This is a genomic window from Pseudoalteromonas sp. C2R02 (genome assembly GCF_018860845.1).
Taxonomy (GTDB): Bacteria; Pseudomonadota; Gammaproteobacteria; order Enterobacterales; family Alteromonadaceae; genus Pseudoalteromonas.
Genome location: NZ_JAHKQC010000009.1, coordinates 57,672 through 115,342, shown reverse-complemented (window position 1 = coordinate 115,342; position 57,671 = coordinate 57,672). Strand labels below are relative to the sequence as shown.

The window sequence follows — 57,671 nt, the reverse complement described above, 5'->3', positions numbered from 1 at the left end:
ATTACATAGTGTAATAGTCTTTTGTTTGTTAAAAGCGAATCCTAAAATAGAAGTCAAAATACAAAAAGAGAATGTATTAAAAACCTATATTGTTTCTGATAAGAAGCAGGAAGCCCTATTACAAAAAGAACAAAGCTTAAAAGAAAAAAAGCAACTTAAAACTAAAAAAGAGGTAGTGCAAAAGAAGGACTTAAAACCTAAAAAAACTATTAAGAATCAATCATCACAGGTAACAAATAAAGAAAAAACCAATCAAAAAATGGAAGACAAGGCAGAAGAAAGTAAAAGTATTAAAGTCAAAACCTTTAAGAAGCTGAATCCATACTCGGAATTAAATAGCATCATGGCTCAAGAGCATACTAGGTTTGTTGATTCTAAAAGTAGTATGACTGGTAAACCTAAAATTGGCAGGATAGCAGTGCCAAAAGCGCATCAAAAGAATATAAAATCAGAAGCATTAGTACGAAGTTCTAGAGAGGCTATTTTTAAACAAGATGGCAAGTGTTTTGTTGAAGTTTTTGGTTCTCAAATGTCGACACTAGGCATGCCGTCGTCAGGACCTGTTCCTTGCCCAGGAGAAAAGTCAGCAAATGAAGCTGCCTTTGCGGCAGCTATGGGTAAGTGGCTAAATAAACACTGATTAACCAAATGATATAGGTTTACGACCAGTTGTTTCAGATTTACCTTGATTTGGATTTAGCTTAGAGCGATGACCTGTAGGCGCTGAGCTATTTTTGGCTTTATTTTTCTTTTTACGTAATTTAGATTTTGCATTTTTTGATAGCTTAGGTTCTTCCGTTGTATCTGCACTTGGGTATTCAGTTGAAGCTTCATTATCATAATCGACTTCTGGTAATGAATCTAAACTTACACCATCCTCAGCAAGTGAAATTTGGTATAAATTGCCACCAAAATTAAGTACATCACCACCAAATACTTTTCGACGTTTTTGTGTACATACTTCATCATTTAAGCCGACATAACCTTCACTGATCATCGTTTTTGCTTGGCCGCCGCTATCAACTAGGTCAAGTATTTGCAAAAGATTACAAAGTTCAATTGGTTCTTCCTGAAGTTCAACTTCAGCTACGATTTCAAGAGGGTTATCTGACATTTTGGTTTATCTCATTCTAGAATTTATCAACATACAGATTAATTATAACGTGAACTTGTTTATTTAGCTTATAAAATAACTTGTTTTAATTTGATTACGCGTGTAATTTATGGTTTTAAATTATATAGGCACAATCATGAAAGGACTCTTAATCATTCTCTTAGTTTTATTATTTGGGTGTCAATCTCCTAAAATATATATTATTAATCAGGGTTATACGAAAAAACAGGTGTCAGATTTTAAAAATGCATTTAAGTTACAGGGGTTAGCTGTGTATGAATCTCAAGTTAATATCCCACAAGAATTTTCAGATGTGTCTCTTGCAACAAATATCGGTTTTTCAGATCAAAAGTTAATTAATCAAGTTCAATCTGTATTAAATGAATTTGGCTTATCAAATGCAGAACATTATCGCTTTAAGCAAGGTAACCATTATTATTCTGATAATAATATCGGGGTGTATTTAAAGAACCCCAATCGATTAAATAAAGCAGAATTACCGCCTTATTTGACAACACAAAACTGTATAGCCGCTGATGCAACTTTGCAATTGAGCAATTCAGGAAAGTTTGTTTTGGAGTATGAAAACCGTCCCTATACAGATGATAAACTAAATAAGAAATCAGGGTTTTGGCGTTATGTAGATAGTAAACTGACTTTAACGGGAGAATCTATTGAATCTCAATCTTATCAACAGTCACACGAAACCATGAAAACGCATTTAGGGCTAAGACCAGGGGAAGTATTTAAACCTCAAATGAACAATCATAGTTTACCTGCTTTAAATTGTGAGTTTTCGATTGTTTATATGGATAAAAAGTAGAGAAGTGAATAGCGCAAATTAATGCGCTATTTGTAAATATAGAGGATTAATTTTTTAAAGATGAAACAATAAAGAAAGGGTTTAAATAAGATTCTTTTGTATTATAAAGTAGCGGACTGCCATCTAGTTGAGTAATTGTAGCGCCAGCTATTTCAGCGATAGCATGGCCAGCACCAGTGTCCCACTCACTTGTCAGGCCCAATCTAGGATAGATATCAGCTGTTCCTTCTGCCACTAAACACAGCTTTAACGAGCTGCCTTTTGACACCATTTCTACGGCATCAAATTGTTTAACATATTCTGCAAGCTCTGGTGATGGATGAGAGCGGCTACCAACTACGCGAATTGTTCCTGTCGCTTGCTTTCGTTCTACCTTGAGCTGTGTTCTTGATTTACCATCATCTTTAAATGAGCCAATATTTTCTTCAGCTAAATAAGAAAAACCCAATGCAGGTGCTTCGACTACGGCTAATACGGGTTTACCAGCACGGATCAGAGCGATATTGACAGTGAACTCACCATTTTTTTTAATAAACTCTTTAGTGCCATCTATTGGATCTACTAGCCAGTACTCATTCCACTTCTGACGTTCTTCCCAGCTTATCTCTGCGCTTTCTTCACTCAATATTGGTGTGTTAGGGCTTAAAGATTTTAAACCCGCTACAATGACCTTATGCGCTGCTAAGTCTGCATCGGTTACTGGGCTTTTGTCATCTTTGTATTCAATATTGAAGTCTTTATCATAAATAACCATAGCTGCTTTGCCTGCATCTCTGGCTATTGTTAATAACGCTTCTAAAGTATTTGATTGCGTCATTATGAAATTACTCCATTGGCTTTTAAGTAAGTAATTAGCTGCTCAACAGATTCTGAAATTGAGTTCTCACCTGTATTTAAAGTTATTTCAGCTGATGTTGGTTTTTCATAATCAGAATCGATACCCGTAAAGTTTTTAATTTCGCCTGCTCGGGCTTTTAGATATAAACCTTTAGGATCTCTCGTTTCACATATATCTATTGGTGTATCTAAAAATACTTCAACAAATTCGCCTTCACCGACAAGTTCACGTACAAGCTTTCTTTCGGCAGAAAAAGGAGAGATAAATGCACTTAATACCACTAATCCTGCATCAACCATTAATTTAGCGACTTCACCTACTCGGCGTATATTTTCTTGGCGATCTTCATCGGTAAAGCTTAAGTCTTTACATAAACCATGACGCACATTGTCACCATCTAATAAGTACGTATGTACGTTTAATTCATTTAACGCATGTTCTAAAGCGCCTGCTACCGTGCTTTTTCCTGAGCCTGATAATCCGGTAAACCAAAGTACGCAAGGTTTATGTTTTTTTTGTTCAGCTCTGTCTTGTTTTGAAATGGCGTGTTGGTGCCAAATTACATTTTCATCTTTCATACATGTTACCTAGGATACAGTGTCTAAAAATGGTTTAAAAAGGGAAAACCAGAGGAATAAGGATCAACGCTGTCGCAGAGTAAACAACAGAAAGCGGTAAGCCCATGGCGATATAATCTTTTAATTTGTAATTTCCAGCGCTATATACCATCAGGTTTGTTTGATAACCATAGGGTGATATAAAACTAGCGGAAGCACCAAAAGCAACGGCCATCACATAAGGTAACGGGCTTACACCAAAATCTAATGCTAATGAATAAGCAATCGGAAAAGCAAGTGCTGCTGCGGCGTTATTAGTAATTAATTCTGTACATATTAAAGTGAGAATGAAAATTGCGATAAAAGCGCCGTATGGTCCCCAATCGCCAAGTAAAATAGATAATACGCTTGATATTTCATGTGCTAAACCTGTACTTATCATCAGTTTGGCAAGGCCTATTGCGCTGCCTACAATAACTAATAACTCTACAGGGAAGCGTCGCTTTATTTCGCTTGGTTTAATTATTCCAGTCAGTAAATATGCAATCAATAAAACCATTAAGCCTTTAACTAAAGGTACTACACCTGAAATACCTAAAGCGAGTACAGTTAAAAAGCTGGTAAATACAGCATGAGATTTTTTGTCGTTTATATAAGTTTTTAAATCAAGACCTGAAATATAAACAAATTCTCGTTTAAGGTTATGACTTTCATAAAATGCAGGACTTGGCGCAAGGATAAGTGCATCACCCGCTTGTAGTTCTACTTTACCTAAGCCACCTTGTAATCTATCGTGACCACGACGAACAGCGATAACAGCAGCACTAAATTGCTCTCTAAATTTAGCTTCTTTTAATGTTTTACCTATAAAAGAGGCACCATGACTTACAACCACTTCAACTAAGTGCTCTATGTTCATTTCATTTTTATCGTGAACAACTTTTAGACCATCAAACTGAGAGAGTAGTGGTACTGATTTTATATCGCCCACAAAAAGTAAAATGTCATTTTCTTTTATAATTTGTTGTGGCGTAATGGCGCATAGGCGTTTGTTATCCCTTAATATCTCAGCTAAAAACAGGTCTTTTAATTCTCTTAATCCGTTTTCTTCAATGCTTTTACCTATTAATTTAGAGTTTGGCATTACTTTGCCTTCTAAATAAAATGGCACAACTTCTTCTTGCTCTTTGCCGTTATCAGGCAGCAGTTTTAATAACAGTAAAATGGCAATCAAACCAGAAGCTAAAACACCGATACCTACTAAGGTGAAGTCAAAAAAACCTAAAGGTTTCATCCCTGCATCAACTGCAAAACCATTAATAATTAAATTTGTAGAAGTGCCGATTAAAGTTAAAGTCCCCCCTAAAATAGCGGTATAAGATAAAGGCAATAATAACTTTGAAGGCGCATGTGTTGGGTTTTCTTTAACTGCGGTGATAAGTGTTGCAACAACTGCGGTATTGTTGGTAAAAGAAGATAAAAAAGCGGTAGATAAACCAAGTTTTGTCACCGATTGCGATAAGCTACCTTTGGCTAATGAATTTGATAACTTACGTACTAATGATGTTTTTTCGATACCGATGCTAATGAGCACAAGTAATACTAATGTAATAAGAGACGGGTTGGCAAAGTTAATGAGCATATTTTCTAAGCCGATAATGCCTGCCAAATAGCTAGTGCCGATAGCAGAAGCAAATAACCAGGCAGGTTTAATTTTAGTACCAAATAAGCAAAGTACTAATATAACCATGATGCCGGTTAATGTTAACTGCGAGTAGTCCATCTTTTACCTTATAGAACAGCCATGCAGTTCTATTTTTGCCACATTTGGCGTTTAATGAATAAGCCTTATCTGAACTTTCAGATAAGGCTAGATTTTTAGATTGGTCTTTGCTCTAGCGCGGCTGAAACTCAGCCTACAGTCGAGCTTAAGAAGGTCAGGTTAAAACCGCACCTTCAAGGCGTAACGATTACAGTTTAGTTATATCAAGTGCTTGCCAATGTGGGAAGTGCTTGCGAACTAAAGAGTTAAATTCAAGTTCAAATTCACTGAAATTAGTTTCATTTTTTTCAGTTGTTAAGACTTGTTCAATCATACCTGCTGCAATTGTTAGATTTGATAATCTATCAATTAAAATAAATGAACCTGTTTCTTTATTGTTGCTATAGATATCAGCTAAGACTTCTTCCGATAAATCTAAAGTCACAATGGCAATTTCATTTAATTGTAAGCTGTCTGCTTGACCTTGCTCTAGTGTATTAACATCGATTGTATGATCGATTTTAGTCACTTTAACAGTCGTCTTTTTGCTCGCAAGTTTAATATTATATTCTTTACCTAATACTAAAGGTTCATCGTGCATCCAAACGATTTTAGCTTGCAGCTTATTACTTACAGTCGCTGTCGAACTTGCTGATACAATTACATCACCACGGCTGATATCAATCTCATCATTTAGCGTAAGCGTTACTGCTTGACCCGCTTCTGCTTGGTCTAAATTACCAGTAAAAGTAACAATTTCTTTAATGCTTGATACTTTTCCTGATGGTAATGCTTTTACTGCATCGCCTACTTTTATTTCACCTGAAGTTAAAGTGCCTTGAAAACCTCTAAAGTTTAAATTAGGGCGAATAACATATTGCACCGGGAAGCGCGCTTCAAAATCAATATTTGCACCTGCCGCAGGAGAATCTTCTAAAAGCTCTAATAGCGGTTTATCAGTGTAATAAGGTGTTTGAGTTGATACATTTACAACGTTATCACCTTTAAGTGCTGAAATCGGGATAAACTTAATATGTGATTCATCAATATTTAACTGCTCTGCAAATTTAATGTAATCAGCTTTGATTTTGTTATATACAGTTTCATCAAAATCAACAATATCCATTTTATTGATTGCAACAATAAATTGTTTAATGCCTAAAGAATCACAAATAAAGCTATGACGTTTAGTTTGTACTTGCACACCGTAACGGGCATCAACCAAAATAATGGCAACATCACTCGTTGAAGCACCAGTTACCATGTTACGTGTATATTGTTCATGGCCTGGAGTATCAGCAATGATAAATTTACGTTTTTTAGTCGAAAAATAACGATAAGCAACATCAATTGTGATGCCTTGTTCTCGTTCAGCTTGTAAGCCATCAACTAATAACGCTAAATCAAGCTCTTCGCCGGCATTACCTACTTTTTCATTATCAGAATGAAGTGCAGCTAGTTGGTCTTCATAAATTTGGTGGCTATCATGTAATAAGCGACCGATTAAAGTTGATTTACCATCATCTACGCTACCACATGTAAGCATACGTAATAGGCTTTTATTTTGATGAGTCTCAAGGTAGGTATCAATACCTAATTCTTTTACTTCATTCACTGTTGCTGACATTAAATCAGTCATTTAAAAATACCCCTCACGTTTTTTCTTTTCCATTGAACCAGCTGAATCTTTATCAATTGCACGCCCTTCACGCTCTGATGAAGTACATAGCAACATTTCTTCTATAATGCCTGGTAAAGTGTCTGCATCAGATTCAACAGCACCCGTTAATGGGTAACAGCCTAACGTTCTGAAACGAATAGACTTCATTTGTGGTACTTCACCTTCTTCAAGTGGCATACGCTCATCATCAACCATGACCAGCATGCCATCTCTTTCAACAACTGGGCGTTCTTGTGATAAGTATAAAGAAACAATATCGATATTTTCTTGATGAATATATTGCCAAATATCAAGTTCAGTCCAGTTTGATAAAGGGAATACACGGATGCTTTCGCCTTGATTTATTTGACCGTTGTAGTTATCCCATAACTCAGGGCGTTGATTTTTAGGGTCCCAACGATGGTTTTTATCACGGAATGAATAAACACGTTCTTTAGCGCGAGATTTTTCTTCATCACGACGTGCGCCGCCAAAAGCAGCATCAAAACCATATTTATTTAGCGCTTGTTTTAAGCCTTGGGTTTTCATGATATCAGTATGTTTACTTGAACCATGTGTAAAAGGGCTTATTTCCATATCTAAACCATCAGGGTTTTTATGCACTAATAAGTCAAAGTCGTATTCTTCGGCGATTCTGTCACGAAATTCAATCATTTCTTTAAACTTCCAGTTGGTATCAACATGAAGTAAAGGGAATGGAATTTTACCTGGATAAAATGCTTTACGTGCTAAATGCAATAAAACAGATGAATCTTTACCGATAGAGTAAAGCATTACTGGGTTTTCAAACTCAGCAGCGACCTCTCGGAATATTTGAATACTTTCAGCTTCTAGTTGCTGAAGATGTGTTAAAGCCATGATTTTGAGCCTTTTACAAAAAATTATAAAATTTTAAACTTCAGTCTAAGCGACTAAAAGTGAGTTATTCAGTTGTTCTAAATTAGGTTTGTTAAACCAGTCTAATTGCTCATGCAATTGTGCGACTTCACCAATAATTAATAATGCAGGTGATTGAACAGCTTCTTTTTCTATTAGAGCCGCAAGTTCAGATAAAGTGCCCGTGATCACCCGTTGATTGTGTCTTGTGCCATTTTCAACAATGGCAATAGGTGTTGTTTCTTCACGACCATGCTCTATAAGTTTAGCTTGAATATAAGGCGATTTTATCACACCCATATAAACAGCTAAAGTTTGATTCTTTTTAGCTAAAGAAGACCAATTTAAATCTTTACCGTCTTTTTGACAGTGCCCAGTAACAAATACTATCGCTTGAGAATGATCTCTATGTGTTAAAGGTATGCCTGCATAAGCAGCACAGCCCGCAGCGGCTGTAATGCCTGGTACTATTTGAAACTTAATATTGTTTTGTGCAAGTAGCTGAGCTTCTTCACCACCACGACCATAAATAAATGGGTCGCCGCCTTTTAATCGACAAACAGTTTTACCAGAAAGCGCCAAATCAACTAAAATTTGGTTTGTTTGTTCTTGAGGAACACTGTGATTGCCTAAGCGTTTACCAACACAAATCAGCTCAACTGTATTTGGGATTAATGCCATAATGTCTTGTGAAACTAAATAGTCATAAACAACAACATCGGATTGCTGCATGGACTTTAAAGCTTTTAGAGTGAGTAGCTCAGGATCACCTGGACCTGCACCGACCATGAATACTTCACCTGATATGCTTGATGTACTATTCAACATTATTTAATCCCAAACCAACTTTACTTAATTGCTAAGTAGCATAAGTGGGCTTTAACGAATAAAAAAATAATAAAAACAGGTTTAATATATCAAAATGTTATAAAGAGAGTGTTTTTTAGCTTAAATTGAGTCTTTTCAAGGACAGACGCTAAAGTTAGCGTCTGTATAGCATTTAGTTATGAGGTATATCTTAGCAGTGATTTAGACAACAATTTATCTAAAGTGACTTAACTGATTTAAGTTGGCTTAAATGTTATGCAAATTCTAAGTCTATATCTGTACAGCCTTTAGCGCAGCGAGCCCCAGGTTTGACTTTATCTTCAGGTAAATATAATTTGATAGCTTGTTTACAGTGAGGGCAGTTTACCAATTGACCTTTCATTAATTGTTTAAGTAGGTTTTTTTGTTTATGAAAAGATTGTGATGATTGCTTATTTAAATTTGAAAAATCCATACTTAACCTTGCTAATTAGCGATTATTTTAACTTGTTGTTCTATTATTTGACAGACTTGACGTAAATCATTGCCTTGAAAATATAAATTTAAATCATTATTTACGCAAAATCGTGTATTAAATGCCCTAAGCTTTGTATTTGTTTTTGTATGCGTATCTACATAAGTACTTTGTGCTGATGTCAGCTGGAGTTTATGTTTGATACGGTCATTTGCTGTTTTTGCTGCTGAGTCTTTTGTCGTTTTCATTGAACCGCTTAAAAAATCAGTAATGAAACCAAAAAACTCTTCTCTAGGTTCTTTTATTATTTTGTGGTCAATAGAAAAGAAAGCGAGTATTAAAATGACTAATAAGAAGAAATTTTTCATAAGTTTATATAATTCTTTTAAAAATAATCAGATATTTGATTTATTTCACAACATTAAGGCCATTAGTGTAATAAAATGTACCGGTAAATAGCAAGTATACTGTAAGTAGTCGTCCAGCTGGTGTTGAGGAACTTCAATGGAAAAGAAAATCAAAGTCAAAAATATTCCGGTTGATGTAAAAATACATAAACCCGATCCCGACAAATTTGACCGATTTAATCCAAGAAATAGAATTTATGTGCGTGCGGTTAAGGGGCTTTATCAAGTTCTAAGGCAGCGACTTAATATTATTGCCATGTTGGCTTTTTTATTATTGCCTTGGCTTAATTTTAATGGTCAGCAAGCTGTACTTTTTGACTTGATAGAACAAAAATATAATATTTTTGGCGTGACCCTTTGGCCACAAGATTTAACCATTTTAGCTTGGATTTTAATGGTCTCAGCTTTTGCATTGTTCCTGGTGACGACATTTTATGGTCGGGTTTGGTGTGGTTTCATGTGTCCGCAAACTGTTTGGACTTTTATTTTTATTTGGTTTGAAGAAAAATTTGAAGGCACTGCAAATCAGCGTAAAAAATTAGATCAAAGAGAGTTGGATTTTGAAAAGTTCTGGCGAAAATCGGGCAAGCATTTAGGCTGGATTTTGGTATCACTGCTTACCGCAATGACCTTTGTGGGTTATTTCACTCCTATAAGAACGTTATTTATTGATTTCTTTATATTTGATGCGGATTACTATTCGTATTGGAGTATTTTAGTTTTTACAATATGTACATATGGTAATGCAGGTTGGATGCGTGAAATTATGTGTTTGCATATATGTCCATATTCTCGTTTTCAATCAGCGATGTTTGATCAAGATACCTTTACAGTAAGTTATGACGCTAAACGTGGTGAAGGACGAGGCCCTAGAGGGCGTAAACAGGATCACAAAGCACTCGGTTTAGGTGATTGTATTGATTGTAACTTGTGTGTACAGGTGTGCCCGACAGGGATAGATATCCGTAATGGCCTGCAATACGAATGCATTAACTGTGGTGCATGTGTTGATGCGTGTGACGGGGTGATGGAGAAAATGAACTATCCCAAAAAACTGATTTCCTATACTACAGAGCGTAATTTAAAAACTGACAATAAAACCAAAGCAATCAGACCTAAGTTGATAGGTTATTCAATAGCCTTAATTGTAATGACAGCGATTTTAGCTGTTGATATTTTCACACGTATACCGATGGATTTAGATATCATTCGCGATCGAAATCAATTGTTTAGAATGAGCAATGAAGGGTTAGTTGAAAATACTTATACCTTAAAAATATTAAATAAATCTCAAATTGATAAACATTATAAAATTGATGTCACGGGTTTATCTCATTTTAACTATATTGGTAAAAATGAGATTAACATCAAAGCTGGCGAGTCTTATAGTTTACCGCTTTCAATTGCGATAGACCCGTATGATTTGAAAAAGCCTGTGACGGAATTTAGTTTTGTTGTTACTGACAGTGCTGAGCCGGATGTAACGTTATCGCAAAAGAGTAACTTCTTTAAAGGTCGATAATATGGATTGAGTTAACATATCAAAGGTTCTGAGATATTAAAGTCATTTTATGGCATTATCTTAAAATCATATTTATTACTAAATAAAAAAAGGCATTAATTATTAATGCCTTTTGTTTATATTAAATTAAAAGTGAAATAATGAATCAATTTAGCTTTGCCGATCTAACACCCGATTTTATTTTGGATGCGATTGAAAGTATCGGAATATACCCTGAATCAGGGTTATTACCGCTTAATAGTTTTGAAAATCGTGTATACCAGTTTAAGGGGGATGATGGTTTAAGGTATGTTGTCAAATTCTACCGCCCGCAAAGGTGGAATAGTGATGAGATTCAAGAAGAACATGACTTCACCTTTGAGTTAGCTGATGCTGAAGTACCTGCTGTTGCGCCCTTAAAGCGTGATGGTAAGAGCTTATTTGAATATAAAGGATATTTATTTACACTATTTCCGAGTGTAGGTGGTCGTATATTTGAAGTTGATAACTTAGATCAACTGGAAGTTTTAGGTCGGTTTATCGGTCGACTACATCAAACGGCAAAAGCAAAACCTTTTGAGCACAGGCGTGAAATAAATACACAAGAATATCTACTAGATGCAAAACAGCATTTGTTAGATAGCGGGTTAATATCGCGCTCATTAGAAACCGCTTTTATGACAATATTAGATCAAGTTATTGAGCTCGTTACAAATAGATATCATACAACTAACGCAATTCGCTTGCATGGTGATTGCCATGCAGGCAATATTCTGATGACACAGCAAGGTTTAATGTTTGTCGATTTAGATGACAGTCGTATGGGGCCTGCAATTCAAGATTTATGGATGATGTTAAGTGGTGATAGGCAAGAGCAAGTATTGCAGTTAGATACTATGATTGGCGCTTATGAAGAATTTTGTGAATTTGATCATAATGAATTGTCCTTAATTGAACCATTAAGAGCCATGCGCATGATACATTATATGGGTTGGTTGGCTAAACGCTGGCAAGATCCTGCATTTCCACGGAACTTTTCATGGTTTGCAGAGGACAAATACTGGGAGCAGCAAATATTAGCACTAAAAGAGCAATTTTCAGCGCTACAAGAGCCACCGCTTGCTTTATTACCTAATTTTTAGAAAAAGAGAACATGATGATAAAAAAACTAAAACTTGGTTTATTAATTTTATGCATGCCTGTAATGGCTTTTGCATCACAGTTTCAAAATGGTGTTCAATATACCGAATTACAAACAGAAAAAACGGCGAAACCACAAGTAACTGAATTCTTTTCATACTTTTGTGGGCACTGTTATAAAATGGAGCCAATTGCAAAAGGCATTGAAATAAGTTTACCGGCAGGCGTACCATTTATAAAAAGCCATGTGAATTTTTTAGGTGGTAAATCACCTACTGATCAAAGTAATTTATCTTATGCATATTTAATTGCTAAACAACAAGCAAAAGAACATCAAGTATCAGATGCCATTTTCAACTATATTCATCGCCAACGCGCTACTTTTTCAAATATGAAAGATGTGAGAAACTTGCTGGCTTTAAATGGTGTCTCTAAAGAAGATTTTGATTCTCTATTATCTAGCATGCCGGTTATTCTAGGCGAAAAGAAAATGGTTGAAGCGCAAAATAAATATTCAAAAATGGGGGCATTAACCGGTGTGCCAACATTTATCGTAAATGGTAAATATAAAATCAATGTGAATAAGCTTAAAAGCCAAGCTGAATTAGATTCTTTAATCACATTCTTATTAAATAAATAGAAATAAAATTTTTAGATTTTGGAGTAATAAATGAAAACAATAATTAAAGCTGCATTGGTATCTTTATTTTTACCGATTATGGCTAATGCTGCCGGTCCTGCTCAATATAAAGAAGGTGTGCATTATGAGGTAGTATCCGATCGTGCTTCAACAAAACCAGAAGTTAAAGAGTTTTTCTCTTTTTACTGTCCAGCATGTAATAACTTTGAACCTTTATTAGCTGATTTAAAGCCTATGTTAGGTAAAGACATTAAATTTAAAAAAAGCCATGTAGATTTTATGGGTGGTCGTACTAAAGAAAATCAGCAAATGTTATCGCAAGCATTGGCAACAGCGGGAACTTTACCGCAAAAAGATAAAATTATTGGTGCTTTGTTTAGTCATTACCATACAAAGCGTAATAAGTTTAATAGCGTAGCAGACATAAAAGATATTTTTGTAGCGCAAGGTGTTGATGGTGCTAAATTTGATAAGTTATATAAAAGTTTTTCTGTTCGTACTATGACTTCAAAAATGAAAAAAGACCAAGCGTATTTTCAAAATAAAGGCGGCTTAAATAGCGTACCTACTTTTATTGTAAATGGTAAATATAAATTAATCTTAGGTAAAAAATCGGGTGTTAGCTCAGCTGAAACGATGAATGACTTAATTACTTACTTAACTAAAAAGTAAGTGAATTAAAAATATAATAATAAGCCTCGCATTAGCGGGGCTTTTTATTTGGATAATTGGTGGAATCGATAATGTTTAAAGTTTTAGTTTCTAGTTGTTTATTAGGTGAGCCGGTACGTTACGATGGTAAAAGTAAAGGGGTTTCACATCAAATACTTGATAAATGGCAATCTCAAGGTCGCATAGTTTCATTTTGTCCTGAAGTTGCTGGTGGTTTGCCTACGCCTAGACCTGCTGCTGAAATAAGCCATTCGGGAAGAGTATTAACAATTGATTCAATTGATGTCACAGACGCTTTCTTATTAGGTGCGCAAAAAGCCTTATCTTTATGTTTAAAAAACAAGATTAAATTTGCCATATTAAAGGAGGGGAGCCCTTCTTGTGGCCGTAATGAAATTTATGATGGTTCACATCAAAACAGAAAAATATCGGGTATGGGCCTAACGGCTGAACTACTGGAAAGAAATGGTATTAAAGTTTTTTCTGAGTTTCAAATAGAGGTTATGGATTTAATCGTAAATAAAAGCTCATAAACTGGAAAACAATTTAATTTATGCTATCCATATAAGAGGTGTATCTAAAAGTTATAGGTTAAAGTTATATGGAATTAACTTCGCAAATCCAAAGTGTCATATTATTAGATAGTGATGATAAAAGTCGTTCAACTGCACATAAGTGTATTCAATATTTATGGGCTGGTCATATAGATGTATGCCAATCAACTGAGGAAGTTCAAGCTAAGCTAAGTGATGAAGAGCATTCATTTAATTTATTTATATTATCGCTATCCGATTTTGAAGATATTGACTTAGCCAGTTGGTTACTGGGTTTAGGTTTTAAAGGTCAGGTTGTATTAATGCTTGAAGATGATGAAAAAGCACCTAACTTTATACCTTGTGATTTGCTTGCGACCTTAAAAAAACCAGTTAAATTACATGATTTTAATAGTATCTTTAGTCTTAATATAGATACTTTTTCTGAACGTTTATTAGATCTGAAGTTCATTATAGAATTGTTAAATCGCAGAGATGCACTTTCCATTGAGTTTCAGCCGCAATACATTGCCAAAACAGAGGTTTTATGGGGCTTTGAATGCTTAGTCAGATTTCAGCATAAAGGTATTCGTTTAGATACATTGACTGTGATTAAAGCAATTGAAAAATTTACTATGATGGAGGTATTCAGTAATGTATTTTTTAAACGATTAGCTGAATTACTTCCGGCCTTTGAAAGTTACCGATTATCTATTAACCTTTCCCTTTATAGTATTGAAAAATACGACTTGTTTTATTTATTAACCGAATTTGTCAGTAAAGGCAATTTAAAGCCCAATAATTTTACTTTAGAATTCTCAAATGAAGCATATTTCTCTTCATCGGTAGAGGCGATTGAGCTGTTATGTAAATTTAAAGCATATGGCTTTCAATTAGCAATAGATGGGTATCATGGCGATTTAAAGTCACTAAAAGGGTTACCCTTACTTATTGATGAAGTTAAGTTTAGCGTTTTAGGCCGTTCAGATGATGAGATTAATTTAAGTCCTAATAATCAAATATTAATTAAACCATTGTCTAAAAACCTAAATACCCGAATTGTATTTTCTGGTGTAGAGTCTTATCAGCAAGTAATACAGGCACAAAAAATAGCACCAAATAGTGTGATACAAGGTTATTATTTAGCGCCACCAGTCAGTATAAATGATGCTATCTCGTTACAAAAAAAATAAAAAACACAAGATACTAACTCTCTTCCATTTCTATATTTCATCAATAATTGTTCTGATTAATAACTTAACTAATGATAAAGTAAGCCTTATAAGCTGTTTATCTAGTTAGGTTAATAATGCGTCAAACATATATTTTAGTTGTTGATGATCGTCCAGAGATACGACTCAGTGCAAGTTTTGTTTTAGAAGATAATGGGTATCAAGTATTAGAAGCAGATAGCCCCTATCAAGCAAAAGAGTTAATTCAAAACAATAAAATAGATTTGATCCTACTTGATATGAATTACTCACTCGATACCACATCAGGTGAAGAGGGCTTAGAATTATTAGCTTGGATCCAAAAATCAGAATTAAATATTCCGGCTGTTGCTATGACTGCTTGGTCAAATGTGGCTTTAGCCGTTAAGGCAATGCAACTAGGTGCTGGTGACTTTATTGAAAAACCTTGGAAAAACCAACGGTTATTGCAAATCATAGAGCATCAGCTTTCTATGGCTGGTTTAAAAGTACAAAATCAAAAGTTACAGCAAAGGTTGGAGCCAATAAAGCAAGATGAGTATGTTTGGCGTTCCGCTTGTATGCAGCAATTAATGATGCAAATTCAAAGTGTCGCAACAACAGATGTCGCTATTTTACTGACTGGTGATAATGGCACAGGTAAAAGCCAATTAGCCAGAAAAGTTCATGATTTATCTTCCCGCCAATCTGGACCCTTTATTGGTGTTAATATGGGTGCGATTTCAGAATCATTATTTGAAAGTGAAATGTTTGGCCATAAAAAGGGCGCGTTTACCGACGCTAAATCTAGTCGGATAGGGCGTTTTGAATTAGCTAAGCAAGGTACGTTATTTTTAGATGAAATTGCAAATATCCCAATGTCTCAACAAGCTAAATTATTAAGAGTGGTAGAGTCTGGTGAGTATGAGGTATTAGGTTCAAGTCAAACAGAGCAAACCAATATTCGCATTATCAGTGCCTCAAACGGTAATTTCGAAAAGTTAATATCAGAAGAACGTTTTCGAGAAGATCTGTTTTATCGTTTAAATACGTTAGAATTTAGAGTGCCTTCATTAAATGAAAGGCTTGATGATATTGTGCCTTTAGCTGAGTATTTTATTGAACATTATGCAACTAAATATAATAAAGCTCAGCCCGCGCTAAGCGATTGCGCACAACAAGCATTATTAGAATATAGATGGCCAGGAAATATTCGTGAACTAAGTCATCTAATGGAGCGTGCGGTATTATTGTTTATTGCAGATCCTCAAGTTGCGGCAAGTGATTTAAAACTTACAGCAAATGAACTACCTCTATCAGCGAGTAAAGGAGAGCAAACTTTACCATTGATGACTTTAGAAAAAGCAGAAATAAAACTCATTAAACAAGCGCTCGGTATTACCAATTCAAGTGTGCCACAAGCTGCAAAATTATTAGGTTTAACAAAATCATCTTTATATCGCCGCTTGGAAAAGTATGAGCATGAATTTCCTAAAAAGTAAGTCATTAGAAAGCTATATTATTCGTAGATTAGCCGCTTTTTTGATATTGGTTGTTGGCTTGTTTAGTTATATTTTAACTGAACATCATTGGGCTACGTGGGATATCGTCATAGTGTCAGGTTTGCTGTTACTTGTTTTAGGTTTCAGTGCTTATAGATTTATGTATCGAATAATGGCGGCATTTGAAAGAGGTTTATTGCAAATAGAAGCCGTGCGAATGGAAGACTATAATCAATATGCAAAACCTGAATTTAGTAAAGGCCAAGTGGGTGGTTTTCATCAGGAGCTTAAAGTTTTAAGTGAGCAATTACTCACTCAAAAGTCACGGTATGATCAACATGCCTTTTTGGTTTATCAACTAATAGATCAGTTAAATACGCCGATTTTGGTCTTTAATCAAAAAAATCAATTAACTTATGCTAATGGTGCATTTACCTTGTTATTTGATCAACCTTGGCAAATGTACCGTCATGGTTCACCTAAGTTATTAGGTTTAGTTAAGCAAGATGATAGTTGGCAATTTGAAACCAGTGCCGCTGCTACAAATCAGCAATGGCAAATAAGTCAAAGTGAGTTTATTGATAACTCTGAAGCTAATTTATTGTTGGTATTTACGAATATTGGATCAGCATTACGTTCAAGTCAACAAAATGCATGGCAGCAGATTATAAGAGTAATGGGTCATGAAATTCGAAATTCACTGACACCCGTATCCTCTTTAGCTGAGAGCTTATCTTCTCGAACAGAATCATCTAGAGATCAAAAAGCTTTAGCTGTAATAGCTGAGCGTTGCCATCATCTGCAAGACTTTATCAGTCGTTATTCATCACTTTCGCAAAAACTCAATTTAAATTCTCAGAAGATCAGCGTAAATAAGCTTATAGAAAGATTAAAGGGCTTATTTACTAGTTTTGAATTAACTATCTCTGTGGCGGTAGAGTGTCTCTGGGCAGATCAGGCTTTTTTAGAGCAAGTGCTTATCAACTTAATTAAAAATGCCAATGAAGCTGGGGCTGATAAAATAACGCTCTCAATCAGTGAAATAAAAGGGCAACATCTTATACAGGTAATTGATAATGGACATGGTTTTGCTAATTTAGAAAATTTATTTGTGCCCTTATTTACCACTAAACAAGCAGGTCAAGGCATAGGGTTAAGTTTCTGTAGAAATATTATAGAGCAGCATGAAGGCAGTATTGAGCTTGCTAACAATACAGATGCAGGCGTTACTGTTTCAATCAACCTCCCAATAAAATAACTTCCTTAAAAACTTTTCGATACTGGACTTAGCGAGTCCGGTATCGGACTGGTTATAGTCCATAATATATAGCTTGAACTCTAAGTTATTGTAATTAAATATAAAATAACTTTGGCACAATCCTTGTTATATCTAGGTATGAAAATATTACCGAGAGCGAAAATAAATGGATGTCGTAAAAACAAAAAAGAAAAGTAACCCGCTACTAAATTCTAAGTATCAAATTGCATTAGCTATTTTTACTAGCCTTGTTTTTTTAGCGCTTTGGGCAAACCAATCAGTTGGTTCAATTTCTGTTGAACGTAATGATATTTTGGTAGAAAAAGTACATAAAGGCGATTTAGAGGTGAGCATTGAAGGTTATGGTAGCTTAAAGTCAGATAAGCAGCAGCTGATCACTACATTAACCCGCGCAACGGTAAAGGAAATTATTTTAAAGCCTGGCGCAAGCGTAAAAGCTGATAGTGTGATTGTGAGACTTGAAAATCCAGAGCTTCAGCAGTTAGTCGATAATGCGCAGCAGGAATTAGCACAAACAACTGCAAATTTACGTCAACTTAAACTAAATAATCAACGTGAAACTTTAAATGAAAGTGCTACTTTAGCGCAAATTACAGCAAGTTTTGAAACCGCTACTTTAAAACGCATTGCTGAAGAACAGTTAGTGAAAAAAGGTATCGTGACCAAGCTGACTTTTCAACAAACAGTATTAAATGAAAAGCAGCTTGAGAAACGCATTGAAATATTAAAGCAGCGTATGGCGCAACTCACTTTAGTACACGCCGAAGCCGTTAACATCCAGCAAGAACGTATTAAACAGCAGCAAGGTCAGCTAAATATAGCGCAAGCACGATTAGATAGACTAACAGTAACAGCTGGCTTTGATGGTGTGTTACAGCGTTTATCAGTGGAGTTAGGACAAAGCTTAGCGGCAGGTCAAGAAATCGCGCTAATTGGAAGCGTTACAGATTTAATTGCATTAATTCGTGTACCGCAAAGTCAAGCGCAACAGATTGAAATTGGTCAGCGTGTGATCATAGATACACGTAGAGACAAAATCGAAGGAAAAGTTGCTCGTATAGACCCGATTGTTGAAAATAATACAGTAAATATTGAAGTATCTTTACCACAAAATCTACCAGCTAGCGCAAGACCACAACTTAATGTTGATGGGGTTGTGATCGCTGAAACATTAAAGCAAGTGACTTATATAAAGCGCCCTGCAAATGCAAAATCAAGCACACAAGTTAGTTTATATCGTCTAGATGAAAATGGAAAAGACGCACAGTTACACAAAGTGAAACTAGGCCGTCAAGCAGGTCGATTTATTGAAGTGACATCGGGTGCTAAACCGAATGATGAATTCATTATTTCTGACTTATCTAATTTAAAAACCAGCTCAGATACATTAACCATAAACTATTAATAACCAAATTATTTTAGCGGGCTCTCTGTGAAATAAATACAGGCCTGTAATTAATCAATAAAAGGAATAGAAACATGAGCCAAGCAACAGCAAATATAAATACAAAAATAAAAATGACGAATATTTCTAAAATCTTTGAAACACAAGAACTAGAAACACACGCGCTAAGAAGTATCGACTTAGAAATCAATGCAGGAGATTATGTCTCTATCTCTGGCCCGTCAGGTTGTGGTAAATCAACATTATTATCAATTTTAGGTTTGTTAGATATGCCTTCAGGTGGTGAGTTTTACATCGAAGGCATTAATGTAACTGATTTATCTTTAGATGAAGCAGCAGAAATTAGAAATAGCAAGATTGGTTTTATATTCCAATCATTTAACTTAATTGATGAGCTTTCTGTATTTGATAATGTGGCATTGCCTTTACGTTATAGCAAAGACAAGTTACCTGATGAAGCAATCAAAAAACGTGTCAATGAATGTTTAGAGCTCGTTGCTATGTCACACCGTGTAAGTCATAAGCCTAATCAGTTATCAGGTGGTCAGCAGCAACGTATTGCAATTGCACGTGCATTAGTGGCAAACCCTGCAATCTTGCTAGTGGATGAGCCGACAGGTAACTTAGATTCTAAAAGTGGCGACCAAGTAATGGATGTACTTGAAAAGCTAAATGAAAATGGCACAACGATTTGTATGGTAACCCATGATCCGCGTTATGCAGATATGGCACGCACGCAACTTAAATTACTTGATGGTTCAATTTTAACCACTCCAGAGTTAAAGGCGGCTGTATGAGTCAATTTATCTATCAACAAAAACAAGCTTGGGTGAGCTTGAAAAAGAATCCCGGTTTTGTAGCTACGGTACTTGCCACTATGGGCACTACTTTAGGTGCTTTACTCTGTATTTTAACTTTAGCGTATGTGCTAATTGCTAAACCATTACCTTACCCAGATCAAGATAACTTGCATCTTGTTGTGCATCATATTGGTGATAGCAAAGGTGAGACTAATGCTTCTTCATTTACTTACCCTGGTTTAATTCATTTATATAAAAACCAGACCGTTTATGACAAAAGTGCGTTGATTTACTTCGACCAAGATGTATTAACGTCTGTTGATTCTCAGCCAACATTAAATACCTTGTATGTGACGCCTCAATGGTTTTCTTTGTTAGATGCAAGTGTACATATAGGCCGTGAATTTGAAGCAACTGAAGCGCTAGATACAAATAATCCTGTAGCGATATTAACTTATGATACCTGGCTGAATGAGTTTGGCTCAGACTCTGATATTTTAAATAAAAAAGTCACATTTAAAGGTGTCAGTTTTAATGTAGTCGGAGTGTTAAACCCATCATTTATTGAACCTGCTTTATCAACAACAGGCTTAAAATCTCAAGTAATTTTACCTTGGGATTACAATGGCATGAATGAAAGTGGAAGAGATAATTGGGGTAATATTAGCTCAAGCCAAAAATTTATTGGCAAAATTTCTTCAGGCGCATCTTTAGAGCAAATATCTCAAACATTAACTCCTTTGATACACGATACATGGCGAGAAAAAGTCGCTGGAGTAGAGTTTTTTAATGGCTGGAAAATAAATATGGAAGCCGTACCATTTAAAAAGCAAATCTTAGGTGATAGTACTAATACCGTTTATCTACTATTAGCGGGTGTTATTGGTTTAGTATTAATTGCTTGTGCTAATATCTCAAACTTGTTTATATCTCGCACAGCAGAGCAACAGCGTCAATTATCAATTCACGCAGCAGTCGGTGCAACCAAAGGTAAGCTATTTAAAACCATATTTGCAGAAACAGGTTTGTTAATGTTTTTCTCTGTGGTAATTGCGTTAGTGATTGCCACCGTGGGATTTTTTGTGATGCAGGAGTTTTTATCTCAACGCTTGCCAAGAGTTGATGAATTGATGATTAATTGGGTGACATTAACTTCTGCCATTATGATTAGCTTGTTATTTGCATTATTTTTCGCAGGCTTAAGTAGCCGAATGATTAACTATCGCGCGCTTAATTTAACATTGCAATCGAGTGGTAAAGGGACTGGTATTCAAGTATCTAAGAATATTCGTAAACTCTTAATTATCAGTCAAGTTGCTGTAGTGACAAGTTTAGTATTTGTAAATATCAGCTTGTTTAAAGACTCAGTAAATACGATTAATCAAGATATTGGTTTTCATACAGATAACTTAATGTATACCACTTTCTCAAGTGCCGGAGCGACACGACCTGAGCGTGATATGCGTAAGCAGTTGATGAATGAAGTGCGTGAAAAGTTAACAGCATTACCTCAAGTTGAGCAAGTTGTTCAAGCAAGCTCACCTTTAAATGGCTTTAACCTTTGGGCAACCACTGTTGTAGCTACTAATGAACGTTTTACACCTGAAGCAAAACATATCGATCAAAATTATTTTAATATGATAGGTCAAACTCTAATTGAGGGAGATTTATTTACTGCGGCAGATGTGAAAGATGAAAATCGCGTTGCGATAGTCAATGAAGCTTTTGCAAATAGAATTTCACCTACTGAAAGTGCAATAGGTAAACAACTGAGTTTTGGTGGCAATGATAATACTAAGGTGATAGGTATCGTAAAATCGGTACATATACCTGGCGACACTGAAGAAGAGATATTAAGAGCTTATGTACCTACATCTTTAGCTGAAAACTCGATGATAATAAAATTAAAACCTGACACTGTGATCACGAGAGAGCAAGTTGTATCGGTACTGACAAGTGTTACCAGTCAGTATAATATTTTTGAATTAGAATCATTAGATGCCCAAAAATCACAATTATTATTTACCCAATATACTACGGCGATTACCAGTGCTGTTTTAGCTGTCATTACTTTCTTTTTAGCTGCGATTGGTCTGTACGGTATTTTGAGTTACAGCACGCAAATGCGACGTTTTGAAATCGGCACGCGATTAGCTATTGGTGCAAAACGTTCTGACTTAATCGGGTTAATTATAAACGATAACCTATCGTCAGTTATTTTAGGCATGATATTGAGTATATTCGTTTTAGCAGGTCTATATTTAGGCTTCTCAGAAGCGTTAGCTGATTATATAAACCTAATGTTACTGACCGTATTTATCATCACAATAAGTCTAATAAGTTTAATTTCTTTATTTGCTTGTTATTGGCCATTACGTCCTTTTATCAATCGTCCTGCAATTCATTCACTTCGCGGAAGTGACTAACCACCATATGATAAAAGCCTATATGCCGAATGCATATAGGTTTTTTTAAATAGAGAATTATCGTTATGAATCAATTTTTTATCAGTAAAAGCAATAATCTGTTTTTGTGAACGGTGCACACAATAATACGCAATAGATCAAAAGCTAGCACTGAATTGTAAGCTATAGTACCCAGATACACGCTACTAGCCGTATAGAACTTAAATCAATCATTCGCTTTTCATGTGTTTAAGGCTATGAGTAAGTATTTTCAATATTTGATTTTATTGATTTCAAGGAAAAGAGTTTTTTATGAATCATCTTAAGTATTTAATTAAGCAAGCTTGGCAAAGCCTAAAAAAAACACCGGGTTTTATTGTCAGCGTTACCACAACTATGGGTTTAACTTTAGGCGCACTTTTATGTGTTTTAACACTTGCATATGTGATGTTAATGAAGCCTTTGCCTTATCCTGAACAAGAAAAACTATATAGAGTAATACAAAGTCAGATAATGCAAAATGGCCAAGTAGATAATGATTATTTTACTTATCCTGGGCTTATTCATTTTTATAAAAACCAAACGCATTTTAGTGAAGCTGCGCTAATTCATTATGATGATAATATTTTAACTAGCTCTGCTAAACAGCCTAGTTTAAAAATGGGTTATGTCACGCCGCAGTGGTTCACTATGTTAGATGTACCTATGGCTCAAGGTCGCCAATTTGAGCAAACTGAGGAACTTGATACCCATAATCCAGTTGCAGTTATTAGCTATGATACTTGGCAAAATGAATTTAATCGTGATGCGGATATTCTATCGCAAAAAATAGAATTCAGTGGTGTAACTTTTTCGATTGTAGGTGTGGTTTCTGAAGATTTTGTAGAACCAGAAATTCATCAAAGAGGGCTTAAAACACAAATATGGTTACCGTGGGATTATAACTTAGACTCTGAGATGACAGAGCGATGGGGTAATATCATACCATTAGCAGCATTTGTAGGTAAGTTAGATTCAGAGCAAACCATTCCACAAATTGAACAGGAAATTACGCCCGCAGAAAATCAAATTTGGCGAGATAATGTTGGTGGTGTGACATTTTTAAATGATTGGACTTTGCAAATGAAGCTGCATAGTTTTAATAGTTTAGTGCTAGGTGATAGTCATAAAATAATCTACTTCCTGATTGCAGGTGTATTTGGTTTAGTAATAATCGCCAGTGCGAATATTGCTAACTTATTTATATCTCGTATCGCACAACAACAGCATAGTATGGCCATTCGAGCTGCAATGGGCGCTAATAAAAAGCAATTGTTCAATGCGTCATTAGTGGAGTCGGGGATTTTGATGTTGCTATCAATTGGCTTGGCGCTAGTGATTGCTGTTTTAGGGTTTTATATTCTACAACATTATTTAAGCGATGTTTTACCTCGTGTGGCAGAACTAACATTAAATGGTTTTTCTTTTATATCTGCAATTGTGATTGTGATGATCTTGGCTTATTTTTTTGCCAAAGTAAGTGCTAAAACAATTCGTTATAAAGCTTTAAATCAGAGTTTGCAATCCAGTGGCAAAGGCAATAGTGCACAGGTCTCTAAAAAAACACGACAAGTATTAGTGATCACACAAGTGGCTATTGCAGCAGCTTTAATATTTGTTAATACTAATATATTTAAACATTCACTTGATTCTTTAAATGAAGATGTAGGGTTTAAAACGAATAATTTGTCTTATTTAAATTTAATTTATTCGGGCATGGAATGGCCAGAATATGAAGCTTTTGGGCCAATAATGACCGATATACAAGCGCAAATAGCTGCGCGTCCAGAAGTTGAATCATTAAGCCATTCAAGTTCACCTTTAAGCCGATTTTGGCAATGGCCAATTAATGATTTAGTACGTAAAGAACGTTACACCATATTTATCAAAAGCATTGCAGATGATTATTTTAGTTTATTAGATCAACCATTAATTGATGGTGAAAACTTCTCAAAAGCAGACATGAAAGATGGTAATAACGTATGGATTATTAATGAGGCATTAGCAAATTACTTAGCACCAAATGGTAGTGCGGTTGGCATAAATGTCAATCCGGGCAACGATCAGGTTTATACCATAAAAGGCGTGGTTAAAAATATCAAACAGCCTAATCAAGTTGATCAACCATTTCGAGTTTATGGCCCAAGTAGTGCACCACAACGCAGTATGTTAATTAAATTTAAGCCAAAGCAAAGTCTATCGCGAGAACAGTTAGTTGAAGTCATTCAGCAAAGCCATAAGTCTATGGTAATTGAAAAATATGAATCATTAGAACAAACCCAAAGCACGGGGCTATTCACTCAAAAGGCTACTGCAATTACTACCGCTATTTTAGCTAGTTTAACTTTCTTTTTAGCAAGCTTAGGGCTTTATGGTGTAATGAGTTACAGCACGCAAATTCGTCGTTTTGAAATAGGTACTCGTATGGCTATTGGGGCTAAACGAAAAGATTTAATTGTCATGATTTTAAAAGATAACAGCTTTTCAGTGATTATGGGTTTAATTGTGGGTATTTTACTTTTACTTGGAATGACTATTAGTTTCAGTTCTGCTTTAGCAAGTTACATTAACTGGCAGTTATTACCTCAAGCGCTAGTGACATTAAGTTTAATTTCTTTGATCACCTTTTTAGCCTGTTACATGCCTTTAAGATCTTTAATTAATCGACCAGCGGTTCATGCTTTAAAAAGCAGTGAATAAGAGGTTTAAGAAATAAAAATGCTTATTGGGGGATATATCAATAAGCATTTTGTGTTACTGGGGATGTGTGTATTAACACCTTTTAGCTAATCGAGAACCGGTTCTTTCACCTGCAATGCAAGTTTTCTTCTTTTTAGGCTTGGCTTCTTGCTCTGCTGTTAAATTATTTGATTCTGTTGTTGATGAGCAAGCTGTCAGTGCAAAACAAGTTAAGAGTGTGATCAGTGAAAGTGCTTTTTTTGATGTTTTCATTTATCCATTTCCTTTGGTGATTATATTTTTAAGTACGTTTTTTATCGTACATAAGTACGGATGATATCGTAGTTAACAAGTTAAATGAAATAAATATGTAAATGAGTGTAAATATATTGTTTTTAAATTTGGGTTTACTGATTAATACTGAGCTTTAAATCGTTGATAAGTTGCAAGGATTAAGAGTTTTATAGCACAACGCACATTTTAATTAAGTTAATGTTGCTCTAACCACTTGGGTAACTCCAGTCGCTGGAAAGTATTTTAGTTGCCAGTTTTCTGCGCCTTTCTGCCGATTATCTGATATATAGTTAAAATAGCAGTGTGCTGTATCAGAGAGTGATATTTCAGTGTACCAATAAATAATATCTGTATTATTACCAAAACTAGATGCGCCTGAATGATTTTCTAGAACAAAATCATCGCCTGCTAATAATCCACTCCATACATCTTTGCAATATGAGCCTTTTAAGTCTTTTCCTTGTTTAGCTGATTCTGTCGTTATACCTAAAGGAAAACCTGTATAGCTAGAGTCTAAATCGCCATCACCGTAACAGTTAAGATCTTGCATGTAACCTGAGCCGCCTTTTACTTGCCAGCAACCATGGTACATACTCACTGCAGAGCTAAAGCTTGCGAATATCGCTTTTGCCCTGGCATCGTGGGCATCTTGGCCCATATTCAAAAACTTTGGTAGGGCAGTGACGGATAAAATGCCTAAAATAACAATGACAATAATCAGCTCAATTATTGTGAAACCTAGGTTATTTTTAATTTTCATGTAATTACTTCTTAAACTACTATTACACCTCTAATTGCATGCAATATACACTTTTATGTTGATGATTTCATGAGTTATTAATACCATTTCTCAATAAATTATTAGCCCCTAGGCAAAGGAAGGAAATTAATACTAATTTAATCAATCATTTGCTCTGCTAGCTTTTTATTACCCTTTAATTTCAGTTGATTTGAAATTTGTTGTTTAACAGCTGTAGATTTGTTTTGACTCAGCTTAAATTGCCCGTTTATTTCATCGATTGATACTTTAAAAATGGTAATTGCTTTCAGCATTTGTTCAATCGCTTTGCTAGGTGCTGAATCTAATAACCAAGGTTCAGTTTGTTCTTTCTCAAAGTACTGTGTGGTGATATCCATTTGTTTATATTTTTCATTGCTATCGGTTATTATTTTAGCCTTGCCTATTATTTGTACTTTGCTGTAATTCCAAGTTGGCACAGGTTGCCCTTCACTATAATTAGGTGAAATATAACCTTGTTCTCCATGAAATATCAAAATGATATCTTCAACTTGGTTTTGTTTTAATCTTTTAGCTAAAGGGTGTTGATTACTTGTATGACCAACTAATGATGTTTGGTTGTCATCAAAGTGAAAAGGGATATGACTTACATGTGGTAATTCCCTCTCTTTATTGATAATTAAAGTAGCTAATGGATTATTGGTTACTAATTCAATTAACTTCACTTGTTCTATTTTGTCTTCTGAATTTGTTTGATAATGCTTAGGCGGATACATAATTATTTCCTTTAGGAATGTCTAACATTAATATTCAAATTCTTGTTTTTGTTTTGCTGTTTTTAATAACTTCTCTTTTACTTTTGGCCATTCATCATCTGTGATGCTAAACATGGCAGTATTACGGTAATCGCCATTGGGTGATCTTCGGTGTTTTCTTAATATGCCTTCAAAATGACCGCCAATTCGACTAATTGCGTTACGAGATTGTTGATTTGTTTCGTTAGTGCAAATCTCGACTCTTACCATATTTAAAGTTTCAAATGCGTATTGCAGCATTAAAAATTTTGCGTGTGAATTGACGTAGCTTCGTTGGAATTCAGGCGTAATAAACGTATGACCAATTTCAAGGGATTTATCTTTATCGTTTAATCTAAATAGTCTAGTTGAGCCAATCACTTGATTATTTTTTTTATTAACAGTAACGAATGCTATTTGTTCACCGTGTGCCATTTCATTTATGGCTTCTTTCATCCAAGCCGTAGCAATTTCTATTGTTTCACAACGATTCATTGGCATATGCTGCCATACCTCTGGGAAATTACCTGCTGCGCGGTAAGCGTCTAAATGGCCCATATTCATAGGCACTAACTTAATTAATTGGCTTTGTAGTATTTGTGGTTTAAGCATTATCTTCTCCTAAAGATCCCCGATAAAACAATTCGGGAATGACGGTTTCTTATTGAGTTCATTTATGTGTTGCTAGACATTTGAGCCATCTAAGTAAGCATCTATTTCTATTATGAGTTTTTCTGGTATAAACTCTATAACCAGAATTAAACTATTAGGTATACCAGTTTGAAGGCGCTTTCACTTAATTTAGAGTCCAGCTCAAAAGCTAAATATGTTGTGATAGCTGATGCGATCCGACAGGCTATTAAGCAAGGACAGGTTGCACCCGCTGAGGCTTTACCTTCAGCACGTAAACTCGCAGAGCAGTTAAATACCAATAGGCACACAATCATGGCGGCTTTTGCTGAATTAGTTGCTGAAGGTTGGGTGGAGGCAAAACAAAGGTCTGGTTATACGGTGGTGGCTTCTTTGCCAATTCAATCGAGTCAAAATATCAATAAAGTTGATACTAAACAAACACAATTTAAATGGCAGTTTGTTCGTAAAGGCATAATGCAAAATCCGATTAAAGCCTCTGAGTTTAAATATAACTTTGCTGGTGGTCAGCCTGATTTAAGACTATTTCCGTTCGATGAATTTAGAGGATATTTCTCTCAATCTTGTCAAAGGCCACAATTTGATGATTTGAGCTATGGTGATAGCAGAGGTTTGCCTGAATTAATTAATCAGGTGTCTACTTATTTGCGTAGAATGCGTTCTATCACTGATAAAGAAATCATGATTTGTAATGGTTCTCAAGAAGCTTTGTATATGGTATCGCAGTTATTGTTGCAAGCCGGTGAGAAAGTGGCGGTAGAGCAATTAGGTTACCCGCCAGCTTGGGCGGCATTTAAAAGTTCAGGTGCTCAGTTAATTCCAATCAATCAAGATGAAAAAGGTATTATTCCTGAGCATCTAGAGATGCAACTAAAAACAAATTCAATTAAATTACTTTATTTAACGCCGCTACATCAGTACCCAACAACTGTGACTCTAGATGCTGAGCGACGTATGAAAATATATCAGTTAGCGGCTAAATATAGCGTGGCGATTGTTGAAGATGATTACGATCATGAGTTTCATTATAAATGCCAACCTATCGCGCCTATGGCTGCTGATGACCCTTTAGGTTTAGTGATATATATATCTACATTTTCAAAATTAATGTTTGGCAGTGCACGAATTGGTTATGTGGCGGCAAATCAGGATTTAATACAGGCCTTAGCTGAATACAAAACTTTGATGAACCACAAAAATAATGTGCTGATCCAGCAAACTGTTTCAAGGTGGATGAAAGAGGGCGGTTTTGAATGTCATTTACGTCGTATGACACGTATTTATCAAAAACGCAGAGATATCACGGTCAATATTTTAAATCATTATCAAAACTTAGGTTTACCTATTAAGTTTAAAAATCCAGATGGTGGTATGGCTATTTGGCTTGATATGGGAAAATCTATTTTTGGATTAAAAGAAAAACTCTATGCTAAGCAGGTTTATCTACAAACGCAGTTAGAGTTTGATTTAAATCATAAAAATAACAAACAGGAAAATAGTGCTTTTAATTTTATTAGAGTTGGTTTTGCATCAATGGAAGAACATGAATTAAAACAAGGGCTAAAGTTGATTTTTTCTGAGGTTTATGGAGCTGAATTGCAGGAAAGGTTATAGAATTTAAAATTATTTTTTTGATTTTATTATTTCAGGTCAAAGTTATAAAAATTCAAAGGTCTATTATTTGTTTATTGAAATAATGGAGTTAATAACATGAGTTCTATTCCTGATTATATGACAGTAAAACATAGAGAATGTGATGATGTTTTTGCAGAAGCGGAGTCTGCTGTAGCTAAATCGGATTGGCCGTTAGCTGATGTAAAATGGCAGTTATTTACAACAGAACTAGATTTGCATTTAGAAGCTGAAGAAACAATTTTATTTCCACAATTTGAGCAAGCAACAGGGATAACTGCAGGGCCAACTCAGGTGATGCGAAGTGAACATGAGCAAATGCGTGCATTAGTACAAGATATAAATAAAGCATTAAGTACTCAAGATAAAGATGCATTTTTAGGTTTATCTGAAACATTAATGGTTTTAATGCAGCAGCATAATATGAAAGAAGAAATGATGCTTTACCCTATGAGTCAGCAACATATTCCAATAGAGCTGGGTGTATTGAGTCAATTAAAATCGCATTGTGAGCCTGTGCCGAGCTAAACCTATTAAATAGCAGTTAGAAAGAGTCAAAATGAAATTAATCACAATTGATGTGAGCGAATTACAGCCTCCTGAACCTATGACAGAAATACTGACATCATTATCAAACTTAGCACCTTTGCAGTGTTTGAAAGTGATACATAGTAGGGAGCCATTCCCTTTATATCAAAAATTATCAAAGGCTGGCTGGGGGCATTTTTGCCAAATGTTACCATCGAATAAAGGAGAGTTTAAAAGTTGCCATATTTTCATATTTAAAGAGTCTGACAGCGCTCACTTCAAAGCATATTTTCAAAATTTAAAATCAGTTTAAATCAGAACGCTTATGAACATGTCAGGTTTATCGTTTGATGCATTGCCACCCATTAATATTCCTTTTCGCTATTTTTTAATCGCACCCGTATTTTTAATTTTGATCGCTATATTTATTTTATATTTAGGACCTGAAATTTGGTTTAGTCGATGGCATCCTGCCATGTTAACGATTACTCATGGCCTCACCTTAGGTTTTATGGCGAGTGTGATGATGGGGGCGTTATTTCAAGTATTTCCCGTAGTGGGTGGAATCGGTTTTCCTAAAGTAAGGTTAGTCGCTAATATCAGTTTTGTTGGTCATGTACTGGGCACTAGCTGTTTAATGTTAGGTTTTGTTTGGCCTAGTGAATTAATTAAAGTGTTATCGGTTTTACTTTTAGGTTTGAGTTTTACCACTTATTTAATTGCGATTAGTTGGGTATTAAGCAAAAAACTGAGCCAAGGCGTGGTTATAAATGGTATTAGGTTAGCTGTATTTGCTTTATTTGTTACGGTTTTATTAGGTATAGGATTATTGTTTGGCTTTTTTAAAGGCGATAAGTTTTTTACTAATTTGCATGCTTTATGGGGGGGATTAGGTTGGGGCGGATTATTAATTATTGCAGTGAGCTTTCAAATTATTCCGATGTTTCATGTTGCTCCACAATTCAACAAAATGATTTCAAAATACATTCCTATCGTTATTCTCAGTTTGATATTGCTGATGATTTTACTGAGAGAGTACACAACAACATTGATTGTTTCTTTATTAATAATTAATAGTCTTTATTCAATCAGCGTTTTATATGTGATTCATAATCGAAAGCGAAAAATACCAGATACGACAATTAAATATTGGCAGTTAGCATCAGTTAGCATGTTTGTGTTGTTGATCTTTTTTATATTGTCAGAATATGTTTTTTCAGGGACTTTAAACCATAAGCAAACACTATTAATGGCAGCGATTTTTATTTATTTTTATGTGATATCTATTATTCAAGGGATGTTGCTTAAAATTATTCCTTTTTTAAGTTACACCCATTTACAGCAAAAATGTTTAATGAACTTTGATGCTATGAGTTTATTACCTAATATGCATGGTTTTTTAAATAAAAAACCTGCAAATTTATTATTCATACTTCATATTTTTTCTGGATTATCATTAGTATTTACCATACTTTATCCTGCGTTTTATTGGTTGTTTGGTATTTTATTGTTATTAGAATTCACTGGGTTATTATTTTTAATGGTAACGGCGATATGTGTATATCAAGTCTGTAATCATAAAATTAATCACTTATTACAGTTAAGTCAGGTAAAATAGCAACTTTATATAAATGATTTAGCGAGTAACTAAAGTTGTTAAACATCACGCTTTTTGATCAAGAACTGAAACTTGAAATGGATGAATCCGGCTTGCAAAGCCTTTATTGGGCAGATCAACTGGTAAGCCAAGTTAATTTGGCTGGTAATCGTGTCACTGAGGTTGTGCATAGATTTCAGCTGCAACAAAATAAAGAAAAAGTAGAAATCAGCCTTAACCTACAAGCACAAGATCAAACCGTTGATTATCAATTATGGATAGATCAAAAACAGCAAGTTTCAGGTGATTTTCAATTACCCGATACTGGTCACTTAGCTAAATCAGAACGCAAAACAGGTTGGTTAGGCCTAGCTGCATTAGGTTTTAAATTACTTAAAAGTGCAAAAGTTATCAAAGCGGTATTAGCGGGCGCTTCAGTTGCGGGTTATGCTTGGTTATTTTCAATTGAATTTGCTTTAGTGTTAGTGGCGTGTTTAGTGGCACATGAATATGGTCATGTGAGAGCCATGAAATATTTTGGCATTAAAACTAAGGGCATATATTTAATTCCTTTTGTAGGCGGTTTAGCGGTTTCAGACGATAAAATAAATACCCGATGGCAAGACGTAGTAATTTCAATCATGGGACCCTGTTTTGGTTTATTGATGTCGTTTGCGTGTTTAATTTTGTATTACGCTACAGACTTGGAGTTATTTGCAGGTGCGGCAGTGATCAGCGCCTTACTCAATTTATTTAACCTTTTACCTATATTGCCATTAGACGGTGGTCATGTTCTTAAGAGCATTAGTTTTTCGATGCGCTCTTGGATTGGATTATCTGTGTGTATGTCAGGCATCGCTCTAGGCGCTTGGGTTGCTTATACATTTGGTTTAGTGCTATTGGTATTCTTCTTATTTATCGGCTCAATAGAGGTGATTTTTGAATGGCGACAACGCCATTACTCACACTTAGTGCCTTTAGATAAATATGGGCAAATATTTTCAACTGTGTGGTTTTTATTAGTCGCAGTTGGGCATATATGGGTAATCGTTAACTTTGCAGATTCAGATAATCCGATATTAAGTTTACCAATGAAAATTTTGAGTAGTTAAGGTAATTGAAAATTGACTTTTACGTGCCGATAGTAAACACAAGCTTGATATAAAACAATATGAAATATTGCGCTTGAATTAAACTTTACATATCGGCAAGGAAGTTATTTCTGTATCAATTTGGATTGATTTCATTGTTTTATAGCAGAGGTTACGTATGTTTGATCATAAACGTATTGCTATCGGTTTTATTTCTATTGTACTGCTTGTTGTAGGGTTATCTTCTACATCCATTATACAGCTTGCTAGTATCACTAAAGATATGGATCAGCTTTATCAGCATCCATTTTCTGTTTCTAATGCAGCTAAAAGCATTAATTTCCACCTTGTTTCTATGCATCGGCATATGAAAGATGTTGTCTTGGCAAAAAATAATAAAGAGTTAAATTATGCAGTTAAGCAGGTGAGTTCTCACGAGCACTTAGCCCAGAAAAATTTTGATATTATATTCGAACGTTATTTAGGTGATAAATCTGATATTAATAGTGCTTATCGATTATTTATTAATTGGAAACCTATTAGGGATGAGGTTATTCAATTAATTCAGCAAAATAATATTCAAGCAGCTTCAAAAATCACTTTAGATAAGGGCGCTAAGCATGTGGGGAAATTAAACATTCAGGTGGATAAGTTTGTTAAATTTGCATTTGAAAAAGCCGAGGCTTTACATGTGAGAGCGCAGAAAAAAGAACGGTTTGCATTAATTGGTAGCATTGCTTTATCTTTTTTAGTTATTTCATTAGTAACCGGGTTTTTAGTATATTTATGGCGTAACCTAATTAAAGTGCAAAAAGAAAAAGCCCATAAAAATCATTTAATAGATCAGCATATTATGATTGCAACCTTAGATTTAGATGCAAATATAATAGATGCGAGCAATGCGCTTTGTCGATTTTTAGGCTGTACGCAAAAAGATTTAATAGGGCAACCTAGTCACTTCTTTGATAACTCAGTTGATGCAACTGAACAAGAATCAGCAATTTTTCAAGTTATCAAAACAGGTAAGCGTTGGCGGGGTGAAATACAACATCAAGTTGATAAGCATATTAGTTGGGCGAGTTCTTCAATTATCCCTAATAATGATGAGAATTATAATTTAATCGGTTTCACTAATATATTAACAGATGTGACAAATAAAAAATTATCAATAGAAGATCAGCTTACAACATTACTCAATAGGAGGCGTTATGGTGAGATTATAACAAGAGAAATGAAGCTTGCTCGGCGACAAAGTTATAATTTAACATTGGCTATTATAGATATCGATTTCTTTAAAAAATATAATGACTTATATGGCCATCCAAATGGAGATGTTGCATTAACTAAGGTTGCTCATACACTCAAAACGGCGATGCATAGACCTAACGATTACGCTTTTAGAATTGGTGGTGAGGAGTTTGCGTTACTATTTTCTGAGACTAATAAAGAAGATAGTGGGATATTTTTAAACAATATTAGAAAGGAAGTTGAGGCATTACATATTTCACATGCAGATAGCACTGTATGCGAATGGTTAACGATTTCTATTGGTGCGCAAATTATTCACTCAAATAATCAAATATCACCAGAACAGGCCTATATATTAGCCGACAAAGCGCTTTATAATGCTAAGGATAAGCGAAATAGAGTTGTAATAAATGACTAATAAACTTTTAACCAAGTTTTAGTGGTTTTAGCGAATTTAATATAGCGAAAAAAACCTAAGTTTAATTATGTTACTGATAAATAATAGAAATTAATTTTGGCATGACCCTTGTATTATTCATTATACAAGTAACTATTTGATATCAACGTATTATCAATTTATGATTTAAACTATTGATATCTGAGTTTAGAAGTAAAAGAGGACTATTTATGTCAGAGCAAGGTTCAGGCGGTAACGTAATTGCTGCAATTTGTAATGTTTTTTTCCCAGGTTTAGGCCAGTTAGTACAAGGTCGTATTATGTCGGCTTTAATTTTTGCAATTGTTGTATTTGGTGGATACGCATTATGGTTTTTAGTAGTGCCAGCAATCATAGGTGGTATCGCACATTTATGGGCAATCATAGATGCGGCTAAATTTGATAATCGTAGACACTAACTGATTTTACCTCACCTAAAGTAATACACTTAACCAAAAACTAAAGCTGATCAGTGACAGTACCGTTGACAATACAACGGTGCTGGCTAAAGTGGATTGATACTGCTTTAGCTGCACTGCAATCAAGTAGGCGTTAACACCGAGAGGGGACGCACTTAACAATACTGTCACAGCGAGTAATTCTTCATCTAATACTACAACGTATTTTCCTAATCCATAAACCAGAGCCGGCAATAATATTAGCTTTAAAGCACTCGCTAGCGCGCTCATTTGCCAGTCTTTACTTACCTTATAAAAACTTAAATTTGCACCTAACACAAATAATGCCCCTGTTAATGCAGGTTGTGATAATAATTCAAGTGCGCTATTTAATTGTGTCGGAATTTCAATTTTTAAGGCGTTAAAAATTAAACCTAAAGAAATACTTGAAACGACAGGGTTAAATAGTACGTTTTTAAAGAAACCTCGCCAATTAAAGCGACTGTTTTGATTGTTAATTTGGCTCAATAAAAAAGTAAGGGTAAACAATAAAGCACTGTGAAAGGTAATAATGAAAAACACACTGCCCATAACGTGTGCGCCAATGGCTGACATGATGATAGGCAAACCAACCAATACAGTATTGGAATAGCTGCTACATAAAGCGTAGGTTGCAGATGCGCTAAAATTTGAATTATTTTTCTGTGCTATGTATTTATTTAAAATAAAACCCAATGCAAAAATGGTTAAAACAGGAATATAAAAAACAATTAAAGCATCGGTATTTAAGCTTGTTTTTAAAGGGGCTTTATACATATTTAAAAATAAGAAAACAGGAATGCATAAATTAAAGATAAATTTACTGATCCCACCTATTTGATCTTTATTAAAAACTTTAAAGTGCGTGGCAAAAAAACCTGTAGACACTAAAAATAATAATGGAAAAATAATTGAAAAAGTTGTCATAAATGCACCTTATAAATATGCGGGCATTATGCCGTTAAAGCTGAGGTTGGCATAGATAATAAATACAAAAAATGATATTTGTGTATAATGCGCGACTCTTAAACGCAAGCAATATGATAGGTGGTTACATGGAATATGAATTTATTAGAGATCCTGATTTAGATGTTGTTGGCAAAGGATTTCAAGTTGAATTCTCTCATGAGCATCGCATTGTTGGCCGTTGGTTAATGGAAGAGTTTGGCACTGATTTAGACGAGTTACAAAAAGTCTTTGATTTTATGTCTGAAATTGAAGCTGCAAAAATTACTGAACAGTTTGTTTTAGGAAAAGAAATCAGTTTAAAGCTAAACCGTTATGAAGCCTTAATTGAAGCGAATGCACTGCATCAGCAAGAGCATGATTTATCTATTTATGAAGATGATGCATTAGAGCTTGATGAAAATGGTTTATCTGCTGGTTGTGGTTTTGAAGATTTTTTAGATATGCTTGAAGCGTGGCGTGATTTTGTAATTGATAATAATCGTAAACGCCGTCGCTAATTTGTTTCTAGAGGCGTATAAAAAGTCATTTATAAACTAATCTAAATGACTTTTATATTTTATGATTCAAAGTCCGGTAGTTGATATTCTTTTTCTTTTACTATGATTTTATAACTCATATCTTCTTTTTGTTCGATCAAGCCTGTTTCTTTATTTAGCTCCCAGACTAATTCTGGTTGTGCCTCAACGGTATAATCAGGGTATTGTGTATCTACTGTCACTTCACAGCCGCTTAAGCCAATGAGTGCACTTGCTGCTAATAATATATGTAAGTTTTTCATAAGTTTCTCTGTTTAGTTCCAGTTATTTGATAACTGAATAATAGAGAAATTTTTACACTTTAAATGTTCGCCAGTGATGAAAGGTAAAATTAAATGTTTAATGGTTGCTGATTACAGTAATCAGCAATTCAAGTGCAGTTTCAGTTAATGCATTTTCTTTAGTATCTAACTCTATCGCTTTATCAACCTCATTTAATGCGAGGCAATTTTTAATATCTGAATTGTCTGGTGGAATAGCGCTATCTTCTAGTGCACTCACATGCATTAAACAGTTATTAATTTTGGTATTTCGAATATGAGATGGCGATGTGCTAAGGCAACCTGAAATCATAAAGGCGCTTATTAAAATCACTGGTTTTATTAAGTGCAAATTCATTTTGTTGCCTCCTACTCATTATTCTAAATTATAGTTGTTTTTTAGCTTTCTTTTTTAATTTCTTATCGGTGGCATTGTTATATGCCCATTTAAATAAAGTTTCAGCTTCATCTTGTTGTTGGTTAAATTTATATAGCTGAGCTAAACGAAAATGTGCCCATTGATAACGCTCATCCTTAGGGTTGTTGACTTGTTCAATGTAATCTTTAAGTGCCTTTATACCTATATCTAAGTGCTCTTTTGTTTCATTGGCTATTCGACCTGTGTAATAGAGTGACTCTAAATGATTGTCTATTTCATATTGCTCTATTTTATTGGTTTTAGCATTTTTTTGGAGCGGTAATTTGCTGGCTTTAATAAAAAACTCTTGAGCTTTAGTCAGTTTTTCATCATTCCAATAGGCATGACCGATCGTTGTATGAACAGCGATATCTTTTGGAAACTGCTTTTGACCTTCGGCTATTATTTTCTTCAGGGCTGTATCGTTATCGTCTTGCATATAGTAGGAAAATTTGGCGTAAAAACCTTCTTTTTTATCAAGGGCATTAATTTTATCTACTAGTAATAGTCCTTGTTCCATATCACCTCCTGCGATTGAAGGGGCATTGATATAAAATTGCATTAACGCAGATAGATAATTTAGATTGTTTGGTTCAATATCTACTGCTTTTTTAAATCCATCTAGTGCTTTTCCTGCATAGCTTAATGCGCTAAAAATAGATGATTGTGCTTGCGCTGCCATAACGCTAGCGTAGACATAATTCGTTTTTGCGTGTTCAGCATTATTTTTTAATAAAGGTGAAATGATTTCTTCGGCATTGTCAAATTCTCTGATGCGATATAAGCTCTGAGTTAAGAATAATGACTCTTCAAATGAAGGCGATTTTTTAGCTTCGATTTGACTAATGATTTTATGATATTGTTTTTTTTCAAAAGCTTGCTCTAGAGATTTTAACTGTATAGTACCATTTGGCTCATTAGCTAATAAACAAGTTGAAAATAGCAGTATTGTTAAACTTAAAATTTTATTATTCATCAAGATAATCCATTATTTTTATATAGCATATCATCAACTGGTGGAAGAGTTGTTAAAAAGTGTACAAGTAAAATGATTTTAGTTATGACTGTTTTTTTTCTAATAACCGGCTTAATTGTTCAATGCGTTCACTCATACCTAAAATGATTTTATCTTTCATTTTTTCTCGGATCACTGCGGGTAATCGAGTAAGTGATTGTGGTGTGATGGCTAATAAGATGGAGTCTTCTAAAGCGCGCGCATTTATGCTGCGACTACTTTGGTTTATGAAGCCGCCTTCGCCTACAAACTCTCCTGGTAATACAGTTGCAAGCTCTACCATGTCGTTTTGGCGATACATAGTTAAGCTACCACTCAAAATAATATACAGGTTTTTATCATTATCGAATTGTTTAAATACAAAACGCTTTTGTTGCACTAAATAGAGCTTTGAAAAAGATTCTAATAAAATTTGTCGTTCGGCTAAATTTAAACTGTTAAAAAATCCCAGCCTGTTAGTGATTTCCATTTGTTTTATCAAAGGGATATGTTCAATAAGCTTCATGTATATATATTCTTTTTAAGGGCGGTTGTTCAAACAAGGAAAATTAACTAGTTTTAACATTATGGCAGATTTCTTTGGCTGTTAAACGAAATATTCCCGATATAAAGTATCGGGAATATAGAAGTAGATTTTAAAGAGCTGGATTAATCTCTTATTTAAGAAATATTTTGCTCTTTTAATTTTCGCGTTAAGGTATTGCGTCCCCAACCAATTTTAATGGCTGCATCTTGCTTATGGCCGTTACAATTAGCTAATGCGCTTTTAATTAAGCGTTCTTCTAATTGTGTTTGAATTTGTGGCCAAATATTTTCTTTACCCTGCTTTAACTCACTTTCAAGCCAAGTTTGAAATTCGTCTAACCAACTTGCTTTTGCTATGATGGCTTGTTCATCGGTTATTTCTTCTGGAAGGTCATCTATAGCGATAAGCTGCCCAGGCGCCATAACTGTAAGCCAGCGACACGAGTTTTCTAATTGCCTTACATTGCCAGGCCAATTAAATGATTGCAGCTTTTTACTTGCTTCTGGGCTAAGCACTTTGCATTCAACTTTTAAGTCTTTAGCACTTTTTCTTAAAAAGGTTTGCGCTAATATTTCAATATCTTCAGGGCGTTCACGTAATGGTGGTAGCTTTAATCTAACAACATTTAAACGGTGAAATAAATCATCTCTAAATTGCCCTTTTAGTACTAGATCTTCTAAATTTTGATGAGTCGCGGCAATAATACGCACATCTACTTTAATGCTTTGATGACCACCTACGCGATAAAATTCACCATCTGAAAGCACTCTTAATAAACGGGTTTGCACATCAAGTGGCATATCACCTATTTCATCTAAAAACAGTGTGCCACCATTAGCTTGTTCAAAACGGCCTTTACGTACGCTATCGGCACCTGTAAATGCGCCTTTTTCATGACCAAAAAGCTCTGACTCAACCAGCTCTTTAGGAATAGCGGCCATATTTAAAGCGATAAACTCTTTTTCACGACGCGGGCTGTGATTATGTAATGCTCCAGCGACGAGCTCTTTACCTGTACCTGACTCACCATTAATAAGTACACTCATACTAGATGCTGATAGTTTTCCGATAGCACGAAAAACTTCTTGCATAGCAGGTGCTTCACCTATGATGTCGGGGGTTTTTTTAGGTTCTTTTTTGACTTTTACTTTAATACGGCTATTTGCCCTATAGGCACTTTCTACTAATGCGATTGCTTCATTTAAGTCAAAAGGTTTTGCTAAGTACTCAAAAGCGCCTTTTTGAAATGCTTGCACTGCTGAATCTAGATCAGAGTGCGCAGTCATGATGATCACAGGTAGTCCCGGATTATCTTGCACTATACCCTCTAATAATGTCATACCATCCATGCCAGGCATGCGCACATCAGAAACCAATACGGTAGGCTGACTATATTCTAAGGCTTGTAAAACATCTTCTGCATTAGAAAAACTCTCAGCATGAAATCCTGCACGGGTTAATGCTTTTTCTAATACAAACCGAATAGATGCATCGTCGTCAACGAGCCAAACTGTTTTCATCTTTATTTCCTTTTTGTAGCTAGGAATTTATTTGTTTATTATTTTTATAATATGTATGCGCTTACAAGCTTAAAGGCAAATATATATTAAACTCTGTATGTCCAGGCCAACTTTCACAATCTATGTAACCATTGTGTTGGTCAATTAATGTTTGTGCAATCGATAACCCTAGGCCTGAACCGCCTTCTTTATTGGTCACCATAGGAAAAAATATTGTTTCTATTAGATTTTGATCTATCCCAGGACCATTATCTAATATTTGTATCTGTAATGCGTTTTTCATTGATTTGTTATGAACACGCATTTGATGGCGGATACGTGTTTTAATACGAATTCTACCTGGTTCACTATTAAGGGTTTCATTGCTAAGTATGGCCTGTTGCGCATTACGAACAATATTTAAAACCACTTGTTGCATTTTTCCTTCATCAATATTGATATCAGGAATACTCGGATCATAATCTTTGATTAATTTAATATGATTATGATTTTCTAACATGGCTAACTTAATAACAGATTCTAAAGTTTGATGAATATTACAATCTGTTTTTTTCAGTAATTGATTTGGTCCTAATAATCGATCGACCAATTCTGTTAACCTATCAGTTTGCTCTATGATGAGATTGGTACATTCATCACGTTCACTCTGATAAGTTTCATACTGCAATAACTGCGCCGCTCCACGAATACCACCTAAAGGGTTTTTGATTTCATGGGCTAATCCTCTAATTAAGGTACGCGCTGCAATATGTTGATGCATCTGATGCGACGCTTGATCGTGTTTTATTTCTTCATCTAATCGACGACACTCTAATAAAATGAGACTTTGATCATCATCGGTAATTAATCGAGAACTTAACGCAATTTTTGCATGGCGAGAATCTATAAAAACCACGTCAGCTCTATGTTGATGGCAATCTATACCTTGCTCTAATGTATGGCTGCATATTCTTGATACATCAATTGTATGGTGGCTAAATAAGGCGTTAAATTCTTGTCCTATAAATCGCTTTTCGCCTAAAGCAAATAGCTCTTTTGCACTTTCATTGGCGTAAATGACGATTAAATCTTGGTTGAGCAAAATGACAGAGGTCGTTAAATTTTTCCAAGCAGAATGTAATAATTCAGAAGAATGTATATTTTTATTATTAATTGCATCATTAGAGAACATGTTTGCACCAATTTAGTGCGTAAGTATTTTGATGAATAAAAACACGATACTTAAGCGGGTTTAGTTTTATACCAGTTCTATTAAGTTAGTGAGCAAATATAAATTTAGGATATTTAGATTGGTCATATATTTATTGGAATTGGTATCAATATAATACAGTTTAATTTACCTTAAGTAGCGCTGAATACGTAGTCATTTTAGAGCTGAATTTTAGAAGATTTTTACAGTGATTGGTATTTAGAAAATTCAAGAACCTGATATAACAGAACGACGATGTAAGAATAGGGTAATGCTTTTGCTTTTGGCGAGCGACTTGCCTTTGTCATCAATAAGTCCAAGTTGAAGTTGATGCTCGCCACGGTCGATATTTCGAATTACAAATAAGATAGAAGCTTGTGGGTGCCCGTATTTCGCGCCATCTAAATAGAGTTGGACTTTATGCCCAGGAATAAATCGAGGTTCTATTCGTCCGCTTATATGGATCGAGCCAGTATTATCTCTTATTGTTTCTTCATGAATAGGGCTTGTAATGTCGATGGTGTACTTAATCGCTTTATTTTTTTTATCGCCATATAAAATACTAGTATCAACCGATTTCATTTCAATGGCTTTACTATTAAGTTTTATTTCTTCTGCGTCAACTTCGGGTTGTGGAGTATCAGAGAAAACAAGTACGCCTTTCGCGTCTCGCCAAACATAGATTTTTTTAGGCGCAGCAAAGCTTTGATGTGTAAAAACACACAAAAAAATACTCAGCAGCATCGCTGTAAAACCCATTTTTAAACCCACTTTGGCATCCTTGTTATTTTTATTTTGGTTATGCGAATAAAGCCCTAGCTTAAAACTATAGCAAAAAATTAACATAACTGCGCTAACTCTAACCGATAACAGGAATTTTTTCCATAAAAAAAGCCTGCATAAGCAGGCTTTTGGAACACACATTAAAATAGTTTTTTAAGCTAGGCTTAAAATAAGCTGCAAATTAACAGCTGTAGTACATTTCAAACTCAACTGGATGAGTTGTACTGTTTAATTTTTCAATCTCTTGATTCTTAAGATCAATATAAGCATCAATTAAGTCGTCAGTGAATACACCACCTTGTGTTAAGAATTCACGGTCAGCATCTAGTGCTGCTAACGCTTCTTCTAAAGAACCTGCAACTGTTGGGATTTCAGCTGCTTCTTCAGCAGGTAGGTCGTATAAATCTTTGTCCATAGCATCGCCAGGGTGGATCTTGTTTTTAATTCCGTCAAGACCAGCCATTAACATAGATGAGAATGCTAAGTATGGGTTACCTGTTGGATCTGGGAAGCGAACTTCAATACGACGTGCTTTAGCTGAAGGTACCACTGGAATACGGATTGAAGCTGAACGGTTACGTGCTGAGTAAGCAAGCATAACTGGTGCTTCGAAACCTGGTACTAGGCGTTTATACGAGTTAGTTGATGCATTTGCAAATGCATTGATTGCACGAGCATGCTTGATGATACCGCCAATGTAGTAAAGTGCATCTTCAGAAAGACCACCGTATTTATCACCTGCGAATAAGTTAACACCGTCTTTAGCTAATGACTGGTGACAATGCATACCAGAACCGTTATCACCTACAACAGGCTTAGGCATAAATGTTGCTGTTTTACCGTATAAATGCGCCATGTTATGGATAACATATTTCATTTCTTGGATTTCATCAGCTTTAATTACCATAGTATTAAAGCGAGTAGCTATTTCGTTTTGACCTGCAGTTGCTACTTCGTGGTGATGTGCTTCAACTACTTGACCCATTTCTTCAAGTACTAAACACGTAGCTGAACGCCAATCTTGGAATGCGTCAACTGGAGCAACTGGAAAGTAACCACCTTTAACACCAGGACGATGACCTGTATTGCCGCCTTCGTAATCTTTATCTGAATTCCAAGCAGCTTGCTCAGAATCAATTTTGTACATAGAACCTGACATATCAGTTTTGTATTTAACGTCATCAAATACGAAAAATTCTGGCTCAGGACCAAATAAAACAGTGTCTGCAATACCTGTTGAGCGCATGTAATCTTCAGCACGTTTAGCAACAGAGCGAGGATCACGTTCGTAACCTTGTAAGTCAGAAGGCTCTACAACGTCACAACGAATGATTAAAGTTGTTTCTTCTGTGAAAGGGTCTAATTTTGCAGAGTCTGCGTCAGGTAGTAATACCATGTCTGATTCGTTGATACCTTTCCAACCAGCAATTGAAGAACCATCAAACATTTTACCGTCTTCAAAAAACTCTTCATCTACTTGATGATGTGGGATAGATACGTGCTGTTCTTTACCTTTAGTATCAGTGAAACGTAAGTCAATAAACTTAACATCGTTTTCCTTGATAAGTTCTAAAACCGAATGTGACATGTGTGTCCTCCAACGTGATTTGGGTTACTTTTATATTTGATTTTTTTTACTTGAACTCATTAAGCTTTTTTTGTGCCAGTTTTGTAACTTAATGATATCTAGAAGTATTGTTTGTTTTTTTATATTAAGAAATCATACGGTTGCACTAATATGATCACCTACTGCACATTATTGGTGCAATAAAATATAAGCCATAGAGTATAGCGAGTTATTTAGACTATTGTTTGATTTGAATGTTTTTTTATAAATAGATGCTTAAAAATCAACCAGTAATGATTTAATTTAAATTATTTTTAATTTTTACATTGGATAAACTTTCATCCGTGCCATTATTAGGGGATAATATGCGACCAATTTTTATCTCTATGCTGAGAAGCGTCATCTTATTTTAATATTGTTAAAGTAAGGTAACGGCAAATAGCGTAGGTCTTTTTAGGATCAGCGAGATTAAATTCTCTGAGACAATTTTATGAGCATCGAACAGTTACGTAATATAGCCATCATCGCGCACGTTGACCACGGTAAAACAACTTTGGTTGATAAACTACTTGAGCAATCAGGTACTTTAGAAACACGTGGCGGTAATGAAGAACGTGTAATGGACTCTAATGATATTGAAAAAGAACGTGGTATCACAATTCTTGCAAAAAATACTGCAATCGAATGGAAAGATTACCACATCAACATCATAGATACTCCTGGACACGCCGATTTTGGTGGTGAGGTTGAACGTGTACTTTCAATGGCAGATTCTGTATTGCTATTAGTAGATGCTCAAGAAGGTCCAATGCCACAAACGCGTTTTGTTACACAAAAAGCATTCGCACAGGGTCTTAAGCCTATCGTTGTTATCAACAAAATCGATAAGCCTGGCGCACGTCCTGATTGGGTTATGGATCAAATCTTTGATTTATTCGATAACTTAGGCGCTACAGATGACCAGTTAGACTTCCAAGTAGTTTACGCTTCAGCTATCAACGGTTGGGCAACTATGGATTTAGACGATAAATCTGACAACATGGAACCTTTATTCCAAGCTGTTGTTGATAACGTAGCACCACCAGTAGTTGATTTAGATGGTGCATTCCAAATGCAAATATCTCAACTTGATTACAACTCATATGTTGGTGTAATCGGTGTTGGTCGTATCAAGCGTGGTAATGTTAAGCCTAACCAAGCTGTTACTATCATCGGTGAAGATGGTTCTACACGTAATGCTAAAATTGGTACAGTTCAAAGCTACTTAGGTCTTGAGCGTATCGAAACTGATGAAGCATTCGCAGGTAACATTGTAACTATCACTGGTTGTGGTGAACTTAAGATTTCAGATACTGTTTGTTGTCCAAATGAAGTTGAAGCATTACCACCGCTAAGTGTTGATGAGCCAACTGTAACAATGACTTTCTCTGTAAATAACTCTCCTTTCTGTGGTAAAGAAGGTAAGTTTGTTACTTCACGTAACATCCTTGAGCGTTTAGAAAAAGAATTAGTTCATAACGTAGCACTACGTGTTGAAGAAACTGAAAACCCAGATAGCTTCCGCGTTTCGGGTCGTGGTGAATTACACTTAGGTATCTTAATTGAAAACATGCGTCGTGAAGGTTTTGAGCTTGCAGTATCACGTCCACAAGTAATCATTAAAGACATCGACGGTGTTAAATCTGAACCTTTCGAAACAGTAACAATTGACTGTGAAGAAGAGCATCAAGGTTCTATCATGGAGCAATTAGGTTTACGTAAAGGTGAACTTACTGATATGGCACCAGATGGTAAAGGTCGTATGCGTATGGACTTTATGATCCCAAGCCGTGGCTTAATCGGTTTCCAAACTGATTTCATGACGCTTACTTCAGGTTCAGGTCTTATGTACCATACATTCGATCATTACGGTCCTCATAAAGGTGGTGAAATCGGTCTTCGTAAGAACGGTGTAATCATTGCAAATGCAACGGGTAAAGCACTTACAAATGCATTATTCAACCTACAGCAACGTGGTAAATTATTCATCGGTCACGGTGTAGAAGTTTACGAAGGTATGGTTATCGGTATTCATAGCCGTGATAACGACCTTACAGTTAACGCGCTTAAAGGTAAGCAGTTAACTAACGTTCGTGCATCAGGTACTGATGAAGCGCAAACACTTACTCCGCCAATCTTATTGACTCTTGAGCAAGCGCTTGAGTTCATCGATGATAACGAGTTAGTAGAAGTAACGCCTGAAAACATCCGTATCCGTAAGCGTCACCTTACTGAAGGTGAGCGTAAGCGTGTAGGTCGTGCTAACAAAGATTAATTTTTAATTAAATGCTGTGAAGTTTAGCTTCACGCTTTAATTTAAAATTAAAAAAACCCGCTAATTTAGCGGGTTTTTTGTTGGTTTTTTAGTGTGTTTTTCTTTTGTTTAAAGTTAAAAATCCCAGCAATAATAAAGTAAAAAAGAGACTTCCTCCTGATGATTTATTATTAGCTTGCTTTGCTTGAGCGGGGTTGCTTGGGGTTGTTGCTACAGGTTCTTCGGTAAATGTTGCTGTGACAGTTATATCTGCTTCAGTTGAAATAATACAATCTTTATAGCTTATTGTAGGGAAGTAATAAAATATTTTACTATTAAATTCACCTGTTGCCACATCAATATAACCATCTTGATTATAATCTCCAAATGTCGTGGCTGTTACGCCTTCACTTGGACTGATAATTATATGAGGCGAAGAAAACTGATCGTTACTTTTACCATATAATACGTTTAATCTTGATGGTCTATAATGTGCTGCTAATACATCAATGAAACCATCATTATCTATATCGCCAAATGCAGCACCATATGTACCACCCCCTATATCAACAACAGTTCTTTTTCCTGATTTATAAAGTGCAACCTCACCATTTTCAATTTCAGCTGAAATAATCGATATTTGGTCATTTTCCTTATGGATATCTATTGTCATTGCTGCATGATTAGATACTTTATTTTCTGCAAAAAATTGATCTCCTGTATTTATATGCCATTGTGTAATAGGTGAAGCAATACTAGTTACTAATGTGGATAAATCACCCGATATATCTGCTGTAAATGAAGAGATTAAGAAATCGGCTAAATCATCATTATTTTTATCAGCGATAGCAAATGCATAAGGTCTTGCATTATTAAAGCTAAAATTTCTATTAAATGAAAAATCGCCATTACCATCATTCACATACATTTTTATAAAGCCACTACCATATTCAGCGACAAATATATCTAAGTCGCCATCCGCATCCCAATCAAATAAATCAAGCGCTGTGGGGTAATTTAGATCATTTACTACATTTCTTGTATCAAAGGCGTTGCCGCCTTCATTGATTTTTACAGTCACTTGCCCATTGAATAAGCTAATTGTGACTAAATCATCTAAATTATCATTGTTGAGATCCCCGGTGAGTAATGTTTTTGCACCACCAGATGCGGTTCCTAGGGTCTTATAGCTTTTACTGATAACAGCCTCTGAACCTGAATCACATTTTTGGTCACTCCATCCAGAAAAATCCCAACCTGAATTAGCTGAAGCAACAAGGGTATTTTTAGATAAATCGTTGGTCACTACACAATTTTCAGTGCAATTAATATTGGCTTCTTGTGCTACGACTTCTCCTTTGCCTTCTAAATTAATCGTAATATTTGCAGCTTGGATTTCGTGCGGAATCATTACAAAAGTAGCGGTTAATATGCATGATTTTAGGTATGTTTTTGTCATCTTTCATCACAAGTTAATAAAAAGTTAATCTTTTATATACGGATTAACTATTAAAGCTATAATCTTGATATAATGTATTTATTATGGATTTATTTTTATTTAATATCAGTATCTTAGCTAGGTGGTGTCAGTTTTGAAAAGTTATAAATTAGGAGCGTATTTAGTACAACCAAAGCATAATAAGCTTAAATTAAATGAAACTGAATTTAAAATTGAACCAAAAATAATGCAGGTGTTATGCTTTTTAGTACAACATAAACAAGAGGTGCTGAGTCGTACTGAAATAGCGCAAGCCTTATGGCCTGAAACTGTAACAGGTCCTGAAGTTGTAACGCGTGCCATTTTTGAGTTGAGAAAAGTCTTAAACGATGATCCTAAAAATCCTATTTATATAGAAACAATCGCTCGTAAAGGGTACTGCTTTATTTTTGATATTGCGCCAGATGCTGTTGAGGGCGATACTAAAAAGAAGCTAATACCTGCAAAAAATCACCTCATATTACTGTTATTGTTAACACTGGGCTTTATGTTTATTGGTTCATTAATGTATCAGCAAGATGTAAAAAAAATCAAAATGAAACCATCTATACTGACTAATGATAGTTTTTATTCTGATATGCCTGCTATTTCCCCTATGGGTGATCAAGTATTGTTTACAAGAAAAGCTAATTCTACAGAACAATATAATCAGTTAGTGATTATGGATTTATCAACGTATCAAGAAATAGAAATAACCCAAACAGATGCTGAATATAAAAAGCCAATTTGGTCACCAAATAGTAAATATTGGTTTTATATAAAATGCAAAGAACGAAATCTATGTTCTATTATCAAACATGACATAGCCAGCAATATCACCGAAATTATCTCATCTAAAAAGCATAATATATTTCATTTTTCAGCTTCTGATAATGGCAATTATTTTGTTTTATCTGTGATGAAAAATAGTTTAATGCAGTTGGTTTTACTTAACATTAATGAAAATACTAAGCTTACTTTAATCGAAACAAGGGATAAGCTTATTAGCTTGCCGACTTTTAATTTTGATAATAAATCATTTTTTTACGTATCTACTGTAAGGGGTGGCGTATCAACTATTTATCAATATGATATTTTGAAAAATGATTCTTCTGAAGTATTGTCAGGTTTTAGTCGCATAACGGGTTTATCTTTAAAAGATGAACAAACTATGTGGGTATCTGGCAATATAAAAGAGAAAAAAGGAATATGGGAACTTGATTTAAATAGTGGTGAATTATTATCTATTTATGAAACTTTTCCTGGATATACACCGACTTTAGTAACCAGTAAACCAGGTTTTAATTCTTTAATTTTTAAGAACTTTACTAAAAATATAGCACTGCATAAATCTGACAGTAAGACATTTACAATAGATAAGAATGTCAATAGTACTATGATTGATATCAATGGTGTTTATGCCAGTAAAACTAATTCGTTATATTTTGTTTCGAATCGAAATGGGTTTTACGATATTTGGCGCTCTCGTTATAATGAAGTTCAAAAAATCTCTAATATAAAGGCCAATATGATTGAACGGCCTATCTTAAATCTACAGCAAAATAAACTTGCAACAGTGTTTAGGAAAGACCTTAAATCTGAGATTATGGTATTAGATTTAACAAACAATTTGGAAATTGGCCATATAAATATTCCAAAACATATATTTTTGTTATCTTGGTCGAATGATCAAAAGTATCTTTATTTTAGTAAGCGCGAAAATGGTCAGTACAATATATATAAGTTACATGTTCAAACTGGAGATTATAAAAAGATCTTAGTGGATGCTGGTGCAATTATGCAAGAAAGCAAAAGTGGAGGCTCACTCTATTATGGTGATATGGAGCACAAGCAACTTGTAGAAAAAACATCATCAGGTGAAGTCAAAGTTATTTTTAAGTTGCCTGAAAATGAAAGAGGATTAGTACCTCACAAAATTAAACTAGTGGAAAATGGTCTGTTTTATATATCAAAGCAGCAAGATAAAACTATCTTGAAATATTATTCATTTCAAGATAGTACTTTGATCGATTATATGGAGTTACCATTAGACGCGTATGTAACAGATATTGTATATGATGGTGAAGTGTCAGTAATATATGATCTATTTAGCAATATGAATGCTAACTTGATTCAGTTGACTGAGATTGAAGAAGGTGAGTAACCCAATTATGGGCTGTTTTTTGATTGAATTTTGTTGGTGATACTGTGATTCAAGTGTGTGATTTTGTAGCTGGACTTTAGTCTTGCATCTTTTAAATAATGTAGAGCTGCTGAACTTCTGTGTGTCTTTTCAGATCTAAAATCTAGGCACAAAAAAGGCTTCATTAAGAAGCCTTTTGTGTTCATTAAACAGCTTAAACTTAACCTTGGTTCATTTGCTCTATAAATTTATTTGAATCTAAAATTGAGCTGTTCATATCTTTGATTAATGATTGAATATCACGTTTTAAATTAGTGAACTCACCTTTGATTGCGCTAATAGCTTGTGCGTTAAGGTTATGTTTTAAATATAAGGTATTGTCTTTCAGCGCAGCTAAAACTGGTGCCATTTTAGTTTCTGACTTACGCATAGAACGTAGTAGTTTACTAAACTGTCTTTGCGTCGCGCTTAGCTTTTTTTGGCTTTCACGTTTAAGGGTTGCGCTTTGGTATTGCTCAAGTTCAGTTTCCCATTCATCAAATAATGCGGTTGCGACGTCTTCAACTTTGTTGATCCTGTTAGATACATCTTTGGCTGCAGATTCGCTAGCGATGTAATCATCATTTAATTGCTCATATACGCTTTGTAATTCGCCGCCGTCAAAGTTAATTAATGTACTTAAATGTTCTAAAGATGATTGAAATTGTTTTTGTGATTCTTCTTGAGATTCTTTAGCTGCTTCCACTCTATCAACTAAAATATCTCTTTTATGAACACCTACTTTTTCCATGGCAGAATAATAAGCAGTTTGACATGCAGTTAATAAAAGCAATGTAGTGCCTATTAATAATATTTTTTTCATTTGAATAATATCCTTGAATTTTAATCACACTTAATAATGCTATTATAGAGTATCAGACAACTAACTAATAATAAAAAATGCAACAGAAACTAGACCTTACAATTGATAAGTTTAAATTATTTTTGCACCAGCAATCTATATGGTGGAAAGCCTATTTTTCAAGGTGTCAGCAAGATCAAATTACCGTTAATGCTGGATATTTGGCTTATGTGACCTTATTGTCTTTAGTGCCTATGATAGCTGTGGGAGTAGCAATTTTTTCAGCTTTTCCGGTATTTGAGTCTTTTCGAACCGGCATTGAAAATTTTATTTTTAATAATTTTGTACCAACTTCAAGCGATGCGATTAAAGAACATATTAGTGCTTTTGCGGGTAATGCCAGCCAAATGACGAGTGTGGGTATCGGTTTTTTAGTGGTGGTTGCATTATTTTTGATCCGAAATATAGATCTGACACTAAATAAAATCTGGCGAGTAAGAACTAAGCGCAAAGCTATTTTTTCATTTGCGATTTATTGGATGGTGTTAACTTTAGGACCTGTTATTTTGGGGGCAAGCTTAGGTGTGACTTCATATTTAGTTTCCCTTGCGAGTATTGCAGATCAAGAAATTCCAGGTTTTAGTGGTTTTTTATTGAAGTTATTACCATACATGATCTCAATGGCTGGGTTTATTCTGCTTTATACCTTAGTACCTAACGCTGATGTGCCTTTAAAATGTGCTTTTCCGGGAGCATTATTTGCTGCTGTTTTATTTGAATCAAGTAAAACTGGATTTGCTTTATATATGAGCCATTTTCCATCTTATGAAGTAATTTATGGTGCATTAGCAACTGTGCCTATTTTATTTGTATGGGTTTATTTGTCTTGGATTGTGGTGCTTCTAGGTGCTGAGTTTACTGCTTCTCTTCAAGAGCAGAAAAAAGAGCAGCATTTAAAAAGGGCTTTATTAGAAGAAACTACATTAGACTAACCTTGGTTTTATGATCTATAGCTATACTCTTTGTATTGGATTAAAAAGTTACAATACAAAGGGAAAGCAATGCCGCAATTATATGGTGTAGAAAAAGCCCGCAGAAGCTATCATTTGGCTGTTGGCGAGGGTCATCAAATTCATGTAGAAGAATATGGCTTAGAAGATGGTATTCCTGTTCTGGTATGCCATGGAGGCCCTGGTAGTGGTTTAAATCCACTGAGTTGCCGCTATTATAACCCTGAGCATTACCGCTTGATTCTTTTCAGTCAAAGAGGTTGTGGTTTATCAACTCCGCATTTCAAGTTACAAGCTAATACAACCGCACACTTAATTGCTGATATTGAACTACTAAGAACCTCTTTAGATATAGCGCACTGGATGATCACCGGAGAGTCTTGGGGCGCAACGCTTGCATTATTATATGCCATTGAATATCCAGATAAGGTATTGGGCTTATTGTTGAGGAGTACTTTTTTAGCACGTAAACAAGATTTACATTGGCTATTTGGTGAATTAGGCGCACCTGCGCAAGCATTTCCTGAGCAGTTTGAAAGCTTTAGAGCGAGCCATCATAATGTAGCCGCTACTTTAGAGTATTATAAACATCAACTAAATATGGATGATGAATTAGCCTGTATTAAAGCTGCTAAAGCATGGTGTGAATGGGAGTCGGTATTATCAGGCATGTATCCAAATCATAATGCAGACTTACATTTAGTGAATAAAGAAAAAGTATTAGATGTATCGCGCCTAGAGAATCATTATTTTACCCATGACTTTTTTATCGAAGATGATTTTATTTCAAATAACATAGATAAATTACAACATATTCCAATGTGGTTTTTACATGGTCGCCAAGATTTAATTTCGCCTTTTGCAGGCATATACCATCTGACAAAAAAATTATCGCACAATCCAAATATTAAATTGGATATATTAAATGATGTGGGGCATAGTTCAGAAAATATAAATTATGCCAATGCAATTAGAATTGCATCTGACATGTTTTATTGTCTAATGATAAAGCGATTTAAAAAAGGTAATTAAATACAGTGCAGGCGTTAATTCAAAGAGTATCAGAAGCTAAAGTAGTTGTAGATGGACAAACAATCGGAGAAATAGAGCAAGGTATTTTGGTTTTATTAGGTGTTGAAAAAGAAGATGATGAGCAAAAAGCCGATAAGCTTTTAAATAAAGTATCTGGTTATCGTATTTTCCCTGATGATGAAGGAAAAATGAATTTAAGCCTTAAAGATATTAAAGGCCAGTTATTGGTTGTATCTCAATTTACTCTCGCTGCCGACACCAAAAAAGGTATGCGCCCAAGCTTTTCGTCAGCAGCAATTCCGAGTGAAGCAGAGCGTTTATATGAATATTTTGTAAGTCAGTCAAAAAAACTTGAGCCTTTAACCAAAGTGGCAACGGGTGAATTTGGTGCAGATATGAAAGTGTCTTTGATTAACGATGGTCCAGTTACTTTTCGCCTAGAAACCTAATTATTCTTCATCCTTACAATTACTGCTTTGTTAGCTGCGAATGCTCACCCCTATCACTTAGTCTACTAAGCTCAAGGGGATTCGCATTCTTGCCGCCTTGCAGTAATCGCAATGATTTTGAATAATACTTTTGCTAAATTACACTTACTCGCCCGAATTACTTATAAACCATAAGCTCAGCGGGTCGCGTAAGTTTATCGCCTTGATACAATTTCAATTATTTAGAGGATTCATAGAAAGTATAAAGCTTTGTTAACTGCGAATGCTCACCCCATCACTTAGTCTTTCTTTGCTTTTATTTAGTAACCTAATTGAGCATCAATTAAATTAATTAAAGATTCACCTTTTGCCATGAGTCCATAGTTTGTTGATATTTGTTCAACTATGGTATTGATACTTGTAAGGGCTGAGGTATGCGGTGTGCAAATAATGCGAGGATGCAACCAAAACTTATGATCTTGTGGTAAAGGCTCGGTTTGAAATACATCTAAAATAGCGCCTAAAATTTCATTATTATCTAACGCTTTTAATAAGTCTTTTTCGATTAAGTGCTCACCTCGTGCAACATTTATTATGCAGGCGTGATTTGGTAAATGTTGAAAAAGGTCATAGTTTAAAATGCCTTTTGTTTGCGCTGTAAGTGGTAATAAACAGATTAAATAATCAGATGATTTTGCCATTTCAGTTAAGCCATCATCACCATGGTAGCAATTAATGTTCTTAATATTTTTTTCAGAGCGAGACCAACCTGACACTTCAAAGCCATTTATATTTAAAAGTTCTGCTGTTTGCTGACCTAATTGGCCTAAACCTAAAATTCCGACTTTTGATGTTTGGTGCGCTCTTCTTGGCTGCCATAGTTTTTGTTGTTGTTTAACCTGAAACTCATTGAGTCTCAGTTTGAAATTAAGCACTTGGCCAAGTACATACAGTGCCATATCATTAGCGAGTTTTGGGTCTACTATTCTAGCGACAGGTACATTTGGTAGTGGCTCATGTTTAATTAAGCCATCGACACCGGCACCAAAAGAAGAAACCGCTTTGATATTTGGTAAATTACACCATAAATTTTTAGGCGGATTCCAAGCTAAAACAAACTCGACCTTTAAAGGGTCTTGAATGTTAGGCCAAACTTCAATTGTAATTTCAGGAAGGGCATCAGATAACAAGGCTTGTAACTTTGTCATATCTCTATTTGGTACAACAATCAGTAAACTCATTTTTAATTCTTTATTGTTTCAGCTAATATTTATCATACCTTCTAGCTATTTTTTAACAATAAAGTTTTAAACTTGAAGCCATAATAAATGATTACTATATCCAGGTACCATTATATGGTCAGCGGATGTTTTAAATACATTTTTGAGTGTTTTTTTTAGTTGAATTAATTGAGATTCATGCTCAGCAACAAAGTTAATAAATAGCCAGCCATTTGAATTGAGCACATGATAAATATCTTCGTAAAAATCTTGCTTGAATAAAAAAATGGGCGGATCAACTTTACAAAATAAATCAACAATTATCCAATCAAAAGTTTGTTTGCCTTTAAGCTCAACGGTAGCATCTTCACAATGTAAATTTGAAGCTGCAAAACCACCAAAATACTTTTTGTAACAATGTATTATTTCTGAGTCTTTTTCTACTGTAATGATATTGGCTTTAGGATAATGGAGATGTAAATAATTTCGGATAGCACCTGCACCTAAACCGAGTTCTAGCACTGACTGTGGTTCTGCTAATGGTTGCCATATTTCAGAGAGTGTTTTTAAATGAGGGAAAAGCAGATGTTCTGGATTATCTTTTTCTATAACTGATTGTAATGTTTGATCTATTAGTAGCCACCTTAATTGTTTATGTTGCCTCACTTGTATACTTTGACCATATTGTTTATGCCAATAAATAACATGACCAATATCATTACAATGTTTTATAAAGTTGCTACTGATCACGCCTGTTTTGGCTTTAATATAATCCATACATTCCTAGGTAATTGATTTCTTATAATTAAAAATTCAAGGATTGACTTAGGAGCATAGTCAAGCTTTAGCAATCATGCCAATGATGTATTTTATCTTCAGGTTTTTTGTTGTATGGTATTTTGCAAATAAAACCGCTTCAACAGGAATTTTTATGTTTAAGGTGACAACACCCAACAGTAGCCAAGACTGGCAGGATTATTATCAATTACGTTGGCAAGTTTTACGTGCTCCTTGGGATCAACCTAGGGGATCAGAGCAAGATGATTTAGAACAAGACTCTGAACATAGATTTATTAAAAATGATAAAGGTGATGTTTTAGGCGTAGCAAGATTACACTTTAATAGCCATGTTCAAGCGCAGGTTCGCTATATGGCAGTATCTGATGAACATAGAGGCCAGCATTTAGGTAGTCGATTATTAAATGAATTAGAGTTGCTAGCTTGGGAGCAAGATGTTGATGAGCTAGTGCTATTTGCAAGAGAACGCGCGCTTAATTTTTATCAAAGTCATGGTTATGAAATAAAAGAAAAAGCACACTTAGCATATGGTGATATTCAGCATTATCGTATGGTAAAAAAACGCCCATCTCAACCTGGCTGGTTTAGGCATCCTGATTGGGCTCAGGTATTACAAAATACTTGGCGTGAATCAATTCCTATCTCTGATGCGATGGGCATAAAAGTCGAAAGTTACACCGATTGGCAATTTACCACTCGTGCTGACTTTGGTGCGAATGTAAATCTTCATGGCTCTATGTTTGCAGGATCGATTTATAGTTTGGCAACTTTAACTGGTTGGGGTGCAACATACTTAGCCCTTAAAGAGCAAGATCTTGAAGGTGAGATTGTATTAGCTGATGCCAATATTAAATACTTAAAACCGTTAAAAACACAGCCAAAAGCAAGTGTTAAATTAAGTGACTGTGAAGGTAAACTCGCCAAACTATCTAGTGGTGATAAAGCTAAATTTATCGTACCGGTTATTGTATATGATGGCGAAGAAGCCGTTGCAGAGTTTGAAGGTATTTTTGTGGTATTGCCTAAAAGCTAAAAAATAAAGAGGCTAATTCATAATCAAATTAAATTAGCCTCTTAAGCTTAAAATACAATCGATAATTGTAAGCCACTATATAAATGTTCTTTTGACTCCCAGTTATTACCATCTATTTGTCGTAATCTTGTAAATACATCTATTTTGATTGGTTTGAGATCAAATCCAATGCCTACACCTATATACCCATCAATATCATCATCTTGGCGTTCTGTATCAAAATAATCATATTCTTCATTTTCGTAATAATAAGTGCGTTCATCTTCATCTTTGTCATTTAAATCGTCCCAAATAAGCTCAAATAAATCTAAACCTACTTCGCCATAAATTGATATATCAGAAAAGTAGCCAAATTTAAAACCTGTATCCCATGTAAGATAATCATTGCTATTGCCTGTTTTATCAGTGATATCAGCATAGCCAATTGCTGAGGTCATATAGGCACCAAAATGAGAGTGAGGATCACCAAAGGGGATTTCTATACCGATACTTGAGATCGAATCTGTATTATGGCTTTCATTTTTTGCAAAAATTGCAGGGGAGAAGTTATTAGCACTAACCAAACATGGCATAAAACTAAATAAAGTAATACTAATTAATAAAAGTGAGATTTTTTTCATGCATGAAAATCCTTTTAGTGTCAGTAAGAAATTACTAACGAATAGTTTAAAGCTTATCTGTTTTGAGTTTGTGAGAAATTGTCTTAAATCCTGTGAAAAATTGTAAGGTAACCAAAGGGTTTGATAAAAAATGAACAATTGATATTTTAAATTTATGAGTTTTGTGTATTATTATAGGTACTTGATTGACAATTAACTTATATGGATTTTGGTGTGAACGACTATAAACAGTCTATAACGAATATGTCTTGGTGTGGTCTGGTGTCTTTGGCGATTGCGCAAGAAAATGGCGAGTGTGGTTTTAATGCGATGCATGAAAATCGATTTTTAAGTAAATGGTTAGATGTTGCTTATAAACAAAAAAGATTTTCGAAAACGATTGCTGTTGATTTAGAGCATTTGATTAGAATTGCAAAAAGTAAGGGACAATTTGCTAAGCTTAAAGAATTGTTAATTGAGTTGTATCAGCAGCCATAAATTAGTTAAGGTGGCTAGATTAACCACCTTAAGCATAAACTTATGACTTTATAGTAAGTCACTTAATAATATACCAACCCCAAAACGTTCTACTGAAGCATTGTAATCTATTAAACTCTCGCCATAGCCATTAAAGTATTGCGCGTATCCGCGTAATCGACCCCAAAGTGGAAATGACCAATCTAGCTGTAATGCACCACGGTTATCACTACTTAAGTTATTACGACTCATAAAGCCAAATTCGTGTTCTTTGTAACGATAAGCTCCAGAAAACTCGTAATACCCCATATACTTATGAATATCCGGATTATCATCACCTTCTGGTTGAGTAGGAGCTTCTTTTTCATCTTCTGGTAATCTGTACCAAGGTTTAAAGCTGAAAACGAAACCACTTTGCTCCCAAATTAAATTTGCATAAATTCGATTCCAAGAACGTGAAAGCGCAGTACTTTTACCATTAGATTGATGTTCAGCACCTAAAACCACTACCATTTCATCACCCCAAAGGGTATTTTCTTTATCGAGAATATTAGCCCAATAGATTTCTGGTTGGTAGTTAGTTTCTCTAAATGGCGCTGAAATTTCGGAATTATATACTTGCCAATATGATTGCATTGTAAAAGCAAAATATACAGCTTGATCGTCATCAGAAAAATTATCAAAGACAGGTACTTTTAATGATAATTGGAACTTAGCTTCAAAGTTATCGAGGACTTCTTCATCGTCTTCTAGTCCTTCAGAGTCAATAATTGGAATATTGTTAGGACTATTCATATACGTGACTGGCAGCATATAATTACGTTTATGCGGCGTGATCACATTAGGATTACTCTGAGATACTAACTCCCTTGAAACGCGTTTATCAATTGCAGTAAATTGTTTTTCTTCAGCGAGCTCTTTACATTTATTTTTTAAATCAGCGATAGTTTGTGAGTCATCGCCAG

56 protein-coding genes and 1 pseudogene (1 of these 57 only partly in view) are annotated in these 57,671 nt (G+C 34.9%); 29 read left to right on the top strand and 28 right to left on the bottom strand.

Translation table 11 applies throughout. The features are described 5' to 3' along the window. Positions 1-25: 25 nt before the first annotated feature. Positions 26-640, top strand: a complete 615-nt coding sequence (locus KO527_RS01860; protein ID WP_216038697.1) for a hypothetical protein — start codon at positions 26-28, stop codon at positions 638-640. Here KO527_RS01860 and KO527_RS01855 read toward each other — a convergent pair whose 3' ends face one another. Beyond that, entirely contained in the window at positions 641-1,114 is a 474-nt protein-coding gene (locus KO527_RS01855; RefSeq protein ID WP_216038696.1) for an RNA-binding S4 domain-containing protein, read from the bottom strand. 136 nt (positions 1,115-1,250) lie between these two features. On the opposite strand from KO527_RS01855, the gene KO527_RS01850 reads away from it, so the two are divergent. Then, the gene (locus KO527_RS01850) at positions 1,251-1,937 is read left to right on the top strand and encodes a hypothetical protein (RefSeq protein WP_216038695.1); all 687 of its coding nucleotides are present in this window, start codon (positions 1,251-1,253) and stop codon (positions 1,935-1,937) included. A 46-nt stretch (positions 1,938-1,983) separates the two neighbouring features. On the opposite strand, the gene cysQ is transcribed toward KO527_RS01850, so the two are convergent. The 8 genes and pseudogenes from cysQ to KO527_RS01810 all read right to left on the bottom strand — a co-directional run bounded on the left by cysQ (position 1,984) and on the right by KO527_RS01810 (position 9,301). After that, on the bottom strand, positions 1,984-2,754 hold the full coding sequence (gene cysQ / locus KO527_RS01845) for a 3'(2'),5'-bisphosphate nucleotidase CysQ (RefSeq protein ID WP_216038694.1): 771 nt from the start codon (positions 2,752-2,754) through the stop codon (positions 1,984-1,986). After that, entirely contained in the window at positions 2,754-3,353 is a 600-nt protein-coding gene (gene cysC / locus KO527_RS01840; protein ID WP_216038693.1) for an adenylyl-sulfate kinase, read from the bottom strand. Before cysC ends, cysQ begins: the two co-directional genes overlap by 1 nt. Before the next feature lie 34 nt (positions 3,354-3,387). Then, positions 3,388-5,115, bottom strand: coding sequence for an SLC13 family permease (locus KO527_RS01835; protein ID WP_216038692.1), 1,728 nt, complete (start codon positions 5,113-5,115; stop codon positions 3,388-3,390). Positions 5,116-5,302: 187 nt separating this feature from the next. Then, positions 5,303-6,733, bottom strand: a complete 1,431-nt coding sequence (cysN, locus tag KO527_RS01830) for a sulfate adenylyltransferase subunit CysN (protein WP_216038691.1) — start codon at positions 6,731-6,733, stop codon at positions 5,303-5,305. Continuing rightward, a complete protein-coding gene (gene cysD / locus KO527_RS01825; protein WP_216038690.1) occupies positions 6,734-7,633 on the bottom strand; it encodes a sulfate adenylyltransferase subunit CysD in 900 nt (299 codons plus the stop codon). It abuts the gene before it with no gap. A 45-nt stretch (positions 7,634-7,678) separates the two neighbouring features. Next, positions 7,679-8,479, bottom strand: a pseudogene (gene cobA / locus KO527_RS01820) (uroporphyrinogen-III C-methyltransferase); the annotation flags it as partial. Positions 8,480-8,732: 253 nt separating this feature from the next. Continuing rightward, positions 8,733-8,933, bottom strand: coding sequence for a hypothetical protein (locus KO527_RS01815; protein ID WP_042146760.1), 201 nt, complete (start codon positions 8,931-8,933; stop codon positions 8,733-8,735). Between the two features lie 11 nt (positions 8,934-8,944). Further along, positions 8,945-9,301, bottom strand: a complete 357-nt coding sequence (locus tag KO527_RS01810; protein ID WP_216038688.1) for a hypothetical protein — start codon at positions 9,299-9,301, stop codon at positions 8,945-8,947. A 136-nt stretch (positions 9,302-9,437) separates the two neighbouring features. On the opposite strand from KO527_RS01810, the gene ccoG reads away from it, so the two are divergent. The 12 genes from ccoG (at position 9,438) to KO527_RS01750 (ending at position 25,146) form a co-directional block, all read left to right on the top strand. Then, on the top strand, positions 9,438-10,862 hold the full coding sequence (gene ccoG, locus KO527_RS01805; RefSeq protein ID WP_216038687.1) for a cytochrome c oxidase accessory protein CcoG: 1,425 nt from the start codon (positions 9,438-9,440) through the stop codon (positions 10,860-10,862). Positions 10,863-11,002: 140 nt separating this feature from the next. Further along, complete coding sequence (locus KO527_RS01800) at positions 11,003-11,983, top strand: serine/threonine protein kinase (RefSeq protein ID WP_216038686.1); 981 nt, start codon at positions 11,003-11,005, stop codon at positions 11,981-11,983. 14 nt (positions 11,984-11,997) lie between these two features. Next, complete coding sequence (locus tag KO527_RS01795; RefSeq protein WP_216038685.1) at positions 11,998-12,621, top strand: thiol:disulfide interchange protein DsbA/DsbL; 624 nt, start codon at positions 11,998-12,000, stop codon at positions 12,619-12,621. Between the two features lie 30 nt (positions 12,622-12,651). After that, positions 12,652-13,293 (top strand): thiol:disulfide interchange protein DsbA/DsbL, encoded by a 642-nt coding sequence (locus tag KO527_RS01790; protein WP_216038684.1) that lies wholly within the window; start codon positions 12,652-12,654, stop codon positions 13,291-13,293. A 71-nt stretch (positions 13,294-13,364) separates the two neighbouring features. Beyond that, entirely contained in the window at positions 13,365-13,826 is a 462-nt protein-coding gene (locus tag KO527_RS01785; RefSeq protein WP_216038683.1) for a DUF523 domain-containing protein, read from the top strand. A gap of 68 nt (positions 13,827-13,894) precedes the next feature. Beyond that, the gene (locus KO527_RS01780; protein ID WP_216038682.1) at positions 13,895-15,019 is read left to right on the top strand and encodes an EAL domain-containing protein; all 1,125 of its coding nucleotides are present in this window, start codon (positions 13,895-13,897) and stop codon (positions 15,017-15,019) included. Between the two features lie 116 nt (positions 15,020-15,135). Then, the gene (locus tag KO527_RS01775) at positions 15,136-16,518 is read left to right on the top strand and encodes a sigma-54 dependent transcriptional regulator (RefSeq protein WP_216038681.1); all 1,383 of its coding nucleotides are present in this window, start codon (positions 15,136-15,138) and stop codon (positions 16,516-16,518) included. Next, positions 16,493-17,776 (top strand): HAMP domain-containing sensor histidine kinase, encoded by a 1,284-nt coding sequence (locus KO527_RS01770; RefSeq protein WP_252733329.1) that lies wholly within the window; start codon positions 16,493-16,495, stop codon positions 17,774-17,776. The genes KO527_RS01775 and KO527_RS01770 overlap by 26 nt, the downstream gene beginning before the upstream one ends. 166 nt (positions 17,777-17,942) lie before the next feature. Further along, positions 17,943-19,202 (top strand): HlyD family efflux transporter periplasmic adaptor subunit, encoded by a 1,260-nt coding sequence (locus tag KO527_RS01765; RefSeq protein WP_216038680.1) that lies wholly within the window; start codon positions 17,943-17,945, stop codon positions 19,200-19,202. 74 nt (positions 19,203-19,276) lie between these two features. Beyond that, the gene (locus KO527_RS01760; protein ID WP_216038679.1) at positions 19,277-19,999 is read left to right on the top strand and encodes an ABC transporter ATP-binding protein; all 723 of its coding nucleotides are present in this window, start codon (positions 19,277-19,279) and stop codon (positions 19,997-19,999) included. After that, positions 19,996-22,428, top strand: coding sequence for an ABC transporter permease (locus KO527_RS01755; protein WP_216038678.1), 2,433 nt, complete (start codon positions 19,996-19,998; stop codon positions 22,426-22,428). Before KO527_RS01760 ends, KO527_RS01755 begins: the two co-directional genes overlap by 4 nt. A gap of 291 nt (positions 22,429-22,719) precedes the next feature. After that, positions 22,720-25,146, top strand: a complete 2,427-nt coding sequence (locus KO527_RS01750; protein ID WP_216038677.1) for an ABC transporter permease — start codon at positions 22,720-22,722, stop codon at positions 25,144-25,146. Positions 25,147-25,218: 72 nt separating this feature from the next. On the opposite strand, the gene KO527_RS01745 is transcribed toward KO527_RS01750, so the two are convergent. From KO527_RS01745 to KO527_RS01730, 4 genes are all read right to left on the bottom strand, one after another. Beyond that, positions 25,219-25,398, bottom strand: coding sequence for a hypothetical protein (locus tag KO527_RS01745; RefSeq protein ID WP_216038676.1), 180 nt, complete (start codon positions 25,396-25,398; stop codon positions 25,219-25,221). 211 nt (positions 25,399-25,609) lie between these two features. Further along, a complete protein-coding gene (locus tag KO527_RS01740; RefSeq protein ID WP_216038675.1) occupies positions 25,610-26,179 on the bottom strand; it encodes a prepilin-type N-terminal cleavage/methylation domain-containing protein in 570 nt (189 codons plus the stop codon). Positions 26,180-26,316: 137 nt separating this feature from the next. Beyond that, a complete protein-coding gene (locus KO527_RS01735) occupies positions 26,317-26,934 on the bottom strand; it encodes an FMN-binding negative transcriptional regulator (RefSeq protein ID WP_216038674.1) in 618 nt (205 codons plus the stop codon). Positions 26,935-26,961: 27 nt separating this feature from the next. Continuing rightward, a complete protein-coding gene (locus tag KO527_RS01730) occupies positions 26,962-27,564 on the bottom strand; it encodes a GNAT family protein (protein ID WP_216038673.1) in 603 nt (200 codons plus the stop codon). Positions 27,565-27,732: 168 nt separating this feature from the next. Between KO527_RS01730 and KO527_RS01725 the strand changes: the two genes are divergently transcribed. The 7 genes from KO527_RS01725 (at position 27,733) to KO527_RS01695 (ending at position 34,554) form a co-directional block, all read left to right on the top strand. Beyond that, complete coding sequence (locus KO527_RS01725; RefSeq protein ID WP_216038672.1) at positions 27,733-29,217, top strand: PLP-dependent aminotransferase family protein; 1,485 nt, start codon at positions 27,733-27,735, stop codon at positions 29,215-29,217. 96 nt (positions 29,218-29,313) lie between these two features. Next, positions 29,314-29,763: a hemerythrin domain-containing protein gene (locus KO527_RS01720; protein ID WP_216038671.1), complete on the top strand. Its 450-nt coding sequence runs from the start codon at positions 29,314-29,316 to the stop codon at positions 29,761-29,763. Between the two features lie 31 nt (positions 29,764-29,794). Then, positions 29,795-30,076 (top strand): DUF2249 domain-containing protein, encoded by a 282-nt coding sequence (locus tag KO527_RS01715; protein WP_216038670.1) that lies wholly within the window; start codon positions 29,795-29,797, stop codon positions 30,074-30,076. A gap of 12 nt (positions 30,077-30,088) precedes the next feature. After that, complete coding sequence (locus tag KO527_RS01710; RefSeq protein ID WP_216038669.1) at positions 30,089-31,381, top strand: hypothetical protein; 1,293 nt, start codon at positions 30,089-30,091, stop codon at positions 31,379-31,381. A 77-nt stretch (positions 31,382-31,458) separates the two neighbouring features. After that, complete coding sequence (locus tag KO527_RS01705) at positions 31,459-32,472, top strand: site-2 protease family protein (RefSeq protein ID WP_216038668.1); 1,014 nt, start codon at positions 31,459-31,461, stop codon at positions 32,470-32,472. Between the two features lie 157 nt (positions 32,473-32,629). After that, on the top strand, positions 32,630-34,117 hold the full coding sequence (locus KO527_RS01700) for a diguanylate cyclase (RefSeq protein WP_216038667.1): 1,488 nt from the start codon (positions 32,630-32,632) through the stop codon (positions 34,115-34,117). A 209-nt stretch (positions 34,118-34,326) separates the two neighbouring features. Next, positions 34,327-34,554 carry a hypothetical protein gene (locus tag KO527_RS01695; protein WP_042146724.1) on the top strand — a complete coding sequence of 76 codons (228 nt, stop codon included), beginning with the start codon at positions 34,327-34,329 and terminating at the stop codon, positions 34,552-34,554. A gap of 15 nt (positions 34,555-34,569) precedes the next feature. Here the strand turns inward: KO527_RS01695 and KO527_RS01690 are convergent, their stop codons facing one another. Beyond that, positions 34,570-35,499, bottom strand: a complete 930-nt coding sequence (locus tag KO527_RS01690; protein ID WP_216038666.1) for an AEC family transporter — start codon at positions 35,497-35,499, stop codon at positions 34,570-34,572. Between the two features lie 128 nt (positions 35,500-35,627). On the opposite strand from KO527_RS01690, the gene KO527_RS01685 reads away from it, so the two are divergent. Beyond that, positions 35,628-36,038 (top strand): YacL family protein, encoded by a 411-nt coding sequence (locus tag KO527_RS01685; RefSeq protein ID WP_216038665.1) that lies wholly within the window; start codon positions 35,628-35,630, stop codon positions 36,036-36,038. Positions 36,039-36,097: 59 nt separating this feature from the next. On the opposite strand, the gene KO527_RS01680 is transcribed toward KO527_RS01685, so the two are convergent. The 8 genes from KO527_RS01680 to glnA form a co-directional block, all read right to left on the bottom strand. Further along, on the bottom strand, positions 36,098-36,319 hold the full coding sequence (locus KO527_RS01680; RefSeq protein ID WP_216038664.1) for a hypothetical protein: 222 nt from the start codon (positions 36,317-36,319) through the stop codon (positions 36,098-36,100). A gap of 97 nt (positions 36,320-36,416) precedes the next feature. Continuing rightward, complete coding sequence (locus KO527_RS01675; RefSeq protein WP_216038663.1) at positions 36,417-36,695, bottom strand: hypothetical protein; 279 nt, start codon at positions 36,693-36,695, stop codon at positions 36,417-36,419. Positions 36,696-36,723: 28 nt separating this feature from the next. Beyond that, positions 36,724-37,731 carry a hypothetical protein gene (locus KO527_RS01670; RefSeq protein ID WP_216038662.1) on the bottom strand — a complete coding sequence of 336 codons (1,008 nt, stop codon included), beginning with the start codon at positions 37,729-37,731 and terminating at the stop codon, positions 36,724-36,726. Between the two features lie 82 nt (positions 37,732-37,813). Continuing rightward, positions 37,814-38,275, bottom strand: coding sequence for a cyclic nucleotide-binding domain-containing protein (locus tag KO527_RS01665; protein ID WP_216038661.1), 462 nt, complete (start codon positions 38,273-38,275; stop codon positions 37,814-37,816). 155 nt (positions 38,276-38,430) lie between these two features. Continuing rightward, a complete protein-coding gene (gene glnG, locus KO527_RS01660; protein WP_042146710.1) occupies positions 38,431-39,816 on the bottom strand; it encodes a nitrogen regulation protein NR(I) in 1,386 nt (461 codons plus the stop codon). Positions 39,817-39,877: 61 nt separating this feature from the next. Then, entirely contained in the window at positions 39,878-40,987 is a 1,110-nt protein-coding gene (glnL, locus tag KO527_RS01655) for a nitrogen regulation protein NR(II) (RefSeq protein ID WP_216038660.1), read from the bottom strand. 246 nt (positions 40,988-41,233) lie between these two features. Next, positions 41,234-41,776, bottom strand: a complete 543-nt coding sequence (locus KO527_RS01650; RefSeq protein WP_216038659.1) for a DUF4124 domain-containing protein — start codon at positions 41,774-41,776, stop codon at positions 41,234-41,236. A 193-nt stretch (positions 41,777-41,969) separates the two neighbouring features. Next, entirely contained in the window at positions 41,970-43,376 is a 1,407-nt protein-coding gene (gene glnA, locus KO527_RS01645; protein ID WP_216038658.1) for a glutamate--ammonia ligase, read from the bottom strand. Between the two features lie 469 nt (positions 43,377-43,845). Between glnA and typA the strand changes: the two genes are divergently transcribed. Next, a complete protein-coding gene (gene typA, locus KO527_RS01640; RefSeq protein ID WP_216038657.1) occupies positions 43,846-45,669 on the top strand; it encodes a translational GTPase TypA in 1,824 nt (607 codons plus the stop codon). An 88-nt stretch (positions 45,670-45,757) separates the two neighbouring features. Here typA and KO527_RS01635 read toward each other — a convergent pair whose 3' ends face one another. Next, entirely contained in the window at positions 45,758-47,107 is a 1,350-nt protein-coding gene (locus KO527_RS01635; RefSeq protein WP_216038656.1) for a VCBS repeat-containing protein, read from the bottom strand. A 133-nt stretch (positions 47,108-47,240) separates the two neighbouring features. Here KO527_RS01635 and KO527_RS01630 point away from each other — a divergent pair, with 133 nt between their 5' ends. Beyond that, positions 47,241-49,289, top strand: coding sequence for a winged helix-turn-helix domain-containing protein (locus KO527_RS01630; protein ID WP_216038655.1), 2,049 nt, complete (start codon positions 47,241-47,243; stop codon positions 49,287-49,289). A gap of 199 nt (positions 49,290-49,488) precedes the next feature. Here the strand turns inward: KO527_RS01630 and KO527_RS01625 are convergent, their stop codons facing one another. Further along, positions 49,489-50,130 (bottom strand): DUF2959 domain-containing protein, encoded by a 642-nt coding sequence (locus KO527_RS01625; RefSeq protein WP_216038654.1) that lies wholly within the window; start codon positions 50,128-50,130, stop codon positions 49,489-49,491. A gap of 77 nt (positions 50,131-50,207) precedes the next feature. On the opposite strand from KO527_RS01625, the gene KO527_RS01620 reads away from it, so the two are divergent. The 3 genes from KO527_RS01620 to dtd all read left to right on the top strand — a co-directional run bounded on the left by KO527_RS01620 (position 50,208) and on the right by dtd (position 52,600). Further along, a complete protein-coding gene (locus KO527_RS01620; protein ID WP_216038653.1) occupies positions 50,208-51,101 on the top strand; it encodes a virulence factor BrkB family protein in 894 nt (297 codons plus the stop codon). Between the two features lie 69 nt (positions 51,102-51,170). Then, on the top strand, positions 51,171-52,151 hold the full coding sequence (gene pip, locus KO527_RS01615; RefSeq protein ID WP_216038652.1) for a prolyl aminopeptidase: 981 nt from the start codon (positions 51,171-51,173) through the stop codon (positions 52,149-52,151). A 5-nt stretch (positions 52,152-52,156) separates the two neighbouring features. Further along, the gene (gene dtd, locus KO527_RS01610; RefSeq protein WP_216038651.1) at positions 52,157-52,600 is read left to right on the top strand and encodes a D-aminoacyl-tRNA deacylase; all 444 of its coding nucleotides are present in this window, start codon (positions 52,157-52,159) and stop codon (positions 52,598-52,600) included. Between the two features lie 299 nt (positions 52,601-52,899). On the opposite strand, the gene KO527_RS01605 is transcribed toward dtd, so the two are convergent. Then, positions 52,900-53,820: a glyoxylate/hydroxypyruvate reductase A gene (locus tag KO527_RS01605; RefSeq protein ID WP_216038650.1), complete on the bottom strand. Its 921-nt coding sequence runs from the start codon at positions 53,818-53,820 to the stop codon at positions 52,900-52,902. Positions 53,821-53,886: 66 nt separating this feature from the next. Further along, positions 53,887-54,576, bottom strand: a complete 690-nt coding sequence (locus KO527_RS01600) for a fused MFS/spermidine synthase (protein ID WP_216038649.1) — start codon at positions 54,574-54,576, stop codon at positions 53,887-53,889. 154 nt (positions 54,577-54,730) lie between these two features. Here KO527_RS01600 and KO527_RS01595 point away from each other — a divergent pair, with 154 nt between their 5' ends. Then, positions 54,731-55,630 carry a bifunctional GNAT family N-acetyltransferase/hotdog fold thioesterase gene (locus KO527_RS01595; RefSeq protein ID WP_216038648.1) on the top strand — a complete coding sequence of 300 codons (900 nt, stop codon included), beginning with the start codon at positions 54,731-54,733 and terminating at the stop codon, positions 55,628-55,630. A 47-nt stretch (positions 55,631-55,677) separates the two neighbouring features. Here the strand turns inward: KO527_RS01595 and KO527_RS01590 are convergent, their stop codons facing one another. After that, the gene (locus tag KO527_RS01590) at positions 55,678-56,250 is read right to left on the bottom strand and encodes a hypothetical protein (RefSeq protein ID WP_216038647.1); all 573 of its coding nucleotides are present in this window, start codon (positions 56,248-56,250) and stop codon (positions 55,678-55,680) included. A gap of 213 nt (positions 56,251-56,463) precedes the next feature. Here KO527_RS01590 and KO527_RS01585 point away from each other — a divergent pair, with 213 nt between their 5' ends. Further along, on the top strand, positions 56,464-56,727 hold the full coding sequence (locus KO527_RS01585) for a DUF2913 family protein (RefSeq protein ID WP_193216529.1): 264 nt from the start codon (positions 56,464-56,466) through the stop codon (positions 56,725-56,727). A gap of 48 nt (positions 56,728-56,775) precedes the next feature. On the opposite strand, the gene KO527_RS01580 is transcribed toward KO527_RS01585, so the two are convergent. After that, on the bottom strand, positions 56,776-57,671 hold the 3' portion of the coding sequence (locus tag KO527_RS01580; protein ID WP_216038646.1) for a phospholipase A. It continues 133 nt past the right edge of the window; the window shows 896 of its 1,029 coding nt (coding positions 134-1,029); the start codon falls outside the window, past its right edge; the stop codon is at positions 56,776-56,778.

Bases quoted from the DNA above. Each gene is read 5' to 3' on its own strand.
- KO527_RS01855 (WP_216038696.1), bottom strand. From the start codon at position 1,114: ATGTCAGATAACCCTCTTGAAATCGTAGCTGAAGTTGAACTTCAGGAA.
- KO527_RS01850 (WP_216038695.1), top strand. From the start codon at position 1,251: ATGAAAGGACTCTTAATCATTCTCTTAGTTTTATTATTTGGGTGTCAA.
- cysQ (WP_216038694.1), bottom strand. From the start codon at position 2,754: ATGACGCAATCAAATACTTTAGAAGCGTTATTAACAATAGCCAGAGAT.
- cysC (WP_216038693.1), bottom strand. From the start codon at position 3,353: ATGAAAGATGAAAATGTAATTTGGCACCAACACGCCATTTCAAAACAA.
- KO527_RS01835 (WP_216038692.1), bottom strand. From the start codon at position 5,115: ATGGACTACTCGCAGTTAACATTAACCGGCATCATGGTTATATTAGTA.
- cysN (WP_216038691.1), bottom strand. From the start codon at position 6,733: ATGACTGATTTAATGTCAGCAACAGTGAATGAAGTAAAAGAATTAGGT.
- cysD (WP_216038690.1), bottom strand. From the start codon at position 7,633: ATGGCTTTAACACATCTTCAGCAACTAGAAGCTGAAAGTATTCAAATA.
- KO527_RS01815 (WP_042146760.1), bottom strand. From the start codon at position 8,933: ATGGATTTTTCAAATTTAAATAAGCAATCATCACAATCTTTTCATAAA.
- KO527_RS01810 (WP_216038688.1), bottom strand. From the start codon at position 9,301: ATGAAAAATTTCTTCTTATTAGTCATTTTAATACTCGCTTTCTTTTCT.
- ccoG (WP_216038687.1), top strand. From the start codon at position 9,438: ATGGAAAAGAAAATCAAAGTCAAAAATATTCCGGTTGATGTAAAAATA.
- KO527_RS01800 (WP_216038686.1), top strand. From the start codon at position 11,003: ATGAATCAATTTAGCTTTGCCGATCTAACACCCGATTTTATTTTGGAT.
- KO527_RS01795 (WP_216038685.1), top strand. From the start codon at position 11,998: ATGATAAAAAAACTAAAACTTGGTTTATTAATTTTATGCATGCCTGTA.
- KO527_RS01790 (WP_216038684.1), top strand. From the start codon at position 12,652: ATGAAAACAATAATTAAAGCTGCATTGGTATCTTTATTTTTACCGATT.
- KO527_RS01785 (WP_216038683.1), top strand. From the start codon at position 13,365: ATGTTTAAAGTTTTAGTTTCTAGTTGTTTATTAGGTGAGCCGGTACGT.
- KO527_RS01780 (WP_216038682.1), top strand. From the start codon at position 13,895: ATGGAATTAACTTCGCAAATCCAAAGTGTCATATTATTAGATAGTGAT.
- KO527_RS01775 (WP_216038681.1), top strand. From the start codon at position 15,136: ATGCGTCAAACATATATTTTAGTTGTTGATGATCGTCCAGAGATACGA.
- KO527_RS01770 (WP_252733329.1), top strand. From the start codon at position 16,493: ATGAGCATGAATTTCCTAAAAAGTAAGTCATTAGAAAGCTATATTATT.
- KO527_RS01765 (WP_216038680.1), top strand. From the start codon at position 17,943: ATGGATGTCGTAAAAACAAAAAAGAAAAGTAACCCGCTACTAAATTCT.
- KO527_RS01760 (WP_216038679.1), top strand. From the start codon at position 19,277: ATGAGCCAAGCAACAGCAAATATAAATACAAAAATAAAAATGACGAAT.
- KO527_RS01755 (WP_216038678.1), top strand. From the start codon at position 19,996: ATGAGTCAATTTATCTATCAACAAAAACAAGCTTGGGTGAGCTTGAAA.
- KO527_RS01750 (WP_216038677.1), top strand. From the start codon at position 22,720: ATGAATCATCTTAAGTATTTAATTAAGCAAGCTTGGCAAAGCCTAAAA.
- KO527_RS01745 (WP_216038676.1), bottom strand. From the start codon at position 25,398: ATGAAAACATCAAAAAAAGCACTTTCACTGATCACACTCTTAACTTGT.
- KO527_RS01740 (WP_216038675.1), bottom strand. From the start codon at position 26,179: ATGAAAATTAAAAATAACCTAGGTTTCACAATAATTGAGCTGATTATT.
- KO527_RS01735 (WP_216038674.1), bottom strand. From the start codon at position 26,934: ATGTATCCGCCTAAGCATTATCAAACAAATTCAGAAGACAAAATAGAA.
- KO527_RS01730 (WP_216038673.1), bottom strand. From the start codon at position 27,564: ATGCTTAAACCACAAATACTACAAAGCCAATTAATTAAGTTAGTGCCT.
- KO527_RS01720 (WP_216038671.1), top strand. From the start codon at position 29,314: ATGAGTTCTATTCCTGATTATATGACAGTAAAACATAGAGAATGTGAT.
- KO527_RS01715 (WP_216038670.1), top strand. From the start codon at position 29,795: ATGAAATTAATCACAATTGATGTGAGCGAATTACAGCCTCCTGAACCT.
- KO527_RS01710 (WP_216038669.1), top strand. From the start codon at position 30,089: ATGAACATGTCAGGTTTATCGTTTGATGCATTGCCACCCATTAATATT.
- KO527_RS01705 (WP_216038668.1), top strand. From the start codon at position 31,459: ATGGATGAATCCGGCTTGCAAAGCCTTTATTGGGCAGATCAACTGGTA.
- KO527_RS01700 (WP_216038667.1), top strand. From the start codon at position 32,630: ATGTTTGATCATAAACGTATTGCTATCGGTTTTATTTCTATTGTACTG.
- KO527_RS01695 (WP_042146724.1), top strand. From the start codon at position 34,327: ATGTCAGAGCAAGGTTCAGGCGGTAACGTAATTGCTGCAATTTGTAAT.
- KO527_RS01690 (WP_216038666.1), bottom strand. From the start codon at position 35,499: ATGACAACTTTTTCAATTATTTTTCCATTATTATTTTTAGTGTCTACA.
- KO527_RS01685 (WP_216038665.1), top strand. From the start codon at position 35,628: ATGGAATATGAATTTATTAGAGATCCTGATTTAGATGTTGTTGGCAAA.
- KO527_RS01680 (WP_216038664.1), bottom strand. From the start codon at position 36,319: ATGAAAAACTTACATATATTATTAGCAGCAAGTGCACTCATTGGCTTA.
- KO527_RS01675 (WP_216038663.1), bottom strand. From the start codon at position 36,695: ATGAATTTGCACTTAATAAAACCAGTGATTTTAATAAGCGCCTTTATG.
- KO527_RS01670 (WP_216038662.1), bottom strand. From the start codon at position 37,731: ATGAATAATAAAATTTTAAGTTTAACAATACTGCTATTTTCAACTTGT.
- KO527_RS01665 (WP_216038661.1), bottom strand. From the start codon at position 38,275: ATGAAGCTTATTGAACATATCCCTTTGATAAAACAAATGGAAATCACT.
- glnG (WP_042146710.1), bottom strand. From the start codon at position 39,816: ATGAAAACAGTTTGGCTCGTTGACGACGATGCATCTATTCGGTTTGTA.
- glnL (WP_216038660.1), bottom strand. From the start codon at position 40,987: ATGTTCTCTAATGATGCAATTAATAATAAAAATATACATTCTTCTGAA.
- glnA (WP_216038658.1), bottom strand. From the start codon at position 43,376: ATGTCACATTCGGTTTTAGAACTTATCAAGGAAAACGATGTTAAGTTT.
- typA (WP_216038657.1), top strand. From the start codon at position 43,846: ATGAGCATCGAACAGTTACGTAATATAGCCATCATCGCGCACGTTGAC.
- KO527_RS01635 (WP_216038656.1), bottom strand. From the start codon at position 47,107: ATGACAAAAACATACCTAAAATCATGCATATTAACCGCTACTTTTGTA.
- KO527_RS01625 (WP_216038654.1), bottom strand. From the start codon at position 50,130: ATGAAAAAAATATTATTAATAGGCACTACATTGCTTTTATTAACTGCA.
- KO527_RS01620 (WP_216038653.1), top strand. From the start codon at position 50,208: ATGCAACAGAAACTAGACCTTACAATTGATAAGTTTAAATTATTTTTG.
- pip (WP_216038652.1), top strand. From the start codon at position 51,171: ATGCCGCAATTATATGGTGTAGAAAAAGCCCGCAGAAGCTATCATTTG.
- KO527_RS01605 (WP_216038650.1), bottom strand. From the start codon at position 53,820: ATGAGTTTACTGATTGTTGTACCAAATAGAGATATGACAAAGTTACAA.
- KO527_RS01600 (WP_216038649.1), bottom strand. From the start codon at position 54,576: ATGGATTATATTAAAGCCAAAACAGGCGTGATCAGTAGCAACTTTATA.
- KO527_RS01595 (WP_216038648.1), top strand. From the start codon at position 54,731: ATGTTTAAGGTGACAACACCCAACAGTAGCCAAGACTGGCAGGATTAT.
- KO527_RS01590 (WP_216038647.1), bottom strand. From the start codon at position 56,250: ATGAAAAAAATCTCACTTTTATTAATTAGTATTACTTTATTTAGTTTT.